This is a genomic window from Paenibacillus naphthalenovorans (assembly GCF_900099895.1).
In the GTDB taxonomy this organism is placed as follows: domain Bacteria; phylum Bacillota; class Bacilli; order Paenibacillales; family NBRC-103111; genus Paenibacillus_G; species Paenibacillus_G naphthalenovorans.
This window is the reverse complement of record NZ_FNDY01000037.1, coordinates 1-42,606: the sequence shown is the minus strand read 5'-3', so window position 1 is coordinate 42,606 and position 42,606 is coordinate 1. Positions and strand designations below refer to the sequence as shown.

The following is a 42,606-nucleotide window of genomic DNA, read 5'->3' as shown; positions in this document are numbered from 1 at the left end:
TGGAGCAGCCCGGTAGCTCGTCGGGCTCATAACCCGAAGGCCGCAGGTTCAAATCCTGCCCCCGCAACCAATTTCGAAGCAAAGCATTCGAAAAAATATGTGGAGCCGTGGTGTAGAGGCCTAACATGCCTGCCTGTCACGCAGGAGACCGCGGGTTCGAATCCCGTCGGCTCCGCCATGAAATTTACATCCTGTATGGGATAAGAACCCATTGAGTGGTTTACAAGAAGTATAAAATGTATTATAATTATGGCTCGGTAGCTCAGTCGGTAGAGCAGAGGACTGAAAATCCTCGTGTCGGCGGTTCGATTCCGTCCCGAGCCACCATCAATTTGCCGTTGTAGCTCAATTGGTAGAGCAACTGACTTGTAATCAGTAGGTTGGGGGTTCAAGTCCTCTCGACGGCACCAGCAACAACTTTATGGAGGCTTAGCGAAGTGGCCAAACGCAGCAGACTGTAAATCTGTTCTCTGACGAGTTCGGTGGTTCGAATCCATCAGCCTCCACCAGTTTATTATAGGGGCATAGTTTAAAGGTAGAACAAAGGTCTCCAAAACCTTTGGTGTGGGTTCGATTCCTGCTGCCCCTGCCAATAACTCTCCAATATGGCGGTCGTGGCGAAGTGGCTAACGCATCGGATTGTGGCTCCGACATTCGAGGGTTCAATTCCCTTCGATCGCCCTTTATTCTTATCAGCATTGGGGATTAGCCAAGCGGTAAGGCAACGGACTTTGACTCCGTCATGCCTAGGTTCGAATCCTAGATCCCCAGTAACGGACTCTTGGAGAAAACTATTCAACTTGGGTCCGATATTCAATATGCGGAAGTGGCTCAGGGGTAGAGCATCGCCTTGCCAAGGCGAGGGTCGCGGGTTCGAATCCCGTCTTCCGCTCCATTATACGGCGCCATAGCCAAGTGGTAAGGCAGAGCTCTGCAAAAGCTTTACCCCCAGTTCGAATCTGGGTGGCGCCTCCATTCTTTTGCCGGAGTGGCGGAATCGGCAGACGCACAGGACTTAAAATCCTGCGGTAGGTGACTACCGTACCAGTTCAAGTCTGGTCTTCGGCACCACTCCAACAATTAATTAAGTAAGCATGTGCCCTTAGCTCAGCTGGATAGAGCGTTTGACTACGAATCAAAAGGTCGGGAGTTCGAATCTCTCAGGGCACGGAGTAAATTTTATTTGCCGGCGTGGCGGAATGGCAGACGCGCTCGACTCAAAATCGAGTCCGAAAGGGTGGAGGTTCGAGTCCTCTCGCCGGTATTCAACATGGAAAAGAGCTCTTAGGATAATAAATCCTAAGAGCTCTTTTGCGTAATGCGCCTGCCAAGTTAGACATAATGACCATCAGATTAGTTGGAACGCAGTAACCAGGCCTAAAGCAGGCTCGCCGTAAGTCAGCTCATTGAGCGGATGAAGATTTGTGCCTGAATACGAAAATGCTGCTACTTTAACTGTTTGGACACTTGAAGCAGCTCGGGTAAAGTGACAAGCTGGTAACCGCGCGACTGCAAGGTTTGGATGACGGTGGGTAGAGCTTCGACGGTTCCGCTTAAGTTTTGTCCAGGTCCGCCGCCGGAGTGTTGAAGAACGATCGATCCCTTTTTTACATGGTTTAAAATATTGTTTGTGACTTGTTCCCGATTGAGCTGTTTCCAATCCTCCGAATCGACATTCCAATTGACGATGCGGTAACCTTGCATGGAAGCCCACAACAGTTGATTTTCATTAATCTCTCCGAAAGGAGGCCGAATCAATCTGGGGGAATAGCCGATCAGAGACTTCAAAGATGCTTGTGTAAGCAGCACCTGAGATTTAAAGCTCTCGTCAGATAGTTTAGTGAACAGCTTATGATTATAGGAATGGTTTCCGATCACATGCCCTTCTCGCGCAATGCGCTTGACGATCTCAGGATGTTGTTCTGCTTGGGACCCCAGAATAAAGAATGTAGCTCGGACATTGTATTGTTTTAATACATTTAGCACTTGAGGAGTATACTGCTTATCCGGTGCGTCATCGAAAGTGAGAGCCACTTGTCTCGATGCTTCAGGACCTTTGAGCAGCAATAGATCAGGATACTTTTTAACTAACTGGGATAAAGTTAACGCTTTGTTCCGAGTAGCCACCTCCCTGGCGGGTTTTTCCGAAGAAGGTGACCTCTTCTTGTTTGCCTTTTGGATTGGAGTGGATTTGGGCTTAGCTTCCGGCTGAGCCACTGGTTTTTCTACCGTAGCCGCCGCCGGGGGAGGAGACTCCTGAGTTGATTGTTGATGGTCTGGCTTACGTTCCGGGATCGGAATGATTTGATCGGGAATCGGTGGTTCCAGCTTGGAAATACGATTGGCCTGTTGGAATGATTGCGGCTCAGGATTGGGCATATCTGAATCATCATTCGTAGTCCCGGTACAGGAAGATAAGAGCATACCCAACATTAAAGCATAGAAAAAAGCCGCGAACGGTTGTCGATACATAAAAGGCTCCCCCTTATCACTAAACATACAGTTCTTTTAGTTTTGGATAAGGAGGAGGGAATTATCCCTTATGAGCCTTCTGTCCGTGCGGCTATAATTGACTTACATATGAATATTTGTCTTCAGCTTAAAAATGCGCCTTCCCATATCATCTTCAACGCTACAAGCAAAAAGGTGACACGAAGCACCCAAAGCAGCTTTTTACTGCCGAGCCGGCTTGCAATGACTGCACCCAGCCACCCTCCAACGATGGCGGTTGGCGCTAATCCAAGCACCATCCATAAATTCACTTCACCCAGTGCAAAATGAGTGGTGCTTCCCATCAGAGCGGAGAGTAAAATAACAAACATGGATGTTGCAGTAGCCACATGGGGAGGATAACGAAATAAAATAACCATAACCGGTACGAGCAGGGCTCCCCCGCCGACGCCAAACAACCCGGCAATGAATCCGACGGCGAGCCCGATGACCAGCACCGGTAGAACGCTGTAACCGTATTGAAAGGTTTGCCCTTTCCCGTCCGTATACGTTCGCTCAATGCTCCACTTGATATCCAACGGCTTGAGGTAATCCCGAAGTATAAGCAGGACGGCCATAAACAGCATGAATATTCCGAAGCCCAGCTGAAACGACTTGGCATTGACGTATTGCGTAGTGTAGGAACCAAGCATGGCTCCGGGACCGCAGGTGATGAAAAGGAGCCACCCGCTTTTAAAATCGACTCGTTTTTGTTTAAAAAAGGTTACTGTAGAAGATAAAGCTGTGAAAATAAGAACGGCTAACGATGTTCCAACGGCGGTTGAAATCGGAATGGATTCGCCAATAAAATAAGGCCCCAAGTAAACAAGCGCGGGGACAATAATAATACCGCCGCCGAGGCCGACCAAGCTTCCGAACGTGGCGGCAATCAGACCGACGACGGTATAAAACAGGATATCCATGCGTTATTCCTTCTCCCATATCCATTTATTCTAAGTAAATAGTAACACAGGAAAGGAAGAAATCAACCGCCCTAAATTAAATATAGGTTTCTTGAAGTAATTGTTTATTAGGTAAATAATGGCTCGATTGGATAAAACGGATCGTACGGGTTTTTGCGCGCATGACGATCGAATGCGTCTCCGCCCTCAAGTTAGGCATATACCGGACGCCGTTCAAAATTTCTCCCGGGGTAATGCCGGTAGCCGCAAAGATAACATCATCCGTTCCAACCATATCGTTCATTGTCAATATTTTGTGCGGATCCTTGATACCCATAGCAATACAGCGGTCATATTCTTCATCGTTCGCCGGCAGTAGTCGGCCTAACAGTTCTCCGCCCAAGCATCGCAGTGCCGCGGCCGCCAGTACCCCTTCAGGGGCTCCGCCGGAGCCTACGTACATGTCGATTCCGGATTCGGATAAGGCAGGCGCTATGGCCCCGGCTACATCGCCGTCACTCAAGAATTTAATCCGTACGCCTACTCGGCGCAAGGTCTCGATTCGTTCACGATGCCGTTCCCGGTCAAGAATCATGATCGTCAAGTTGCTTAGTGGTTTATCGAGCACTTCAGCAGCACGCTTCAGCGTCTTTTCCAGCGGTTCGGTCAAACTTAATTGTCCGGCAAGCGCAGGTCCTACCGCTATTTTCTCCATATACATATCCGGGGCATGCAGTAAATTTCCTTTACCTGCGATGGCGATAACGGCTAGGGCATTGTTAAGCCCTTTGGCTACAAGCTCGGTACCCTCAAGCGGATCGACGGCTACGTCAACCTCTGGTCCTTGTCCGTTGCCGACTTGCTCCCCAATATAAAGCATAGGAGCTTCATCCATTTCGCCTTCACCAATCACTACGGTTCCCCGAATGGATACAGAATCGAACATGGCGCGCATCGCTGCGGTTGCAGCTCCATCTGCCTGATTTTTATCGCCCCGGCCCATCCATTTTGCAGCCGATAATGCGGCGAGTTCTGTGACTCGTACTATCTCGAGCGCCAATTCCCTTTCCATCCCATTCGTGCCTCCCAACAATAATGGTGTTCATTTACAATTATATATAGTATAATTAAATATTAAATAATACGCAATAAATAAAGCGATATTGCGATAAAAGTACACCATAATTCATCGGTAAAATAAACTGAGTTACAGTTCTATGAGTTTGAGAGCATTTTTGGTACAATTGGATAGGAATCAAAAGGCAGACAGCAGTGGCTGCTTTGAAATGAGGAGGGACCGGTCATCGAACTGACTGCACGCCAATTACAGATCGTAGAACTGGTAAAAGCAAATGCGCCAATTACAGGCGAACAAATAGCGGAAATGCTTGGGCTTAGCCGCCCGACGTTACGATCGGACCTGGCGCTGCTTGTGATGCTGGGCCTCATAGACGCCAAGCCGAAGGTAGGGTATACACCGGGCTCGGCTATGTCTCCGGGTCTCCATGCATCCAGGAAGCTGTTGAATACGAAAGTTAAAGAAGTGCAGGCGCTTCCTGTTATCGTGAAGGAAAATGCGTCCGTAGGCGATGCTGTTGTTTCACTCTTTATGGAAAATGTGGGCAGCTTGATCGTCGTGGATGATCAGGGGTGCTTGTCCGGTATCATATCACGCAAGGACCTGCTCAAGTTTACATTCGGCAATACGAATGCTGCCACCATGCCCGTCAGTATGGTGATGACGCGCGAGCCCAACGTCATTCACGTGTCGCCTGATGAATCGGTGGTCGATGCGGCTAAGAAAATGATTAATCACCAGGTGGACAGCTTGCCGGTAGTCGTACCGTCGAAGCTCGAGCAGGCGGGAGGTATCCCCCGTTGGGATGTGGTCGGCAGAATAACCAAAACCATTATGACAAAAATTTTGCTGGATATGGCTGTTGGCCATTAAGGATTTTGCGGATAAAAGGAGAAGGAACCGGATGAGTGAAGATCAGTCGTATGAAATTACAATCTGTTCGGATTCCGTCGGAGAAACGGCCGAGGCGGTCGTGAGAGCGACGATTCGACAGTTTGACGCACATCAGGTGAAAACGAAACGAATCGGTCATATCAAGAGTGAGGATGAGATCCGTACAATATTGGAGGAGGCTGCCCAAAGGGGCGGTTTTGTCGCATATACGCTGGTACAGCCAGAACTGAGAGAGACCATGAAGGAAGAAGCGATCCGGCTGGGTGTCAGAGCCGTGGATATCATGGGACCGATGATGGAGGCGTTTGTCGACACATTTAACGATGCGCCCAAACGTAAACCGGGTCTTCTCCATCTGATGGATGAAGATTATTTCCGCCGGGTGGAAGCCATTGAATTTGCCGTCAAATGTGATGACGGACGCGATACGAGTGCGCTGCTGAAGGCCCAACTGGTTCTGATCGGCGTATCGCGAACCTCCAAGACGCCGCTGAGCATTTTTTTGGCTCACAAGGGGATCAAGGTTTCCAATCTTCCGCTGGTACCGGAGGTAAAGGCGCCTAAGGAGTTGTTCCTCGTGCCGAGTAACCGGATCGTCGGCCTAACGATGGATGCCGAGAAGCTGTACAAAATTCGTACGGAACGGTTGAAGGCCGTAGGGCTCCCTTTTGGAGCAAAGTATGCAACCATGGAACGAATCGACGAAGAGCTTCGATACGCCCAAGACTTGATGAAGCAGGTGGGCTGCTTGGTCATTAATGTAACGGACAAAGCGATTGAAGAAACGGCTGGCATTATAATGGGTTATTTACAATAATATATGAATCCGCTAGGAAAAAGCTTGGACCGGAGAATGGTTCAGGTTTTTTTCTTTTCAGGCAGCGGGCATGGAAGCCGCGAGGCAGCGAGAATGACCCTTGCGTGACTGAGAGCTATCAACCATAGACATTCCATCTTCTTTGTCCTATAGTAAGGAATGAAATAAGAACGAGCATAAAGGCGGGGGTTTGTCCGATGCAAGACAGAAGCCCAAAGGAAACGGAAAGGTCGGGCATCATCTTGGCCGGCGGATTGAACCGGCGCATGGGCGGTGACAGCAAGGCGCTGCTAAAGTACGAAGGCCGGACGTTTTTGGCTAGGCAGCTGACGGAGCTTGGCAGGGTCTGCAGTGAGCTGATTCTAGTAACCCAAGAGCCAGAGCGGTATGAGGATGAACTGAAGCCATTCGCCGGAGCCGTTCGCGTCATTCCCGATTTGCAGCCGGGGAAAGGACCGCTTGCCGGGCTGCAGGCAGCCATGACCGCCGTACGTAACGACGAATTGTGGGTTGTCGGCTGCGATATGCCCTTGGTCAATGCCCGAGCCGCGGAAGCGATGAGCGGGTTGCGAAAAGATACCGATAGCGATGCGGTGATTGCGCGGCTGCATGAACGTTTGCATCCGCTGCATGGCTTGTACCACCGTCGATGCCTTCAAATCGTGGAGCGCCTGCTCGCTGAAGAAGATTACCGGATGATGCGTTTGCTCCGTGAGCTTCGTGTGCAGGAAGCGGATGCCTCATTCTTTGCAGAACTGGGGATTCCGACTGATTTTACAGGAAACATTAACAATCCGGATGAGTATAATAAGCTTTTGAGCCTTGGAAGCGGTTATTTCATGAGATGATGAATAGGCTTCAGAGCGAAGAGCAGAACCATACACCGACAGTCAGACGTACTTCGCGAATTGGAGGGTAACACGTGGGCAGTTTAAGATTTGGCCGGAGGGCAGTGACTTTAGAGGAAGCGCAGCGGCAAGTGCTTCAGCAAGCACAGCTGATGAAGACAGAAGAGGTTCCGCTGGAGGAAGCATTTGGGAGAAGACTGGCACAGGACATGACCGCACACGAGCCGGTGCCGCATTTTCGCAGGTCGGGAGTAGACGGGTATGCGGTGAGAGCAGTAGATACGACGTCGGCTGCAGCTGATGCTCCTATTAGGATGGAGGTCACGGAAATGATCCCCTGCGGCTCGGTACCGACCAAAGCGATCGGACCGGGACAAGCGTCACGGATCATGACCGGAGCTGTCGTGCCGGAAGGCGCTGACGCGGTGATTATGCTGGAGATGACTGACAGGGCTGAGGATGCAAAGGATGGAACTGTAGGGATACGTAAAGCGATGAAAGCAGGCGAGAACATCACGCCGATAGGCCAGGAAGTGTCGCCGGGCGTATCGCTGTTGGAACGGGGCTGTATCATCGGACCGGGTGAGGCTGCCATACTGGCTACCTTTGGATTCCACCGCGTACCGGTCTTTCAGCAGCCTAAGGTGGCGATTTTTTCTACCGGCTCCGAGCTGCTGCCTGTGGACTCACCGCTTGCTCCCGGTAAAATTCGCGGAAGCAACAGTTATATGCTGGCCTGCCAAGTCAAGGGAGCAGGCGGGCTTCCACAAATGATGCCGATTTTGCCTGACGAGGCAGAGGTTGTAGAAAAACAGCTGCTCGCTGCGCTCGAATGGGCTGATATCGTGATTACAACCGGGGGCGTCTCGGTTGGCGATAAGGATGTGCTGGTCGATTTGTTCGAACGGTGGGACGGAACCCTGTTGTTTAATAAGGTTTCCATGCGTCCGGGAAGCCCGACATCATGCGGTATGTGGCACGGTAAGCCGCTTTTCGCGCTGTCGGGTAATCCCGGAGCCTCTTATGTAGGCTTTGAGCTGCTCGTTCGACCGTTTATGAAGGCGTCTCTCGGTGCGAACCATCCACTGCTGCCGGAAGCCGAGGCTTTTTTGGATGTGGATTATAGCAAAGGCTCTGCGTATCCCCGTTATGTGCGCGGAACTTCGCGTATCGAAGGCGGTATGGTAAAGGTCCGGCCGGCTGGACTCGACAAATCAAGTATCATGGTGTCGATTAAAGATGCCGACTGCCTGATCTGCATTCCCTCGGGCGGTAGGGGGGCAGCACAGGGGGAGAAGGTTCGTATTATGTGGTTATCTGAGAATTAAGACAAAATTGAAAACCCCCGGAGGGCGAAAACCCGGCCGGGGGTTTTGGGTTTTTGGGCATTAGATAAACCATGCACGGGAGACAATAACTAGAAGGATAAAGAGTACCAATATGACACCAGTGGTCGTAAAGAAGCCTCCAGCAAAGCTCATGTGATATCCCCCTTTCAGAAAATCTGATATAAGATATGAGGAAATAATGTCTGCTGATTGGACGTATACCCGAATTGGGGGGGATTGGGGAAAAACACCTGTCCCTCAAAGGAGTACGCTGCCGGATCCGGTGAAATAGGTTGTTTAAAAGCGGCGTTTGCTGCACAATGAAATGGTGGCGAATTGTAAATCGATCGAATCGTGAAAATGATCGTAAGGGGAAGGAAAGGGATAGTGCATGAATAGAAAAGTAGAGATTCGCAATATTCCAAGCGAGCATTTTGCAGAGAGTCTGGAGCTGTCCGAATTTGCTTTTCAAAACGTACTTACGCCGGGAGAGCGGGAGAGACGTAAAGCCAACCTTCACTCCGATGAATTGTGGGGGGCATATGTGGATGGACGGCTGGCTTCCAAAATGAAGATTCTCAACCTGGAGACTCGTATTCAGGGCAAAACATTTGCTATGGGCGGCATCGCCGGAGTGGCGACGTGGCCGGAGTACCGGCGCGGCGGTCTTGTAGCACAATTGCTGGCCAATGCATTACGCGTCATGCGGGATAAAGGACAAACCATATCGTTTTTGCATCCCTTTCAGTTTGCGTTTTACCGTAAATATGGTTGGGAGACCTATACGGATTACAAAATTTATGAGATTCCTTCGGGACTGCTGCCGAAAGTAGGTCCACAACCTGGACGCATCCTACGCATCGGACAGGATTTTCCTTTGCTGGGAAGTATCTACGGAAAATATGCCTCCCGGTATAACGGCGCTTTGGTCAGAGATGAATCATGGTGGCGGGAACGCATTTTTGCAAATAAGCAGGGCACAGTCGCAGTGTATTACGATACGGAAGGCCAGCCGGCAGGATACGTTTTTTATCAGGTAAAGGAAAGGGTATTAAGAGTTCATGAGTTCGTCAGTCTGCACCATGAGGCCCGTATGGGAATGTGGCGTTTTTTGGCGGATCACGATTCAATGATCGATAAGCTGATCGTGAATGCACCTTCGGATGATCGGCTGCCCTTCCTGTTGGACAACCCCAGGGTGAAGCAAGAGCTGGTGCCTTACTTTATGGCTCGGATCGTAGATGCGGCAAGCTTTCTGGAGAAATATCCTTTCGCTTCAGGGACAGAGAGTACGCTGCTTTTGGACGTGTCGGATGCCCATGCAGAGTGGAACAACCGGATGTTCGAAGTGAAGATAGATGAGTCCGGAACGGCGCGGGTGGCTGATGATTCAGGAACGACGGTGGATTGGCCATTAGTACAGTGCGACATTCAAACATTGTCTACGATGCTCATGGGCTATCAGCGGCCGGGTTTTTTGAGGGAAATAGGCAGGTTGCATTGCAAGCCGGAAATGGTCGAAAGGTTGGAGCGGCTTATTCCCGTGCGTCAAACCTATTTGCCTGATTTTTTCTAATCGGGTGCTGCTGTGGCTGAAGTCTCGAGATGTGGCGTGAACTGAAATGAAATTCGACGCTGCTCATCCCATGATATATTGTACTTCAAAGTCCTTATGGCCATTATCCCCATAGCTCAGTTCATTGTTCTATCATGGACATCCGAACAAATGTTCCTAATCAAATTATATCGAACATACGCTCTGATTTCAAGTATTTATTTTAGTTGTTTTTTTAAAAAGGACCGCTTGTACGGTTGCGATTATCTGAGCCTTAGGGATAGTGCACATAAGAGTTGAAAAGCCATATACAGGGGTGAGGGGTTCCGATTTTATTCGTGCATCTCTCTCCTTAAGTGAAGCGGGCGAACCCTGTCATAAGCTTTCAAAAGCGATATTATACTTTTTGAGAAACGGCTCGAATTCTTGGTAAGAACATTCGAATACGAACGTTTTGTCCTCCGTGCTGAACGCCAGCAGCTGGGGGCTATCTTTTTCTTCGTGGCTGGGAAGGATGACGAACAGTTCTTTGCACTGAAAAGATAAACCGGCCTTGGCCACGGGCAGCGGGGGCTGGAACGGCACCCGGATGACAATACCGCTGTTCGCTCCGACACTGAATCTTCCGGATAAGCCTCCGACTCGCTGAAACCAGTCCGACGCCTCTTGGCGGAGTTCGGCTGTATTAGGAATCGCTTGGACTACTTTATCCTGCTTAACGTCATAGATGAGTACCGGAGCAGGGACGGATTCCTGCTGTGGACCGGCATTCGAATTCGGGGCGACGGCGGCTCCCAACATCGGCAGCATCAGCAAAAGAGCGATGACCGCCCAAAGCGTGGTTGTGTATTTTGTGAATTTCATCTTGTTTACCATCCTGTTCTTGAATTGGTTAAGTCTAGTATGCCCGCGGTTCGCGTTATCATGCGGTCTGCCGATCCCGGAGCTTGCTTGTCCGCAGGAGGGTTGGTTACTGGACTTAGGTCCAGTTTCAAAAACCGCCGCAGGTCCGTTTTGAAGGGAGCCCTATTCCCCTAAAATAAAGACATAAGCGACCGACAACGAGACGAAAGGCGGTGAGCGAAGTAAATGAAAGTGAACAAACATGTCGGATTGGCGCTGCTGTTGATCACCTTCGGATCCTTGATCCTGTTGAACAAAATGGGCTTTCACTTCGGGCATCATTTGATGGGATTCCTGTTCCCGGCAGCGATGGTGGGTCTCGGATTTCTGGGGCTGAAAAACGGAAAGAGCATCATCGGCTGGATTTTGATCGTCTTGGGCGGAATGATTCTTCTCGGCAAGCTGTCGGGCTTGATCGGAATTCTGATTGCTGTCGGATTGATCTGGTACGGAGTGTCCATGCTCCGGGGCAAGAAAGCTTACTAGACAACATTAACGAAATTCAGGAGAAAAGGTGGTTGACCAAAGCATGAGTTTAGGCAAACGATTCCGGGACATAACGGTAGCGCATTTTAACGAAATGCTGGAGAATGCGGAAGATCCGGTACGCTTGATTGACAAATATCTGGCGAACCAATCGGAGCAAATCCGAGAGTCCGAACGGCTTTTGCATCAGTGTTTGACGCATGCGGCATCGCTCCGTCAGCAGTACACCTCGGCCGAGAAGATGAAGGAACGCAGGGAGCAGCAAGCGCTCTTGGCGCTCAAAGCCGGCGAGGATGAAATCGCGCGCATCGCGCTGCAGGAAAAAATGCAGCAGGAGGAGAAGGCGGCACAGTATAAAGCGCTGTACGATCAAAGCAAGGTGGGCATCGTTGAGTTGGAGGATCAGCTTCAGCAGCTCAAGGCGGATTTTGACGAGGTCGTTTCCAAACGCAGTTATTACATCGCAAGGCTCGAATCCATCAAGCTGCAGCAGCGCATGAACGAGAGGCTGCGTCATTCGGGAGGTGGTCCGACACCACGGATGTTCGACCGGCTGGAGGAGCGGGTGTCCGATATGGAACTGTCGGCCCGTACACTCAGGGAAGTGAGAAGCGGGATGCGCGAGGCTTGGACGAATGTCAGCGGGACCGCAACACAAGCGGTGGAGCAGGAGCTTGCGAAGCTGCGCAATAAACTGAAGCAGGAGGGCTGGAATTAACTATGACTAAAATTTACCGTTCACGTACCGACCGCCAAATTACCGGCCTGTGCGGAGGTCTTGCCGAGCTGTTCGGCATCGACGCCACGCTGCTGCGCCTTCTGGTCGTGATCGCGGCGTTCTTTTCGGCGGGGGTCGTTATCCCGCTCTATTTCCTGGCTGCACTGGTCATTCCGAACGAGCCTTATACAGGGGGACCCTACGGCGGAGGTCCAGGGTACGCTTCGGAAGGCGGCTTCGGCCACAAGTGGGGCAGCTGTAAGGATTGGAAGCGCGCGGAGAAGCACTATCGCAAGGCGCAAAAGTACGGCTGGGCTCCGCAGCATGACAACCCTGCTTATGAAAGAGAGTACGCACAGCCCGCTTCCGGATACGGAGAACCGGCCAGAAGCAGCCTGGACGATATGATGAAAGACATTGAAAAGAAAGCCTTGAGAAAAGAAATCGAAGAGCTTCGCGCCAAAGTCGCGCAATTTGAAAAACAACAAAATCAACCTAAAGGAGATGTGTAGCCATGGGAGTATTTAAAAGAATTAAGGATATGACAAAAGCATCGATGCATGAATTGTTGGATAAGGTGGAAGATCCGATCGTCATGCTGAACCAATATCTTCGGGATATGGAAGAGGAAATCGCACAGGCTGAAGTGACGGTAGCCCGTCAAATCTCCAGCGAGCGCAAGCTGAAAGAGCGCGGGGAAGAAGCGGTCCGCCTCAGTGCGCAATACGAAGAACAGGCCAGAGAAGCACTGAAGAACGGTCAAGAGGCGACGGCGCGGCAAGCTTTAGAGCAAAAATTGTACTATGACGGAAAAATCACGGAATATGCGGAAATGCACGAGCAGGCGAAGGCTCAAGCAGCGGAGCTGCTGCAGCAGCTGCACGAAATGAAGGATGCCTATTACCAAATGCGTAATAAACGCAGCGAACTGGTTTCCAGAGCGCAGCTCGCGAAAGCGAAAAAGCAAATGGCCGAGGTCACAAATCAGAACGTGATTGATGGAGGCAGCGCCGTGAAAGGCTTCCGTCGCATGGAAGAGAAAATCATGACGCTGGAAGTGGAAGCGGAATTGGCGCGCAAGCCCTATGCAGGCTCTGCCTACGCAGGTTCCCTTTACGGCAGCACAATAGCCGCAGATCCGGCAAAACAGCAAAAAATAGATGATCAGCTGCAGCTTCTGAAAGAAAAAATATCCTCCGAACAAGGGCAGTAAACGCAAGGAAAAATGCGCTTGGAGCAAAGTGGACAATTGTGATATGCTATGAAAGGCAAAAGCCATAGAGGGCCGTTCCAAGCCGCTATGGCTTTTACTTAAATCACCGGAGACTAGGCGAAAGGGGGCGGCACGGATGCATCGCAAACGCAATCACAACATTGCGCTTATACTTATTGGCGCAGGATTGTTTTTGCTGGCGGACAATCATCTCAGTTTTTTTACCGTGGTAGCCCTCTTTTTACTTCTGATCGGTGTCCATAAATTTCATTCGGGAGACGAGAGAAAAGGTTACGGGCTGATGATCATCGGGCTGCTGCTTCTGGTAGGCGGCAATTTGCCCATGATTGTGGCGATTATTCTGATTTCGCTCGGCTTTTTTTACAATAAAATGCGTAAAATGCATCAGGATGGCCGTCACGTTCGCAAGCAAAGCCTGATCGAAAGCATCCGGTGGGGCAGGGAACCGTGGATTTTACGCAGCATGTCAATCTGGAACGTGCTTGGGGAGCTGCAGATGGATTTAACGTATGCCATTCCCGAGCAGAAAGAAACGACGATCATCCTGCAGGGCGTGATCGCCGATATCGATTTGATCGTACCCGAAGATGTAGGCTTGTCTGTATCGGCGTCGGTATTGTTCGGACAGACGAGCATCGGCTATGATAAAGAGGCCGGGGTACTCAATAAAATGGTCTGGCAGTCGCCCAATTATCGGACTGCGGTTCATCAGGTGAACCTGGAAATTTCGTATATCGTGGCCGACATTGATATTAAAATCGTTTAAAACCGTTGGAGGCGCTTAGGAAATGGATGGACATGACAAACGTCTGACCAACATGATATGGCGAAGCATGGCAGAGTCGATCGGGCTCAGCCTTGTTTTGTTTGCCGTTATAGTCTATTTCCTGCAATCCAAGGGATATATAAAAGCGTTCGAATCATGGCAGCAAGGCGTATGGGTTAGTCTTACCCTCATCACCATCGTTGTCGTCATCGGCGGCTGTTACGGGCTTTGGTACAGCAGCCGTATGAAGCGGAGGCTGGAGCTTCTGCGTGAAGTAATGCTCTCCCTGGAAAAAGGAAACCTTAGCCGCTCGGTACCTCCGTTGGGCGAAGACGAGATCGGCCGTCTGGGGGAGCAGCTAAATGCGATCACGAAAAAGTGGGAGGAGCAGGTTACCTCGCTTCAGCGGCTGTCCAACAACAACGCGCAGCTTGCGCAAAAGGCCAAGTATTCGGCCATTGTGGAGGAGCGGCAGCGTCTGGCCAGGGAGCTGCACGATGCCGTCAGCCAGCAGCTGTTCGCCATTTCGATGACGGCGACGGCCGCTCTGCGGACGCTGGATAAAGATTTCGACAAGGCGCAGCGGCAGATTTATTTGATCGAGGAGATGGCTTCCGTAGCGCAGTCGGAGATGAGAGCGCTGCTGTTGCACCTGCGGCCCGTTCATCTGGAGGGCAAACGGCTGTCTGAAGGGCTTGTCGAGCTGATGCAGGAATTGTCCGCCAAGGTGCCGATGCAGATCAATTGGGAGCTGACCGAGGATATCAAGCTGCCGCGGGGCATTGAGGACCACCTGTTCCGCATTGTGCAGGAGGCGATGTCCAATGCGCTTCGGCATTCCAAGGCTTCCAAGCTGGAGGTTCGCCTTACGAGGCCGTCGGCGGATGCTGTCCGGCTGTTGATTTGGGATGACGGCGTCGGCTTTGATTTGGATATGAAAAAACAGGCTTCTTACGGGATTGTCACCATGAAGGAGCGCGTCATCGAGATCGGCGGATCAATGAATTTAGTTACCGCTCCCGGTAAGGGGACGCGTATTGATATTCGGATTCCGATTATGGCGGAAGGAGGACATCAGAATGGAAGAAGCGACGATTAAAGTACTGCTGGTGGACGATCATGAGATGGTTCGCATTGGTCTGGCGGCCGTGCTTGGCACGGAGGACGGTATAGAGGTGGTGGGCGAAGCGAGCAGCGGTCAGGAGGGCATCCGTATGGCGCTTGAGTATAAGCCGGATGTCGTGCTGATGGATTTGGTCATGGACGGCATGGACGGCATCGAGACGACGCGCCGGCTGCTGCAGCAGCACCCGGACTGCAAGGTTATCGTGCTGACCAGCTTTATCGATGACGAGAAAATATATCCCGTTATCGAGGCGGGCGCATTCAGCTATCTTCTGAAAACGTCGCGCGCCGGTGAAATCGCCCAGGCGATCCGCTCTGCGGTGAAGGGTCAGTCGGTGCTCGAGCCGCAGGTTGCTTCCAAGCTGATGAACCGCCTGCGCCAGCCGAAGCAGGCATCGCTGCCCCACGAGGAGCTGACCGAGCGCGAGATGGAAGTGCTGCGTTTGATTGCCTCGGGCAAGTCCAATCAGGATGTGGCCGACGAGCTGTTCATCGGCGTGAAGACGGTGAAGTTTCACGTCACGAACATTCTCGCCAAGCTCGGTGTGGAAGACCGGACGCAGGCGGCCATTTACGCTTATAAGCAAGGTTTGGTGGAATAATAGACGGACCGCCCCGCAAGCCGTTTCATTCGCTTGCGGGGCGGTCCTGCCGCTGTTGCTTAAACCTTCAATGATCAACGGCTGTGCTTAAGCCATTCCATCGCGATGGCCGCACCGGGCCAGGAAAACCAATAACGGGACCGGACGCGGCCGGTTTGCTCGTCTACAGCTTCGGAGAACAGGCCGTCCCGCTGGCCGGTCGCCTGAAGCTTGCTCCACACCCGGGCCCAATCCTCCGGCCTGCCGTTTAACCGGTGCCAAGCCAGCTCCTGAGCATCGCCAAGCGGCCATGGGTGCGGCGTATGAACGGACCCGAGGCCCCCGAACGGTCCAGGGTAAAATCCTCCCTTGTTTTCTTCCGTAAAAGCGAAGGCCATCGTCGCGTTCCACTGCTCCCACGCTTGCGTCCCGGGCTCGACAAATCCCCATTCCGGCGCCAGCACGGTCGGCAGATCATTGGCATCGTGATAGTAGGAGTGCCGCCCGCGCCCATCGGTTAAGTAAGCCCAAACCGGGCTGCCTTTCCAGCTTCCGCTGAAATGTTCGGCTACCGCTTGTTTGGCGCCCTCCGCCCAGGCTCCGATATCTTCCTGAAGCCAACCTGTGGTTTGATTTAGCTGTTCGACCGCTTGTAAGGTTTTCCACAGCAGAATATGACTGGACAGATGATACGGCAGCTCCACTTTATCGTCCGCCGGCGTTTCGGCGGTGCGGAACAACCAATGATCGGGATCTTTCACATGGAACAGCCCTTGAACCGCCTGTACGAATCGGTCCTTGCAGCGCTCCAGCACCGCTCTGTCTTCCGTCAGCTGATAATAGACGGCCAGCTCCCAGAGCGGATAACACTGCTGATCAAGCTGGTAGATCAAATCCTTGCAGTACCCGTTCGTCAGATAGGCCCGGCCCCAATATTGCTCCGGACAATCCGCCCGCTCGAACATCCATAACAGATGCCCCCGCAATACATGCAGAATCCGCCGTCTGATTTTTTCCGGATTACGGAATAGATGCTCCGCCTGTTCGTAGGCCTGTACGAGCAGCATCATCATGTAGAATGAATCGCGGTTCCACGATAAAGGAAGAAGCTGGTGATCGGTCAAAATGCAGCAGTAATCCGGCCTGACGGGAACGGCGCAGCACGAAAGAATATAATCCACATTCCTGGCCCAAATATGGATGCCAGGCAGAGCTTCGGCAGAAGGCAGAAGCTTCAGGTCGTTGGAGCCGATGGCGGCAGTCAAATCGTCGGCGTTCGGCGCTCCGTAATGAAACGAATTCGCGCCCGCCGTATCGTTCAAATCCCTGATCTGATAGGTGACGAACAGATCCCTGGTTTCGCCGGGCATAAGCCGTACGGTCAGAGGTTTGGAATAATCGACCGGTTTATCGGTGTTTTTGCTGATGCTGCGGGGCTCCTCCTCCAGGGCATGATCCCAGCCGAATAAAAGAATTGCGGCCTCAGCGGCATACGAAGGGCTCTGGATATATAAGCCCCGCTGATCGGCCGATAGTCCGAGCTTCGTCTCCGGAAGCGGTATAGGTCCGCCCTCGGTCAGCTGTCCATAGCTGCAGCGGTGCAGGCTAAAGCGCCCCCCGAAATTCCAGCGCATATCGATCGGCTCTCCGCTTGTATTCCTGCAGCGGACCCACTGCACGAGTCTGGGTGAACCGGTCGCCGATTCATCAACGAGATAAATTGCCGCCGCTTCCCAGGAACCGCCGGCGGATTCCCATGCCGGGTAGCGGTGATCGATGAGGAAAAGGCGGGTATCTTCAGCCTGCTCCGGCACGCAGCCGAAGCCGGTAACGTCCGATTCCACAAGGAGAGTACGGTAGCTGCGAACATAATCGGAGTGATACCACTCCGAGTTAGGAAACGGTTCTATGCCGGTCAGGGTGACATAGCCGTGAACGCTGTGCTTGTCATTGAAAGAACGCAGTTTGCCGTCGTTTCCGATGCTGGCGGTGATTCCCGCGCCTCCTGTGTCCAGCGGCTTGTCTTGGCCGTGTGAAGGAATCTGCCGGATAGCGGCGGAGGCTCCAATCATATCGCGAATCATGAACGTATATGACTCCTTTCCAAAAACCATGGTAAATAAGATGGATTATTGATGAAAGCGTATCATCCCCGCTCCCGGGCGGCTAGTGCTCCGGCAAAGGTCAGGACGAATGACCACCATGAATCAGACAATCTACCCCAAATGGGAAATTCGGGATTATTGTAAGGGGTTTCATCGGACGATTGACCCCCGTAAACAGATGATTGACCCATGTTACCGTTTTCATTTCATCCTCTATAATGACCGGTGTAACCATTTACAAAACAAAGCAAGCAAAAAAGGGAGGAACAAAGAAATGAAAAAATGGGCTGCGAGTTTACTGCTGTTGAGCTTGGCTGTAACCGGCTGCTCTCCGTCAGGAGAAAACCAGGAAGCGGGTGCGGGCAAGGATGAGGCAGCTAAAAAGCCGGTTGAACTGACGTTTACCATCTTTGATGACGGTGTGGGTGTAGATAAGAAGCTGGTAGAGACGTTTAACCAGTCTCATCCCGATATTAAAGTAACGTATAAACCGCTGCCATCCGGAGAGCTGAGAGACCGATTGACGACATGGCTGGCGGCTAAGGACGATTCATTGGATGTCCTCGGCCTTGATATCGTATGGATCAGCGAATTTGCGAAGGCCGGCTGGATCAGCCCGGTTGAGGATTTGATGGATGCGGCCATGAAGGAAAAGGTGAAAACCGGATTCTTGAAAGCGCCGGTTGACGCGGTGACGGTAGATGGCAAAATGTATGCGGTTCCGTGGAACTCTACGGCGGGCATGCTGTACTACCGCAAAGACATTCTGGAGAAAGAAGGCGTCCAGCCGCCTCAAACCTGGGATGAGCTTTTGACGCTTTCCAAAGAGCTTGGCCAAAAATACAACATGAACGGCTTTGTCGGCCAATACAAGCAGTATGAAGGCTTGGTCACCAATGTGCTGGAGATCATGGAATCGTATAACGGCAAAATTTTGGATGATTCCGGCAAGCCGGTTGTGAATTCGCCCGAAAACGTAAAAGCGCTTCAGACGATGGTAAAGCTGAAGGAGGTTATGCCAAACGGCGTGAACACCTATATGGAAAAAGAAAGCCAAGAGACATTCCTCAACGGCAACGCCGTGTTCATGAGACATTGGAACTCCGCATGGCCTCTTGCCGAAAAAGAAGGCAGCGCAGTCAAGGGCAAGGTTGGCGTAGTGCCGCTGCCTAAAGGCGAGAACGGTAAGCATGCCTCCACACTCGGCGGTTGGAACCTGGCTGTATCCCAAACGTCCAAGCATCCGAAAGAAGCTTTTGAATTTATCCAATGGATGACCGAAGCGAAGCAGCAAAAGGTGAAGGCGATCGAAGGCGGACGCTTGCCGTCGGATGTATCTTTGTACGAAGATCAAGAAGTGCTGACCAAGAACGATTCATTCAAAAGCTTCTATGAAGTACTGAAAAACGGTGTTTCCCGTCCGAAGTCTCCGCGTTACGGCAAAGTCACCGAAGCGATCCAACAGGAGGTATCGCTTGCCTTCAACGGTCAAAAACCGGTTGAGCAGGCGCTGTCGGATCTTCAGAAGAAGCTTGAGGACGTTGCAAAATAATGTCGATTTTCATGACCGGCACCCCTCTGCCAAACGGCGGAGGGGATCATGATGCAAGTAAGGAGCTGCACAAGCAATGAAAACTCAAATGACCTATTTGGAGAAAAGAAAGGCGGTATGGGGTTACATTTTTGTAGCGCCGGCAATCCTGCTTATTCTGTTGGTAGCGATCTATCCGCTGTTTCAGACGGTCAAGCTCAGCTTTTATGAATATTCGCTTCTGGCTCCTCAGGATCAGCAGTTTATCGGTATGGAGAACTACAAAAAATTGATTCACGACGCGAGATTCTGGAATTCGCTGGCGAATACCATGATTTTCACCGTCGTCAGCGTATTCTTCGAGCTGGTGCTGGGATTACTATTGGCTCTCGTTATGAATTTGCCTCTGCGGATGATCGGTATTGTAAGAGCCGCCGCTTTGGTGCCGTGGGCCATTCCAACCGTCGTTTCGGCCACCATGTGGCTGTGGCTGTATAACGACCAGTGGGGCTTCGTCAATATTTTGCTTGGCAAGCTTGGCTTGATCGACCAATATCACGCCTGGTTGTCCGAACCGGCAAGCGCGCTTGCGGCGGTCATTGTTTCCGACGTATGGAAAACGACACCGTTTATGGCCCTGCTGATTTTGGCCGGCCTGCAGATGATTCCCAAAGATATGTATGAATCGGCTTCGGTAGACGGCGCAACGCGTCTACGCCAATTTTTCTCCATCACGCTGCCGATGATCAAATCGACCATTCTGGTAGCTGTTCTGTTCCGTACGCTGGACAGCTTCCGCGTCTTCGACCTGGTCTATGTCATGACCATGGGCGGACCGGGCAACGCGACGGAAGTGACAAGCCTGTACGCCTACAAAACGCTGTTTAAAGATTTGGATTTCGGTTACGGCTCAACGCTGGCTGTATCCATCCTGGTTGTGATTGCTGCGATCAGCGCCATCTACATTTGGACTCTGTCGGAGAAGGAGGAACGTGCATGAAAACCAAAACCGCTTCATGGGAAAAAGCCGCTTTAGTATTGATCGTCATCGGTGCGGTGCTGTTTACGGTGTTTCCGTTTTACTGGATCACCAACGCCTCCTTCCAGGACGAACGGGTGCTGTATAACATTAATGATATTCGCTGGTTACCGGACTTAACGTATTGGCACAACTATATCGACGTTTTCCAAAAGAAAGCTTTCCTTAAATATTTGGTCAACAGCTTTTTTGTGGCTTCACTCAGCATGCTGATTGCGTTAATGGTTTCTTCCATTGCCGCATACGCACTAGCTCGGCTCAAATTTCCGGGCTCCAAAGTGATTCTTTATTTCGTGCTCGGCATTTCCATGTTCCCGGCGATGGTCATCATTTCACCTTTATATTTTATGATTCAGAAGCTGGATCTGATGAATACGTACATGGCGCTGATTTTCCCTTATATCGCCTTTACGCTGCCGTTTTCGCTGTGGAACCTGACCACCTTTTTCCGCAAGCTGCCGAAGGAGCTGGACGAATCGGCAGATGTGGACGGAGCGACACCCTTTCAAACGTTCTATAAAATACTGCTGCCGCTTGTGGCTCCGGGGATGTTTACTACGGCGATCCTGGTCTTCATTTTTGCCTGGAACGAATTTTTGTATGCCGTTACATTCATTTCCAAGGATGCGCTCAAAACGATGCCGGTTGCGATCGTCGGCCTGCCGTCGGATTACGATGTGCCTTGGGGGCAAATCTCGGCCGCTTCTTTTATATCTACCTTCCCGTTGGTCATTCTGGTATTAATATTCCAAAGAAGAATTATTTCGGGGTTGACGTCAGGTGCCGTCAAGGGATAATCTGTGGGTATCTGAATCATTCTTCGGCTAAACAGACAAGATGAACCTACCGGAAACGTGGTGAGATCAATGCGGTGGACCTTTCATTTAAAAATCCGCGCGCGATTGGTCCTTTCTTTTTTGGTGCTGGCGGTTGTTCCGCTGACGATCGTCAATATTTTCGCTTACCATAAATTCGAAAGCAGCATCGAGCGGCAAACGACGGCTTCCGCCCAAGCCTCATTGCAGCAAATCAGCAGCAATGTAGACACGTACATGCTCGATTTGATCTCCATAGCCAAGGTGATCGTGCTCGACCGTTCCATCGTCCAATGGCTGCAAAAGCCCCAGGATACGGGCGCGAGCAGCAGCGTGGACCAATTGCAAAAGCGGTATAAAGAGGAACTGGATATCCGTTACTTCTTGAATGCGCAAAAGGGAAGCCGGCCCTATATTCGCGGTATTTATTTGCTGTCTGCCGACGCAGACCGGAAGATCAAGGTTCGCTCAGGTACGGATACGGACCTGCTGCCGGACCGTTTGGCAGATCAGCCCTGGTGGCCGGAGGTGCTTCAAAGCACGCCCGGCGTTTTTGTAGCGCCGCATACGGCCAATTATTACAAGCTGCGGATGCAAGGTCCCAAAAGCATCAATCTGTTCTATCCGATCCCGTCTCAGGGGGCGAACCATGAATGGGTTTTCGTTCACATGTCCGCAGACGTGCTGCTTGGAGAATTCGAAACGGGAATAGGGTATGCGGGGCAAAAGGTCGGTTTAATCGATCTGGCCGGAAAAGCCGTTCTCGGTCACGAGGATGTGCTGAACCCTACTTCCGACGAGCTGGCCATTCGCCGTGTCTCCCCGGTAACCGGCTGGACGATCGCAGCCAGTATTCCCTATGAGCAGCTATTCTCATCATCGAGGGAAGCCAGGGGCGTCACGCTTACCATCACGGCGGCGGCAGGGCTCTTGGGTCTGCTGCTCGCGCTGGCTTTTTCCAAGCACGTGCTCAAGCCGCTGCGTCTGCTGCGCAATGCGATCCGGAACACGAAAACGGGTTCGTTTCAAAACCGGGTGCAAGTGCTTGGCAATGACGAAATCGGGGAGTTGAGCAGCTCTTATAATGAAATGCTGGACACGATCTGCGCGCTGTTAAACCGGGTGAAGGAAGAGGAAGGCGCCAAGAAGGACGCCGAGCTGAAAGCGTTGCAGTACCAGATCAATCCCCACTTTTTATACAATACGCTGAATTCGGTCCAATGGCTTGCCGTCATGCACGGCGTTCCGCAGATCAAGGAACTGCTTGCCGCGCTGATCAAGCTGCTCCAATCCAGTCTCGGCAAGAAGGGCCCGTTTGTGACGCTGACCGAGGAACTGGAGGATTTGCGCAATTACATTCTGATTCAGCAGTACCGTTTCGGCCAGGGGCTTGCCGTCGATTATCAAATTGATCCGGAAGCGGGAAGATGTATCGTACCGCGGCTGATCCTGCAGCCGTTGGTCGAAAACAGTATTTTCCATGGCCTGGAGGATGGAACCGGGCATATCTGGATCGAAGCGAAAATGTCCGGAACCACGCTTCTGCTCTCGGTGACGGACGATGGGATCGGCATGACGCCGGAAGAGGCGGAGCAGCTGCTGCACAGCGAAAGTGATTTTGCAGGGAAGTTCAGCGGAATCGGCATTCCTAACGTAGCGGAGAAAATCAAGCGTTTATACGGAAGTCCTTATGGCATCAGCATCATGAGCGAGGTAGGCCAGGGAACGAAAGTGCTTCTCAGTCTGCCGATTCGGGAGGGATAACGGATGTGGAAAGTGATCATTGTCGATGATGAAGTATTGGTGCGTCGCGGGCTTGCTTCAACTATTCCGTGGGCGCAATACGGCATGCAGGTGGCAGGGGATTTTTCTAACGGCATGAAAGCGCTTGAGGCGATGGAGCTTCTGCGGCCTGACGTTGTTATCACGGATATCCGGATGCCGCAAATGGACGGGCTGACGCTGCTTAAGGAGCTCCGGAAGCAGTATCCGGAGACCATTCCGGTTATATTGAGTTGTCATAATGATTTTGAATATGCCAAGGAGGCGATCAGCCTCGGTGCGGTCGATTACTTGGTGAAAACGACGATGGATGATCAAGAGGTGGATCGGACGTTAAGCAAGGTGCAAGCCAAACTCGCGGAACGCAAAAGTGTGGATGAGCTGCTCAGACAGATCGAGCAAAGCAAGCGGCTGGAGAGGCAGGCCGAGCTTCGGATGATTCTGGCCGGAGGAGAGAATGTGGGGGCGAAGGAGCCGTCCGTCGCGGTGAAAGAAGCTCATCGAACGGAAAACGAGTGCTTCCTTCTGCTGGCCGCACGCCCATGGGCTCCCGCACATACCCAGCCTCTATATACGAACTGCCTTCGGCTGGAGGAACGGTTCCCGGAGGAAACGGAGCTGTTCTGCACGCTGGACGCGGAGCCGTATATGGTCGTTTTGCTTTGGTTTCCATCGGCGCTTTCCGCCTTGGAGGTGCAGCATAAGGTGCAGATTTGGTCCGGCCGCCTGCTTCAGCTGTTCGGCTGCAGGAGAGAGGAGCTGTTTATCGGGGCAGCTCCGCCCTTCAGTTCCATCAGTCAGGCCAAACCGGCTTTTGAACAGGCCAAGCGGGGACAGGAAGCTTATTTTTACGATGAAGGCGTGAAGACCTTCTATATGATCGAAGGTTCTGCGGCTTTGCAGGAGGCATCGGGCGTCTTGTTTACCGGAGAGGATAAGCAGCTTTGGGTTGAGGCGCTGGTCAGGAATGCGGTGCCGGAGGCCCGAGCTCTGTTCGAACAGCTGACGAAAAGGTGGAGGCCGGGGGTTTCCTCGGCCGCCGTAAAGGAAATGGCGTCTTCCATGATCGGGATGATCCGGTTCGCAAGGCATAAGCATCAGCCTTCCCTGCCTGCAACCGCCGTTCAAGAGCTGCAGCAGATGGGGAAGCTGTCGCAGGTGAAACAGTTAGTCGCAAGCGAGCTGGCTGTGTGGGAGCAGGAGGCGGAGGGTTCCTCCGGCTTGAACTCCCTGCGTCCTGAAATTCAAAAGGCGCTTGCCTATATACAGCAGCATCTGCATGATGAACTGAAAATGAGCGACGTCGCCGACCATGTGCATCTGAGCCGAAGCCACTTCAGCGCTTTGTTCAAGCAGGCTGTCGGAAAAACATTCTTGGAATACATGATGGAGCAGAAAATGGAATGGACCAAGGAGCAGCTGAAGCATACGCATAAAAAAATATATGAGATCGCAAGCGAGATCGGCTTTTCGGACTATAAATATTTTACCCGCTGCTTTAAAGAATACAGCGGGATGACGCCGAAGGATTGGCGGGAGCAGCATGTGCACAAGTCCGAGTATGCCGTCCTCCCGATCAGGGAGGAACAGGCCCTATGACCGGATGGCGGCGGAGCGTCAGGCGAAATGGGCATATTCTCCTGCTGATGGCATTGCCGCTGGTGTTTGCAGCAGCCTGCCAATCGAAGGATGCGCCCGAGCCTCAGCCTGTTCCGAAGGAACCGGTGACCATCACGTTCTCTTCTCTGGAAACAGGAACAGGGACGGCGCAAAAAATGGCGGAGGCGTTTATGAATCAGCGCCCGGATATCCGAGTCAAAACGGTTATTCTTCCGCCTATTTCCGATGTGATGCACAATGAATACGTCAATCAATTGGTTAGCGGATCCACGGATACCGATTTGTTCGCACTGGATGTCATATGGATTGAAGAGTTCGCTTCCGCCGGCTGGCTGGCCCCCTTGGACGAATATTTCCCGGCCAATGAATTGAAGGGCATGCTCCCTAAGCCTTTGGAGGGCGTTTATTCCCGCGGCCGGATGTATGCGCTGCCCTGGTATGCCGATACAGGTTTGCTGTTTTACCGCAAGGACCTGCTGGAATCGTTGGACCGGCGCCCCCCGGCTACCTGGGACGACTTAATCGCGCAAGCGGAAATGCTGAAGCGCACAGGGCTTGTGGAACACGGATATGTGTTCCAAGCCAATGCCTATGAGGGCTTAACCGTGAATTTTCTGGAAAGCGTATGGAATAACGGCGGCCGGCTTGGCGAGCGAAGCGACCGCCCTCAGCTGTACAGCCGGGAATCGGTGGAAGCTTTGCAGTATATGCAGCGGCTGATTCGGGAAGGCATTGCTCCTAAAGAGGTATTGGATTTTAAAGAAGGGGATTCCAGAGACTGGTTCCTTGATGGGAGAGCCGCATTCCTGCGAAGCGGCCCGATCGTATGGGGGCTATCTAACCGGGAGGACTCGAAAGTCAAGGGCCGGATCGGGATTGCCCCTCTGCCTGTCGGCCCGCACGGGACGACAGGAGGCTCAAGCATCGGCGGCTCGAGCCTGGGAATGAACGCCCGCATCTCCGAATCCCGTAAGGCGGCGGCGGTTGCCTTTCTCAAATTTCTGATCGGCGAAGAAGCGCAAAAGCAGATCGCCCTCGAGCACTCGAGGATACCGGTTATGAAACGAACCTTTGAGGACCCTGAAGTGCTCGCCTTCAATCCCTTTTACCGGGATATACCGGCCGTCTTGGCCAATTCGCATTTCCGGCCCAAAGCCGCCCATTATGCCGATATTTCATCGGTTCTGCAGATCGGTCTGCACGACGCCTTGAGCCAGGGCAGTCCGGCGGATAAGGTGCTTCAGGCAGTGGACCGGATTGTCGGAGAGCTGCCCTCCGTGGCGGAACCGGCTTCCGGACTGAATAGGCCATAGCCAACCGGCTGTCTAGGAATAAAAATTCAACAGATATCCGGTAATGGGAACGGGCAGATAAGAGCGAAGCCTTTTGTCGGGACCATAAGCGTAATTCATCAAGGCGCGGTAGGCGCCGTTTTGTTTATTCAACAAGGTTTCCGGTGAAGATGTGGTCAGTTGGTTTGCGGCATGGCATATATGATCGATGAGCCCGCTGCTTTCCGTCAACCGTGCCGCCACCATATCGAACCAGAAGCGGATTTGCGCAACCAGCTTCTCTTCATCCAACTGCAATGTGTCATCCGCTTGCTTCAGGATGCCAAGCTCTTCAAGAACATGCTGAGGCATACCTTCAAGCAGGTCGCGGCTTATGTCGGGATTCAGCACCTCTGCAGCCTCTTGCAGCGCGGCAATCAACTGATTGTAACCGGCAATGACTTCGGCAAACCGCTTCTTGATGGCCGCTGCATCCGGATACACGGAGAGGATAACAGATTCGGCCGAGGCCTCTTTCAGCATCAGCGTCAGACGCCCTTCATCCAGCTTCACCTCATTGGAGGCGGAGCTGACCAATGTACCCTCATTAATGGTATAGACGGCATTCTCCGCGGCCTGCACCATACGGTCAATACCTGTGAGGGCAACAGCCTCGCCGCGGACGTCCGTTAAGCTGAAAGCGCCGCTTGCCCCAGTGTGCTCCGCTCTCAGTTCCAGCGTCAGCTTATTTTCCCGGCGGTCACGGATAAGCAGTGCGGTTACCCCTGCTTCAGCATCGTTCACGGCACGGCGGATTCTTCGGAGCGCCTGTTCGTTGGTATCAGTGGGTCCGAAAGCAACAGACAACCGCCGGGTGTGACCGGTGCAGGAGCTCAACTCAAATTCGCACAGGCTTCCGGCCAAGGGGGAAATTTCCGTGCGTTTCTGTGCGAATCCGATGTTTCTTTGCATTCGCGCGACGCTGTCCAGCCGGATCAGATAGCTGTATATCCGGGCGTTATCGGTCACCTTGGCGCTTAATGCCGGCCCAGGCGCCCATTCTGCCGTTCGCCTGCTTAATATGGAACCGGCCGATGCATCCTTTAGCGTCTCGGCCGTCGGCTTCAAGGTTTCGGCGGCCGATAAAACGGCAGCCAGTTGTTCTGCGACCATTTGGGCAAACCGGTCAAACTCATACTGCACGTTAAGCTCGTCCGCCGCAGGTATGGCGGGAATAGGTTTGGGGGAAGGCAAACTTCCCGTTTGCCTATCCGGGTTATGCTCCCAATCATACCACTGGGTATGGATTCGGTAAGAACGGGACACACGTTGAATGGGATCGGTCATTGCCGTTCGCCTCACATTCGCTTCAGATGCTTAGGATCATTATAATTGCACTTCACTTTTTCCGTAAAATGGTTTTTCTTGACACCTCGACAGCTTCTACAGTATGATGGTTTATCAACCTTAACTTACACATAGGAGCTTGTTCCGAATCATGAACTGGATTCAATGGATCGTTATTGCGGGTGTTTTGATCATTTGCGCGGGCTTTATGGCGTTTGTCGCCAAAAAATATATGAAATAATATAACCTTTATATCGGTTTTTGTGTGAAATGGATTAACCTTCCGCTGCTGCGTTTCATACGATAAAGTACTTACTTTATGCGTAGGAAAGGCGGGCATCTCATGCTTCGAAAGCGTGTTCCAAAGCGGGATGACGCTGCGATCTTCGGGCTGGTGGAAAGGCTCCTGCTGCCATTCGCCCGGCAGACGCTGCCTGGGCTTCGTCTGAGCCGGAACACGATCAGGAATCGGCTCAAATCGTGCATAACCTTTGTGTATGCCGCTGCGGGAAACAAGACTGCGGGGTTTATTGCTCTGAAGCTTGAGAGAGACCGGCTGGCGATTGATATGCTGGCGGTCGACCCCAACTATCAGGGTCGCGGTATCGGTACGCGGTTGATGCGCCAGGCTGAGCGAACGGCGAGGGAACACGGGCTGCGGGAAGTCGTACTCTGGGTTGACGAAGCCAATGTGCAAGCGCAACGCTTCTATATAAAGCATGGCTATGAGGCGGTATATTACGATCATCGGTTGCGGTGTTATTTGTTGATGAAGTCCGTGTAACAAAAAACGTCCTCACCGGACGTTTTTTTGTTACTGCCGGCTTGCTCTCAGATGAGAGCAAGCAGCCACGCGATCCTGGAGGGGATGAACTCCATTCGGCTGCCGCCGAAAGGGGGAACCTGGGGCAGGGGCGCAGGGACTGCAGCCGTCCGTACACCGGCAGCCTTACTGGCTTTGGAGCCTGTTCTCCCTTTCCCGGCTCTGCTCTTTTTTGTTTTGCTCTGCAGCTTTACCGCCGGCTCGTCGTTTAAAATCAGCTTTCCTTTCTCCCATCGGCTCAATGTACCGATAAACTGCGCGCCGTTCTTCAGAATCACGCACACGGGTTTGCCGTAAAAAGCTTTGCAGACTTTTTCAGAAATAGGATGGATCGGTGTCACGCGAAATCACCTCCGTCGATGCATGCCTATACTTCAGACTATGCGGGCGTTTGTGGCGCCGTCCTAGACGAATGCCTTATGGAATCCGCCCAATTTCAGGAAAAAAAGCCTATGTTGAATCTCACTCCGGTTTTGGTTATGCTATAGGATATTGAGTAACAGATATTTCAAAACACTACATATAGAAAGAATGAGGGAACCATGACGAGTGCTGTGTTTATCATTTTTGGCGCGACCGGGGATTTGGCCCGCCGCAAGTTATTTCCGGCGTTTTACAGCTTATACCGCGAACGGAAGCTGGGCGATGATTTTGCCGTCATTGGATTGGCGCGCCGTTCGCGTTCAAACGAGCAGTTCCGGGACGATGTGCATGAATCCATTAAAGAGTTCGCCCGTTACAACGTAACCAAGGACGAGCAGTGGGATTCGTTCGCCGATCATTTTGAATATATGTCATTGGATATCAATGATGTGGAAGGTTTTCGCCGTCTTCGTGAGTTGACCGACCGTTTAGACGACAAGTTCGGCATCGGGGGCAACCGCCTGTTCTATCTGGCATTGGCGCCTGAGCTGTTCGGCAGCGTCTCGCATCATTTACAGGCAGGCGGATTGCTGGAATCGGGCGGCTGGCACCGCCTTGTCATCGAGAAGCCTTTCGGCTACGACCTGTCGTCGGCGGAGAAGCTGAACGCAGAGATCCGCCAGGTGTTCGAGGAAAAGGATATCTACCGGATCGACCATTACCTTGGCAAGGAAATGGTCCAGAACATCAACGTGGTGCGCTTTGCGAACACTTTTTTTGAGCCGCTGTGGAACAATAAGTACATCTCCAATATTCAAATTACGTTGAGCGAAACCATTGGCGTGGAAGAGCGCGGAGGGTACTACGATCGTTCCGGCGCGCTCCGGGATATGGGGCAAAATCATATGCTTCAGATGCTGGCCATTATGGCGATGGAACCGCCAAGCCGGATGCATCCCGAGGATATCCGGGATGAGAAGGTGAAGGTATTCCGCAGCCTGCGCGGCTTCCAATCGGCGGCGGAGGTGCGCGCGAACACGGTTCGCGGACAATATGTGGCGGGCACGGTCAAAGGGCGGCAGGTGCCCGGCTACCGCGAAGAGGATTCGGTTAATCCGGAATCGACGACCGAGACTTATTTTGCAGCCCGGGTGTTCGTCGATAATTTCCGCTGGGCGGGCGTGCCCTTCTACATCCGTACAGGCAAGAGACTTCCAGTCAAAACGACGGAAGTGGTTGTCGAGTTCAAGAATGTGCCGAACAGCGTATACTTGTCCCGTAAGCACAAGCTGGAACCCAATCTGCTGGTGTTCCGCGTAAATCCGCTTGAAGGCATCTATTTCAAAGTGAATGCGAAGCAGCCGGGTTCGGAAGGTGCGATTATTCCTGTAGCCATGGATTTCTGCCAGAGCTGCGAGGTGGGCCTGAATACGCCCGAGGCTTATGAGCGGCTTCTGTACGATGCGGCGCGCGGAGATTCGACCTATTTCACACGGTGGGACGAAGTGGCGCTTGCCTGGAAGTACGTGGATAAGATCGCTTCGGCTTGGGGAGAACGTACGGAAGACCTGCACTTGTATCCGGCCGGAACGTGGGGTCCCGAGCGCGGACAACAGCTCGTGGCGGAGGATGGCTTCCGCTGGTGGCCGGTGAACGGACAGGATGAAGGCGAAGTCGAATGGGTAACGACGCAGCGTTAAGCTGCAGGTTGATAAAAATGAAGAGCAAAACCGGGCGAGCCTGGTTTTGCTCTTGTTATTTTTATGGGTGGACAGGATTCGACTTCTTTTTTTTGGACCGGGAAATATGTTATGATGGAGAGTAAGCTGTTGCGCAACACAGGGGGATTCTTGCCATGTCAAGACGCAGTTTTATACGTTGGATGATCGCTTTGCTCTTTATGATCGGTGCGGCGACTACGGCACTCGTGAAGCTGCTCCAGAAAGCGATTGATTCGCAGCGCCCTCCGACTCAGCCCGTTACGCTGCAAAAGGCGGCGAGTGTATTGGAGCCCGATGCTATGCTTCCGGAAAGCGATCCTGACGCTGCGCAGTTTTCTTATATGATTTTGAGCGATCTGCACATTTCAACGGAGGTCCCAAGCACCATAAAGAAGCTGAAAGACGCGATAGAGGATATGAAGCAGTTCGGCATGCCTGTGGAGGCTGTTGTAATTACAGGTGATTTGACGGAATATGGTATGGAAAAGGAATATCAGGAGCTGCGCAAGATTCTGTCGGCCTATCCGCTGCCTACGGTGTATGCGAACATGGGCAACCATGATTACTACGACATTTGGATTGACCGCAAAGGGGCGTTCAATCCGGCTACGATGCCTAACGGCAAGACGGATTGGCAATCCCGCGAGCGGTTTCAGAAGTTTTTCGGCTTGCAGAAGCCGTACCACGACGATTGGGTAAAGGGTCACCATCTGATCTTGCTTTCGCAGGAAACCTATGTTCAGGAAAAACCGGAGGTCGGCGAAGGCGCGTGGTACTCCGACGAGCAGCTGGCCTGGCTGGAGCAGCGGCTGGCTGAGCATAAGGACGGCAAGCCGGTCTTCATCATGACTCATCAGCCGCTGCCGCCGGCAGGCCAGGACGGCCGTTCGCATCAATTGATTCGTGCGAACAAATTCCGCGAGCTGGTGAAGCCCTACAAGAATGTGTTCGTTTTTTGCGGACATCGTCATCACGATTTTCAAGGTACGGGGGAGCATTACGTTCAAGAAGGCTTTCACTACTTTCATAATTCCTCCGTCGGCCGTGTGCTGAATAAAAGCTATCAGCATGTCGACAAGGAGAAGTCGCAAGGACTGTACGTGCAGGTGTATAAAGACCGAGTGAGACTGCGCGGCAGGGAGTTCAGCAACCGCACTTGGATCAAGGAAGCGGACTGGACGGTGAAGCTGGTTTAAAAGGGCAGGTTGAAACTGACGAAATGACAAGGAAGGAACTGGAATAGATCATGAGTATCGGCACAACCGGTAAATTGCAAGAAGAGGTACAAAAACGCCGCACGTTCGCCATTATATCTCACCCTGACGCGGGGAAAACGACGCTGACCGAAAAGCTGCTGCTGTTCGGAGGAGCCATCCGGCTGGCCGGTACGGTAAAAGGGCGAAAAGCGAACCGTCACGCGACAAGCGACTGGATGGAAATCGAGAAACAGAGAGGAATTTCGGTTACCTCCAGTGTCATGCAGTTCGATTATAACGGCCATCGGGTGAATATTCTCGATACGCCTGGTCACCAGGATTTTAGCGAGGATACGTACCGCACCTTAACCGCGGCTGATAGCGCAGTCATGCTGATTGACTCGGCCAAAGGGGTCGAGGCCCAGACGAAGAAGCTGTTCCAGGTATGCCGCCAGCGGGGCATTCCGATTTTTACCTTTATCAACAAATTGGACCGCGAGGGACAAAATCCGTTCGACTTGCTTGAAGAGCTGGAGCAGGTGCTCGGCATCCGCTCGTATCCGATGAACTGGCCGATCGGCATGGGCAAGCAGTTTTGCGGCGTGTATGACCGGAAGCTGACCCAGGTGGAGCTGTTTCAGGGCGACGACCATAAAGAAATCAGCGTGCGCAAGGTAAGCGGATATGATGACCCGGTCGTAAAAGAAATTGCGGGAGAGTATTTCTATGATCAGCTCGTACAGGATTTGGAGCTGCTCGATGTGGCCGGTGACGAATTCGATTACGAAAAAATCCGTGCGGGCGAGCTGACGCCTGTGTTCTTCGGCAGCGCGATCAACAATTTCGGCGTGCAAACCTTCCTTGAGAACTTCCTGCAGCTCGCGCCTTCGCCAACACCGCGCAAAAGCACGGCAGGCTTGGTTGATCCGCTTAATGAGAAATTTTCCGGATATATTTTTAAAATTCAGGCCAATATGAACCCGGCACACCGTGACCGGATCGCTTTCCTGCGGATTTGCTCCGGCAAATTCGAACGCGGCATGTCGGTGAAGCACGTGCGTGTAGGTAAAGATATCAAGCTGGCGCAGCCGCAGCAGTTTTTGGCGCAGGACCGCGATATTGTGGAAGACGCCTATCCTGGTGACATTATCGGACTGTTTGACCCGGGCATCTTCCGCATAGGAGATACCCTATGTCAAGGCGGGGGGCTGGAGTTTGACGAGCTGCCGACCTTCTCGCCGGAGCTGTTCTCCAAGGTGACGGTAAAAAATGCGCTCAAGCATAAGCAGTTTCAGAAAGGCGTCGATCAGCTGACGGAGGAAGGCACGATCCAGGTGTTCAAAACGATCGGATTCGAGGACATGATTCTGGGTGTCGTCGGTCAGCTTCAGTTTGAAGTGTTCGAGTACCGCATGAAGGCGGAGTACGGGGTTGAGGTGCAGCTTTCGCGGATGAGCTATCAGTTTGCCCGCTGGCTTGTCGGAGACGAGATCGACCCTGGGAAATTCCGGATCAATTCGCAGCTGGTGAAAGACAAGAAGGAGAACTACGTGGCCTTGTTCGAGAACGAATATGCGCTGCGCACGGCGATGGAGAAAAACCCGAATCTCAAGTTTTTGGAGATGGCCCCCTAACGCTTCAATCCATAAGCCCCTTTTTCGGTCGGTTAGACCGGAAGAGGGGCTTGCCGTTTTCCGTCAGGCGCTATGAGCTGATCTTTACTTTGGTTAGGCTGCTGCCTTTATCCAATGGATGCCTGAGGGCATACAATATGTTGGGTTCAGGAGTCTGCTTCCGTCGGGCCGACCGGGCTCTTCGGCTAAGGAAAAGAAAGGTGGATGACATGGGCAAACGGAATAACCAGAGATACATTGTAAGCAAATGGGCCAAAACCAAGGCGCTGCTGCCTAATCGTTCCATTGCTAAACATATTCCCGATACGAGAGTGATAACGCGAAACTCTCTTCAGGATATGCTGTATCAATACGGAATGGTGTATGTTAAACCGGACAACGGGACTTATGGAAACGGCGTCATGCGCGTAGAACGAGAATCGGGTCCGGGCGGAATCCGGTACCGTTATCAAGCGGGAACGAGGGTCAGAACGTTTAACAGCTACGAGGCAATGTACAATTCCATCAAAAAGCTGATAGGAAAACGGAAATATCTGATTCAAAAAGGGATTCATCTGCTGAAATACAACAACCGGCGCTTCGACCTGCGGGTCATGGTTCAACAAAGTCCATCCAAACGCTGGGTGACAACGGGAATCATCGGCCGGGTAGCGGCTAAGCGCAAGGTGGTGACCAACGTGCATAACGGAGGCACGCTTCTGCCATTCGAAACGCTCCTGAAGGGGCATACGGGATCTGCGAGGCGCAGGGGGTTATTCCAGGGCTTGAAGCGGCTCGGTCTCTCAGTGGCCGAGCAAATGAAGACGAGATATGCGGGGATTAAGGAGCTGGGGCTCGACGTGGCGTTGGATCGGAAGCTTTATCCCTGGATTCTGGAGGTAAATACGGCCCCGGATCCGTTCATTTTCAAGAAGCTCAAGGACAAACGGATATACAGAAGAATATATCACTACTCGAAAGCATACGGACGGCTCTAAAGGGTCGTCTTTTTTTTGTTTTTCAGGCGGGCGGAGTCACAGAGGGTTGACAGGAAGTTTATACCAAGAGATAATGAACGCGTGTACATTTTATATATGGTATAGGCTGGAGGAGGTGGCTGGAATCGTAACCCGAAAGGAAGTCGCGGCGTTGGCGGGAGTATCCGAAGCGACGGTTTCCCGTGTGCTTAACGGCGTTGGCCCGATGAAGGAGGAAACGAAGCAGAGAGTGCTCCTAGCGGCCAGGGAGCTTAACTACCATCCGAACGCGATTGCCCAGAGCTTTGCCCGCCGCCGAAGCGGGAATCTGGGTGTGGTCCTTCCTTATGTACCGAAGGTCCATATTTTTTCTACCTATTATTTCTCCGAAGTTTTAAGCGGGATCGGAGCGCAGGTCAAGGAGTCTGGGTATGACATGCTGTTGATGTTCCGGTCGCCGGGAGAAGAAAGCGATTACACCCGAATGTTCCGTTCGCAGAAAGTGGATGCCTGCATCATTCTGGGGGCCATGGATACGCCTGGCGAACGGGCGGAGCTCAAGAAATTGGAAGAGGGCGGGTTCCCGTTCTGCCTGGTCAACCAGCATTATGCCGGGGAACGTTATAATGAGGTCGATGCCGATCACGAGACGGGGAGCTATCTCGCCGTTCGTCATCTGCTGGATTCGGGGTACCGCGGGATTGCTATGCTCAACGGGCCGCCGCCCTTCTCCAACAGCGGCGACCGGCTGCGCGGGTATGCCAGAGCGCTGCGGGAAGCGGGGCTTCTGGAGCCCGGCACAGAAGCGGGGGTCCGCGACGGCATTCCGCCGCATTGGTATTATGAGGGCAATTACAGCCGCACCAGCGGGTATAAGGCGGCGGCAGAAATATACCGTCATCTCGGCCGGATCGATGCGATATTCGTTTCGAACGACCGGATGGCGGTAGGCCTCATGCAGGGGTTGCGGGAGTTGGGATGCATACCGGGCAAAGATCTTGCCGTCATTGGTTATGACGATTCCGATGCCGCCCGTATGACGGATCCGCCGCTCACCAGCGTAGCTGTACCGTTCTATGAGATGGGACGGCTTGCGGCGAAAAACCTGCTGCTTCGCTCGGCAGGGGGACCGGAGGCAGATGCCGGCTTGGATGCCTTTCAGCTGAAGCTGGAGACGAAGCTCATTATTCGTCAATCCTGCAGGAAAAAATCTTAAGCTGCCAAGAAGAGAATCAGCACTTATGGAGGAGGCGGAATTCAGAATGAAGCAGGTTCGAGTGGGGATGGTCGGTTACAAATTTATGGGCAAGGCACACAGCCATGCCTATCGTGATTTGCCGATGTTTTTTCCGAAGACGGCCAAACCGGTGATGAAGGCGATCTGCGGCCGTGACGCTGACGGGGTAGCGCAGGCGGCGGAGCAGTTTGGCTGGGAAAGCTATACGACCGATTGGCGGGAGCTCGTAAAGCGGGACGATATCGACCTGATCGATATCAACGCACCCAGCGATGCGCACAAAGCCATTGCGCTTGCCGCCGCGGCCGGCGGCAAGCATGTGTTCTGCGAGAAGCCGCTGGCGCTGACGCTCAAGGATTCCCGCGAAATGCTGCAGGCGGTCGAGGCGGCGGGCGTGAAGCATATGATCGGCTTCAACTATCGATTCGCTCCGGCGGTGCAGCTGGCCAAAAAGCTGATTCAGGAAGGGCGGCTCGGGCATATTTATCATTTCCGCGCCTGGTTTTTGCAGGATTGGATCGTAGATCCCGATTTCCCGCTCGTATGGAGGCTGCAAAAGGAGGTTGCCGGTTCCGGCTCACACGGCGATTTGGGTGCGCATTTGATTGATTTGGCGCATTTTCTTGTCGGTGAAATGAAGGAAGTGATCGGCATGAGCGAGACCTTCATCCGGGAACGTCCGCTGCCGAGCACGATGACCGGGCTCAGCGCCAAGGGCGGCAGGGATGCTCCCCGCGGTCCGGTAACGGTGGATGACGCGACGCTGTTCCTTGCCCGTTTTGCCGGCGGCGCGCTCGCAAGCTTCGAGGCAACGCGCTTTGCCCCGGGGCACCGCTGCACCAACGCGTTTGAGATCAACGGCAGCAAGGGCAGCGTGAAGTTTGATTTCGAACGGATGAATGAGCTGCAGGTCTATTTTACCAAAGACGCGGAGGATGTTCAGGGCTTCCGGCGGGTGCTGGCGACTGATCCTTCCCACGCCTACTCCGAAGCCTGGTGGCCGCCGGGCCATACGATCGGTTACGAGCACACGTTCATTCATGAAACGGTTGAGCTGATGCAGGCGCTTGCGGAGGACCGCCAGCCGGTTCCGAATTTTCATGACGGCGTCAAATGCCAGCAGGTGCTCGAAGCGGTCGATTTATCCATTGCAGAGCACCGGTGGGTTCAAGTAGACGAAGTATGACGAAGGAGTGACGGCCATGAAACAAGCGTTGATCGTATGGGGCGGATGGCCCGGTCATCAGCCGGAGCAGGTGGCGGCTATTTTTCGGGGCATCCTGGAGGGCAGCGGCTATGAGGTCGAAGTATCCGATAAGCTGGAAGCTTTCGCCGATGTGCAAAAGCTCATGGCGCTGGACCTGATCGTGCCCGTATGGACGATGGGCGAAATCGGCGAAGAGCTGGTTAAGAACGTTTCGGCGGCGGTTCAAAGCGGCGTAGGGATCGCCGGATGCCATGGCGGCATGTGCGATTCATTCCGTAAGAGCGTGCACTGGCAGTTTATGACCGGAGGCAACTGGGTTTCTCATCCGGGCGGCGACGGCGTGGAATATACGGTCAACATCAAAAACAGTTCGAGCCCGCTGCTCGAAGGGATCGACGATTTTACGGTCAAGAGCGAGCAGTACTACCTCCACGTCGATCCGGCGGTGGAAGTGCTGGCTACGACACGTTTTCCGGTGGTGCCGGGGCCTCATTCGCTGAACAAAGCGGTCGATATGCCTGTGGTTTGGACAAAACGCTGGGGGGTAGGCCGGGTATTCTACTGCTCTCTTGGGCATCAAGCCGATATCGTGGAGATGCCTCCTGTGAAAGAAATGATGCGCAGGGGACTTCTTTGGGCGGCTGAAGGCAAAGGGCTGGCCGCCTATCAAACGGGCGTGGCCGGAGAGAATTTATTCTAGCATCGCGTCTCTGGAGGGACATTTCCTATGCAAAAGCTGAAAGTGGGCATGATCGGCTGCGGTAAAATTAGCAGCATTTATTTTCAAAATTGCAAAGCGTATCCCGTCCTGGAGGTAGCCGCCTGCGCGGATTTGAATGTGGCGCGCGCCCGGGCAAGCGCTGAAGAACACGGCGTACCCAAGGCGTGTTCGGTATCCGAGCTGCTGGCAGATGCGGAAATCGATATCGTGATTAATTTGACGATCCCCGCCGCGCATGCGGAAGTGTGCCTTCAGGCACTGGACGCCGGAAAGCATGTGTATGTGGAGAAACCGCTCGCCGTTACGCGGGAGGAGGGCCAAGCGATTCTGGCCAAAGCCAAGGAGAAGGGCAGGCTGATCGGCAGTGCGCCGGATACCTTCCTTGGAGGCGGCATTCAAACCTGCATCAAGCTGCTTGATGACGGATGGATCGGCACGCCCGTAGCGGCCTCGGCGTTTATGATCGGCCGCGGCCATGAGCATTGGCATCCCGATCCGGAGTTTTACTATGCCAAGGGCGGCGGACCGATGTTTGATATGGGGCCCTACTACTTGACGGCGCTGGTCGCCATGCTGGGGCCGATCCGCAGAGTGACGGGCTCTACGCGAATCTCCTATCCTGAGCGGACGATCACAAGCCAACCCAAATTCGGCCAAACGGTAAAGGTGGAGACGCCGACGCATGTGGCCGGGGTGATGGATTTTCACAGCGGCGTGATCGGAACGATCACCACCTCGTTCGACGCGTTCGGCGGAGCGCAGGTTCCGCGGATTGAAATCTATGGAAGCCAGGGTACGCTCAGCGTTCCCGATCCGAACACCTTCGGCGGCCCCATTCGTATAAAACGCCACGATCATAAGGACTGGAGCGAGATTCCGCTCATGCACGGCTATACGGAGAACAGCCGCGGTCTGGGTGTGCTGGACATGGCATATGCCGTGATCAACGGCCGTGCGAACCGCGCCGGCGGCGAGCTCGCGTATCATGTGCTCGAAGCCATGCACGGGTTCCATGATGCGGCTGATGAAGGCAAGCATTATATCATGCAGAGCCGTTGTGAACGGCCGGTCCCGATGCCGCTCGGTCCCGTTCACGGGATATTGGACTAACTCATGACAAAGCGTGCAGAGTGGAGTCATTCTGCACGCTTTTGTGTTCCTTTATGCGGTGGGAGAAGCATGGCTTAGATGTTCTTTTAACGTATGGACCATCTGGTTTTGTTCATCGGCGCTGCTGTTTTTCCAGATCATTTCGAACAGCACGCCAAGCCCGGGCAGCACACGCTCCTCGCCGTCAATCGAATCCTCAATGACACCCTTCAGGTCATCGTCATTTTTGCCATGCACACGCTGAATAATGGCTTGTCTCAAACTCAAGTTCATCGGATGTTCCTCGCTTTTCGTCTTTTTCCATTTATTAATATGTACACCCGTGCGTCAAATCATGCTTGGGCCGCCGCAGTTTTGATGGAGGCTGCTTCGTTTTGATATAATAAAACAAAGCGAAGGGAGATGCGTCCTCATGGCAATGAAAAAGCAATTCGCCGTGATCGGCATGGGGCGGTTCGGCTCCAGCGTTGCCAAAACTTTATCGAGTCTCGGGTATGAAGTACTTGCCATTGACCAGAGTGAGCAGAGGGTTCAGGAAGTTTCCAATATCGTTACCCACGTCGTACAGGCGGATTCAACGGATGAAGAGGCGGTCCGCGCGCTCGGCTTGCGGAATTTCGACGTCGTGGTGGTGGCTATCGGACAAGACATACAGTCGAGTATTCTGACAACCATTATTTTGAAAGAAATCGGCGTACCTATGGTCGTTGTGAAGGCGCAGACCGAGCTGCAGGGTAAAGTGCTGAAGAAAATCGGAGCGGACAAGGTGATTTATCCCGAGAGGGACATGGGCCAACGGGTCGCGCATCATTTGATTTCAGCCAATATTCTGGATTACATCGAGCTTTCCGAGGATTACAGCATTGCCGAGATTCAGGCCAGCCGGCAGATGATCGGACAAAATCTGAGACAGCTGGATATCCGGGCCCGGTACGGCTGCAACGTTATAGGTATCAAAACGGGAGAAAAAATCAATATTGCCCCGAAAGCCGAGGATACGGTTAAAGCCCATGATATTCTTATCGTAGTGGGAAGTAATACGGATTTGCAGCGATTTGAGAAGACTTTTGAGGAATAGGTGAACAGGTAGTGGATATCAAGGACCCGTTAGTGAATCGCGGAGCGGAGACGATCATCAGCTCAGTGCAAAATCCAAGGATCAAGCAGTGGACCGAGCTGCAAAGCCGTAAGGGAAGGGAAAAGCAGGGCCGCTTTCTGATTGAGGGTATTCATTTGGTGCAGGAGGCGCTGCGCTCCGATCTGATTCCCGAGGTAGTGGCTTATTCGGATGAGCGGGCCGAAGCCTGTGCCGATCTGCTGCAGGAGGCGGCAGAGCGAGGGGTGGAGCTGGTTCAGGTGACGGAGGCGGTCTTGGCCAAATGCACGGATACCCAAACACCCCAGCCGGTTTTCGCGGTTGTTCCGAAGCTGCCGTGGCGGGCGGCGGATTTGATTTCGGCCAGCGAACAGGACGGACTGGTTGTTGTTATTGACGGCATTCAGGACCCCGGCAACCTGGGCACGATCATCCGCAGCGCCGATGCGGTCGGCGCCTCCGGCGTGCTGCTCGGCAAGGGTACGGTCGATCTATACAACCCGAAGACGGTGCGCTCCACCATGGGATCGCTGTTCCATCTGCCTATTGTACAGGGAGACTTGGCGCAATGGCTGCCGGAAGCAGCCTCCCGCGGTATCCAGGTGGCGGCCACCCGGCTTGAGGATGCGGTCAGTTTCTACGACTATGACTTCCGTCGCCCCACATGGTTTGTGATCGGCAACGAAGGCCAGGGCGTATCCGCAGAGGTGCAGCAGCTTGTACAGCGCCACGTGCGCATTCCGATGCAGGGCCGCGCGGAGTCGCTTAACGCCGCCATGGCGGCAACGGTCGTGCTCTTTGAAGCGATGCGGCAGCGGGGATTTAACAAATAAAAAATTCCCGTCTAACTCCAAGAAAACTGTCGCTGAATAAAAATTAGCTTAGCAACAAGACCAAAGACTGGAAAATGCACGGGTCTTTCCCCAAGCGTTTCTCCAGTCTTTTTCATCCGCCGCGGCGATCAAAAGCAGGAAAAGACAGGGCAAAGGGAGAAGAAACTAAGGGGATCAGGAATGCCATAACCTAAGCAAGACAAGGGTTTAGGGCTTCGACATGGTAAGATATCCGATCTTTTCTCAAGCCATTTCTCAACGCTTTTTCCAAGCCGAATTCCTAATCCCCATCCCCTCACCCCTGCTTTCAGGGACAACAATTATTATCTCGTTTCGTTCACAATTGACCCGGTTTCTTTCCAATTTTCACTCGGTTCAACCTGACATGAAGGGACATGAATTATTTTCCCGAAAATCGGGTTGAAGCCTTGTGGGTCAAGGGATTGGGGCGTGTTGGAAGAGGGCGATTTTTGTGACAGTAATTTTTATTTGATTACAGGGGATTTTCAACAAATAAAAATTCCCGAGTTTCCCACCAAATAACTATCCAGGAATAAAAACAACTGTCCTCCAATTCACCAAAGACTGGAAGCCGGTCGGATATTCCTCCGATCCATCTCCAGTCTTTTTTCGTTTGCCGCGGCGGAAACAATGCAGGAAAAAGCAGGGATCTCCTCGAATACTTTTCTCAAGCATATTTCAGCTAAAACTCAAGCGTGGCAAGGGTTTGAAGGACAGATAGGGATAAGGGATGTAGGGGAGCAGGGAAGGGAAACTCCTATTCCTGTTACCCTGATCCCTCACCCCTAATCCCTGCTCGTCACCCACTAATTTTTATCTCGTTTCGTTCACAATTGAACCAGATAATCCCATTTTATTGGCCCGTTATTTTGCTCCGATTGCCGTTTAATTTTTATCTCGATTTTGACTCGAAAATGCCTCTCATGCCTGGTGGGGCAAGGAGTTGCGGCGATTGGGAGAAAATGGTGGGGGAAGACGGGAATTTTTATTTTCTTACAAAGTAATAGGATTTTGGGGATAGGGAGATAGGGTTTAAGAATCCAAGAGAATTGGAGACAATTCGATGAAGAATGATTACTTTGAAGTGAGCATTTCATTGCATTATGAGGATTTAACCTGGATTGCGAAGCCATTCAAATACTATTTTGATCCTTTGAATACATACTCTGTTTCAGTTGAGCTTGAACAATTTCCAACTCAGATCATCGAACGCATAAAGATTGAATTGAAGAATGAAATGATGAATGGTCGAGAAATATACAAATTCCTAAATGAAATTAAAAAGAAACTGGTGCAGCCAAATGTAGAAGGTGTTGTTCATATACACTTTAAAGCGGTATTTATTAACGGACCCATATATTAATTTAGTTTTTAAAAAACTGTCGAGAATTTATGTAGAGCATGTAGGAGAGTATCCCGCGAATAAACTCATATAGGAGCAAAATAAAGTCGTATTTAAGCCGAGTAGAACCAGGGTTTTGTCCTGATGTTTGCTCGGCTTTTTGTATGTTACCGATCTGCTGCTTGTAAGAAAATGGAGGGCTCTTCTCGAATGTTATATCTAATGGATTAATCGCATTAAGTTTAGGTGTGGAAAGGGTTTGGAGGTTCTCGTGGGAACAGGGATAAGGGTCTTTCTCAAGCTTTGAATCCGGCTTAAACCCATACAAAACGTCCCGTTATCCATTAATTAGTTTCCCCTGAAAAAATCGAATTTTGTAGAGTCAATATGGTTCCTCTAACAATATGTTGGCTCTATCGAAAGCAACTCTCACTATATGTTGTGCCATCTGAAAGTTCAGTTTTTAGAAAACTGAATTTTTCAGGAGACACTAATTAAAGCAGGTTTAGGTCAGGAAATGTCGAATTAGTAGGTATTTCCCACAAAAGCAAATCCCTCAACCGATGAGGAAATCGTCAGGATGGATTTATGGCTTACGGAGAAGAAGCAAAGATCGGACAGTGGTCGCTGGATAAACTGGCCTTCCTTGAACGTTACCTTCCCGCATATTTGAGAGCAACGAAATCCGCACTACATAAATACTATATCGACGGTTTCGCAGGACGTGGAGAATGGGTCAATAAGCGAACAGGTCAAAAAGTTGCTGGATCCGCCGCTATTGCTCTGCAATATGCCCAACAGTTCACGCACTTATTTTTCGTTGAGTTTGATGAAGAACGTGCTGAACACCTCCGCGAATTAATTCGGATTCATAATGCAAGTCATAAGGCAACTGTTTTTGTTGGAGATTGCAATTTGCTTTTAAGTGAAGTCGTTAAAAGGATTCACCCTTCAGCTCCAAGTTTTGTTTTTCTCGATCCATCATCGGATTGGATTGTCAACAGTAAATCAGACAATTTTTTTAAGGGCTTCTTGGCGATACTGAACAGGCGTCATATAGCCTAAGGTTCCATGAATGCGATACTTGTTAAACCAGTTTACGTAATCGTAT

The 42,606-nt window shown here is 52.2% G+C and carries 40 protein-coding genes, 12 tRNA genes and 1 pseudogene; 43 read left to right on the top strand and 10 right to left on the bottom strand.

Going from position 1 to position 42,606, the window contains the following annotated elements:
* The first annotated feature begins 101 nt into the window (after positions 1-101).
* From BLT35_RS22935 to BLT35_RS22880, 12 genes are all read left to right on the top strand, one after another.
* Positions 102-178, top strand: a tRNA-Asp gene (locus tag BLT35_RS22935).
* A gap of 73 nt (positions 179-251) precedes the next feature.
* Positions 252-327: transfer RNA gene (locus tag BLT35_RS22930), tRNA-Phe, on the top strand.
* Positions 328-334: 7 nt separating this feature from the next.
* Positions 335-410, top strand: a tRNA-Thr gene (locus tag BLT35_RS22925).
* Between the two features lie 13 nt (positions 411-423).
* Positions 424-509: transfer RNA gene (locus tag BLT35_RS22920), tRNA-Tyr, on the top strand.
* Between the two features lie 9 nt (positions 510-518).
* Positions 519-592 (top strand) — tRNA-Trp (locus BLT35_RS22915).
* Between the two features lie 16 nt (positions 593-608).
* Positions 609-681 (top strand) — tRNA-His (locus BLT35_RS22910).
* Positions 682-699: 18 nt separating this feature from the next.
* A tRNA-Gln gene (locus BLT35_RS22905) sits at positions 700-771 on the top strand.
* A 49-nt stretch (positions 772-820) separates the two neighbouring features.
* Positions 821-895: transfer RNA gene (locus BLT35_RS22900), tRNA-Gly, on the top strand.
* Positions 896-901: 6 nt separating this feature from the next.
* Positions 902-975: transfer RNA gene (locus tag BLT35_RS22895), tRNA-Cys, on the top strand.
* A gap of 7 nt (positions 976-982) precedes the next feature.
* Positions 983-1,071, top strand: a tRNA-Leu gene (locus BLT35_RS22890).
* A gap of 25 nt (positions 1,072-1,096) precedes the next feature.
* A tRNA-Arg gene (locus tag BLT35_RS22885) sits at positions 1,097-1,170 on the top strand.
* A gap of 15 nt (positions 1,171-1,185) precedes the next feature.
* Positions 1,186-1,264 (top strand) — tRNA-Leu (locus tag BLT35_RS22880).
* A gap of 182 nt (positions 1,265-1,446) precedes the next feature.
* Here BLT35_RS22880 and BLT35_RS22875 read toward each other — a convergent pair.
* From BLT35_RS22875 to glpX, 3 genes are all read right to left on the bottom strand, one after another.
* Complete coding sequence (locus BLT35_RS22875) at positions 1,447-2,472, bottom strand: polysaccharide deacetylase family protein (protein ID WP_083351382.1); 1,026 nt, start codon at positions 2,470-2,472, stop codon at positions 1,447-1,449.
* Positions 2,473-2,594: 122 nt separating this feature from the next.
* Positions 2,595-3,413, bottom strand: a complete 819-nt coding sequence (locus BLT35_RS22870) for a sulfite exporter TauE/SafE family protein (protein ID WP_062409650.1) — start codon at positions 3,411-3,413, stop codon at positions 2,595-2,597.
* Positions 3,414-3,489: 76 nt separating this feature from the next.
* Positions 3,490-4,464, bottom strand: a complete 975-nt coding sequence (gene glpX, locus BLT35_RS22865) for a class II fructose-bisphosphatase (RefSeq protein WP_062409649.1) — start codon at positions 4,462-4,464, stop codon at positions 3,490-3,492.
* 231 nt (positions 4,465-4,695) lie between these two features.
* Here glpX and BLT35_RS22860 point away from each other — a divergent pair, with 231 nt between their 5' ends.
* From BLT35_RS22860 to BLT35_RS22845, 4 genes are all read left to right on the top strand, one after another.
* Positions 4,696-5,343, top strand: coding sequence for a helix-turn-helix transcriptional regulator (locus BLT35_RS22860; RefSeq protein WP_074729838.1), 648 nt, complete (start codon positions 4,696-4,698; stop codon positions 5,341-5,343).
* Positions 5,344-5,374: 31 nt separating this feature from the next.
* The gene (locus BLT35_RS22855) at positions 5,375-6,181 is read left to right on the top strand and encodes a pyruvate, water dikinase regulatory protein (protein WP_074729837.1); all 807 of its coding nucleotides are present in this window, start codon (positions 5,375-5,377) and stop codon (positions 6,179-6,181) included.
* 197 nt (positions 6,182-6,378) lie between these two features.
* The gene (gene mobA / locus BLT35_RS22850) at positions 6,379-7,029 is read left to right on the top strand and encodes a molybdenum cofactor guanylyltransferase (RefSeq protein WP_054818844.1); all 651 of its coding nucleotides are present in this window, start codon (positions 6,379-6,381) and stop codon (positions 7,027-7,029) included.
* Positions 7,030-7,103: 74 nt separating this feature from the next.
* Complete coding sequence (locus BLT35_RS22845; protein WP_074729836.1) at positions 7,104-8,357, top strand: molybdopterin molybdotransferase MoeA; 1,254 nt, start codon at positions 7,104-7,106, stop codon at positions 8,355-8,357.
* Between the two features lie 60 nt (positions 8,358-8,417).
* Here BLT35_RS22845 and BLT35_RS27675 read toward each other — a convergent pair whose 3' ends face one another.
* The gene (locus BLT35_RS27675; protein ID WP_083351381.1) at positions 8,418-8,510 is read right to left on the bottom strand and encodes a sporulation protein YjcZ; all 93 of its coding nucleotides are present in this window, start codon (positions 8,508-8,510) and stop codon (positions 8,418-8,420) included.
* 238 nt (positions 8,511-8,748) lie between these two features.
* On the opposite strand from BLT35_RS27675, the gene BLT35_RS22840 reads away from it, so the two are divergent.
* On the top strand, positions 8,749-9,933 hold the full coding sequence (locus BLT35_RS22840) for a GNAT family N-acetyltransferase (protein WP_074729835.1): 1,185 nt from the start codon (positions 8,749-8,751) through the stop codon (positions 9,931-9,933).
* Between the two features lie 354 nt (positions 9,934-10,287).
* On the opposite strand, the gene BLT35_RS22835 is transcribed toward BLT35_RS22840, so the two are convergent.
* A complete protein-coding gene (locus BLT35_RS22835) occupies positions 10,288-10,776 on the bottom strand; it encodes a hypothetical protein (RefSeq protein ID WP_074729834.1) in 489 nt (162 codons plus the stop codon).
* 225 nt (positions 10,777-11,001) lie between these two features.
* On the opposite strand from BLT35_RS22835, the gene BLT35_RS22830 reads away from it, so the two are divergent.
* From BLT35_RS22830 to BLT35_RS22800, 7 genes are all read left to right on the top strand, one after another.
* Complete coding sequence (locus BLT35_RS22830; RefSeq protein ID WP_054818846.1) at positions 11,002-11,301, top strand: LiaF transmembrane domain-containing protein; 300 nt, start codon at positions 11,002-11,004, stop codon at positions 11,299-11,301.
* A 43-nt stretch (positions 11,302-11,344) separates the two neighbouring features.
* The gene (locus tag BLT35_RS22825; protein ID WP_062409644.1) at positions 11,345-12,019 is read left to right on the top strand and encodes a PspA/IM30 family protein; all 675 of its coding nucleotides are present in this window, start codon (positions 11,345-11,347) and stop codon (positions 12,017-12,019) included.
* Between the two features lie 2 nt (positions 12,020-12,021).
* Complete coding sequence (locus BLT35_RS22820; RefSeq protein WP_074729833.1) at positions 12,022-12,531, top strand: PspC domain-containing protein; 510 nt, start codon at positions 12,022-12,024, stop codon at positions 12,529-12,531.
* A gap of 2 nt (positions 12,532-12,533) precedes the next feature.
* On the top strand, positions 12,534-13,232 hold the full coding sequence (locus tag BLT35_RS22815; RefSeq protein ID WP_062409643.1) for a PspA/IM30 family protein: 699 nt from the start codon (positions 12,534-12,536) through the stop codon (positions 13,230-13,232).
* A 136-nt stretch (positions 13,233-13,368) separates the two neighbouring features.
* On the top strand, positions 13,369-14,019 hold the full coding sequence (liaF, locus tag BLT35_RS22810) for a cell wall-active antibiotics response protein LiaF (protein ID WP_062409642.1): 651 nt from the start codon (positions 13,369-13,371) through the stop codon (positions 14,017-14,019).
* A 22-nt stretch (positions 14,020-14,041) separates the two neighbouring features.
* A complete protein-coding gene (locus BLT35_RS22805) occupies positions 14,042-15,118 on the top strand; it encodes a sensor histidine kinase (RefSeq protein WP_054818849.1) in 1,077 nt (358 codons plus the stop codon).
* Positions 15,099-15,746, top strand: coding sequence for a response regulator (locus tag BLT35_RS22800; protein ID WP_062409641.1), 648 nt, complete (start codon positions 15,099-15,101; stop codon positions 15,744-15,746). Before BLT35_RS22805 ends, BLT35_RS22800 begins: the two co-directional genes overlap by 20 nt.
* A gap of 74 nt (positions 15,747-15,820) precedes the next feature.
* Here BLT35_RS22800 and BLT35_RS22795 read toward each other — a convergent pair whose 3' ends face one another.
* Complete coding sequence (locus BLT35_RS22795; protein WP_074729832.1) at positions 15,821-17,809, bottom strand: glycoside hydrolase family 125 protein; 1,989 nt, start codon at positions 17,807-17,809, stop codon at positions 15,821-15,823.
* Positions 17,810-18,104: 295 nt separating this feature from the next.
* Between BLT35_RS22795 and BLT35_RS22790 the strand changes: the two genes are divergently transcribed.
* From BLT35_RS22790 to BLT35_RS22765, 6 genes are all read left to right on the top strand, one after another.
* A complete protein-coding gene (locus tag BLT35_RS22790; protein WP_074729831.1) occupies positions 18,105-19,382 on the top strand; it encodes an ABC transporter substrate-binding protein in 1,278 nt (425 codons plus the stop codon).
* Between the two features lie 76 nt (positions 19,383-19,458).
* Entirely contained in the window at positions 19,459-20,361 is a 903-nt protein-coding gene (locus BLT35_RS22785; protein WP_074729830.1) for a carbohydrate ABC transporter permease, read from the top strand.
* A complete protein-coding gene (locus BLT35_RS22780) occupies positions 20,358-21,197 on the top strand; it encodes a carbohydrate ABC transporter permease (protein WP_054818853.1) in 840 nt (279 codons plus the stop codon). Before BLT35_RS22785 ends, BLT35_RS22780 begins: the two co-directional genes overlap by 4 nt.
* Positions 21,198-21,266: 69 nt before the next feature.
* Complete coding sequence (locus BLT35_RS22775; RefSeq protein ID WP_074729829.1) at positions 21,267-22,979, top strand: cache domain-containing sensor histidine kinase; 1,713 nt, start codon at positions 21,267-21,269, stop codon at positions 22,977-22,979.
* Between the two features lie 3 nt (positions 22,980-22,982).
* Positions 22,983-24,596, top strand: coding sequence for a response regulator (locus tag BLT35_RS22770; RefSeq protein WP_074729828.1), 1,614 nt, complete (start codon positions 22,983-22,985; stop codon positions 24,594-24,596).
* The gene (locus BLT35_RS22765; RefSeq protein ID WP_074729827.1) at positions 24,593-25,930 is read left to right on the top strand and encodes an ABC transporter substrate-binding protein; all 1,338 of its coding nucleotides are present in this window, start codon (positions 24,593-24,595) and stop codon (positions 25,928-25,930) included. The genes BLT35_RS22770 and BLT35_RS22765 overlap by 4 nt, the downstream gene beginning before the upstream one ends.
* 12 nt (positions 25,931-25,942) lie before the next feature.
* On the opposite strand, the gene fliD is transcribed toward BLT35_RS22765, so the two are convergent.
* Positions 25,943-27,235, bottom strand: coding sequence for a flagellar filament capping protein FliD (gene fliD / locus BLT35_RS22760; RefSeq protein WP_074729826.1), 1,293 nt, complete (start codon positions 27,233-27,235; stop codon positions 25,943-25,945).
* A gap of 343 nt (positions 27,236-27,578) precedes the next feature.
* On the opposite strand from fliD, the gene BLT35_RS22755 reads away from it, so the two are divergent.
* A complete protein-coding gene (locus BLT35_RS22755) occupies positions 27,579-28,019 on the top strand; it encodes a GNAT family N-acetyltransferase (RefSeq protein ID WP_054818861.1) in 441 nt (146 codons plus the stop codon).
* Positions 28,020-28,066: 47 nt separating this feature from the next.
* On the opposite strand, the gene BLT35_RS22750 is transcribed toward BLT35_RS22755, so the two are convergent.
* Positions 28,067-28,336 carry a hypothetical protein gene (locus BLT35_RS22750; RefSeq protein ID WP_217634740.1) on the bottom strand — a complete coding sequence of 90 codons (270 nt, stop codon included), beginning with the start codon at positions 28,334-28,336 and terminating at the stop codon, positions 28,067-28,069.
* Positions 28,337-28,600: 264 nt separating this feature from the next.
* Here BLT35_RS22750 and zwf point away from each other — a divergent pair, with 264 nt between their 5' ends.
* From zwf to BLT35_RS22710, 8 genes are all read left to right on the top strand, one after another.
* Positions 28,601-30,121, top strand: coding sequence for a glucose-6-phosphate dehydrogenase (gene zwf, locus BLT35_RS22745; protein ID WP_074729825.1), 1,521 nt, complete (start codon positions 28,601-28,603; stop codon positions 30,119-30,121).
* A 155-nt stretch (positions 30,122-30,276) separates the two neighbouring features.
* Positions 30,277-31,338 carry a metallophosphoesterase family protein gene (locus BLT35_RS22740; RefSeq protein ID WP_054818863.1) on the top strand — a complete coding sequence of 354 codons (1,062 nt, stop codon included), beginning with the start codon at positions 30,277-30,279 and terminating at the stop codon, positions 31,336-31,338.
* Positions 31,339-31,388: 50 nt separating this feature from the next.
* A complete protein-coding gene (locus tag BLT35_RS22735; protein ID WP_062409629.1) occupies positions 31,389-32,972 on the top strand; it encodes a peptide chain release factor 3 in 1,584 nt (527 codons plus the stop codon).
* A gap of 209 nt (positions 32,973-33,181) precedes the next feature.
* Complete coding sequence (locus BLT35_RS22730; protein WP_074729824.1) at positions 33,182-33,949, top strand: YheC/YheD family protein; 768 nt, start codon at positions 33,182-33,184, stop codon at positions 33,947-33,949.
* 124 nt (positions 33,950-34,073) lie between these two features.
* Positions 34,074-35,144 (top strand): LacI family DNA-binding transcriptional regulator, encoded by a 1,071-nt coding sequence (locus BLT35_RS22725; RefSeq protein ID WP_074729842.1) that lies wholly within the window; start codon positions 34,074-34,076, stop codon positions 35,142-35,144.
* A gap of 46 nt (positions 35,145-35,190) precedes the next feature.
* Positions 35,191-36,351 (top strand): Gfo/Idh/MocA family protein, encoded by a 1,161-nt coding sequence (locus tag BLT35_RS22720; protein ID WP_074729841.1) that lies wholly within the window; start codon positions 35,191-35,193, stop codon positions 36,349-36,351.
* Between the two features lie 16 nt (positions 36,352-36,367).
* Positions 36,368-37,072, top strand: coding sequence for a ThuA domain-containing protein (locus BLT35_RS22715; protein WP_074729823.1), 705 nt, complete (start codon positions 36,368-36,370; stop codon positions 37,070-37,072).
* 27 nt (positions 37,073-37,099) lie between these two features.
* Positions 37,100-38,203 carry a Gfo/Idh/MocA family protein gene (locus BLT35_RS22710; RefSeq protein WP_074729822.1) on the top strand — a complete coding sequence of 368 codons (1,104 nt, stop codon included), beginning with the start codon at positions 37,100-37,102 and terminating at the stop codon, positions 38,201-38,203.
* A 51-nt stretch (positions 38,204-38,254) separates the two neighbouring features.
* Here the strand turns inward: BLT35_RS22710 and sspI are convergent, their stop codons facing one another.
* Positions 38,255-38,476: a small acid-soluble spore protein SspI gene (gene sspI, locus BLT35_RS22705; RefSeq protein ID WP_054818864.1), complete on the bottom strand. Its 222-nt coding sequence runs from the start codon at positions 38,474-38,476 to the stop codon at positions 38,255-38,257.
* Between the two features lie 145 nt (positions 38,477-38,621).
* Here sspI and BLT35_RS22700 point away from each other — a divergent pair, with 145 nt between their 5' ends.
* From BLT35_RS22700 to tcmP, 4 genes and pseudogenes are all read left to right on the top strand, one after another.
* On the top strand, positions 38,622-39,281 hold the full coding sequence (locus BLT35_RS22700; RefSeq protein WP_074729840.1) for a potassium channel family protein: 660 nt from the start codon (positions 38,622-38,624) through the stop codon (positions 39,279-39,281).
* Between the two features lie 11 nt (positions 39,282-39,292).
* Positions 39,293-40,132, top strand: coding sequence for a TrmH family RNA methyltransferase (locus BLT35_RS22695; RefSeq protein WP_254777642.1), 840 nt, complete (start codon positions 39,293-39,295; stop codon positions 40,130-40,132).
* 1,084 nt (positions 40,133-41,216) lie between these two features.
* On the top strand, positions 41,217-41,516 hold the full coding sequence (locus tag BLT35_RS22690; protein WP_074729821.1) for a hypothetical protein: 300 nt from the start codon (positions 41,217-41,219) through the stop codon (positions 41,514-41,516).
* 567 nt (positions 41,517-42,083) lie between these two features.
* A pseudogene (gene tcmP, locus BLT35_RS22680) lies at positions 42,084-42,464 on the top strand (three-Cys-motif partner protein TcmP); the annotation flags it as partial.
* A 39-nt stretch (positions 42,465-42,503) separates the two neighbouring features.
* Here tcmP and BLT35_RS27985 read toward each other — a convergent pair.
* The gene (locus BLT35_RS27985; RefSeq protein WP_367888811.1) at positions 42,504-42,572 is read right to left on the bottom strand and encodes a hypothetical protein; all 69 of its coding nucleotides are present in this window, start codon (positions 42,570-42,572) and stop codon (positions 42,504-42,506) included.
* Positions 42,573-42,606 lie beyond the last annotated feature (34 nt).

Bases quoted from the DNA above. Each gene is read 5' to 3' on its own strand.
- BLT35_RS22730 (WP_074729824.1), top strand. From the start codon at position 33,182: ATGGGCAAACGGAATAACCAGAGATACATTGTAAGCAAATGGGCCAAA.
- BLT35_RS27675 (WP_083351381.1), bottom strand. From the start codon at position 8,510: ATGAGCTTTGCTGGAGGCTTCTTTACGACCACTGGTGTCATATTGGTA.
- BLT35_RS22825 (WP_062409644.1), top strand. From the start codon at position 11,345: ATGAGTTTAGGCAAACGATTCCGGGACATAACGGTAGCGCATTTTAAC.
- BLT35_RS22755 (WP_054818861.1), top strand. From the start codon at position 27,579: ATGCTTCGAAAGCGTGTTCCAAAGCGGGATGACGCTGCGATCTTCGGG.
- BLT35_RS22715 (WP_074729823.1), top strand. From the start codon at position 36,368: ATGAAACAAGCGTTGATCGTATGGGGCGGATGGCCCGGTCATCAGCCG.
- mobA (WP_054818844.1), top strand. From the start codon at position 6,379: ATGCAAGACAGAAGCCCAAAGGAAACGGAAAGGTCGGGCATCATCTTG.
- BLT35_RS22795 (WP_074729832.1), bottom strand. From the start codon at position 17,809: ATGATTCGCGATATGATTGGAGCCTCCGCCGCTATCCGGCAGATTCCT.
- BLT35_RS22830 (WP_054818846.1), top strand. From the start codon at position 11,002: ATGAAAGTGAACAAACATGTCGGATTGGCGCTGCTGTTGATCACCTTC.
- BLT35_RS22700 (WP_074729840.1), top strand. From the start codon at position 38,622: ATGAAAAAGCAATTCGCCGTGATCGGCATGGGGCGGTTCGGCTCCAGC.
- BLT35_RS22710 (WP_074729822.1), top strand. From the start codon at position 37,100: ATGCAAAAGCTGAAAGTGGGCATGATCGGCTGCGGTAAAATTAGCAGC.
- BLT35_RS22690 (WP_074729821.1), top strand. From the start codon at position 41,217: ATGAAGAATGATTACTTTGAAGTGAGCATTTCATTGCATTATGAGGAT.
- BLT35_RS22720 (WP_074729841.1), top strand. From the start codon at position 35,191: ATGAAGCAGGTTCGAGTGGGGATGGTCGGTTACAAATTTATGGGCAAG.
- zwf (WP_074729825.1), top strand. From the start codon at position 28,601: ATGACGAGTGCTGTGTTTATCATTTTTGGCGCGACCGGGGATTTGGCC.
- BLT35_RS22820 (WP_074729833.1), top strand. From the start codon at position 12,022: ATGACTAAAATTTACCGTTCACGTACCGACCGCCAAATTACCGGCCTG.
- BLT35_RS22855 (WP_074729837.1), top strand. From the start codon at position 5,375: ATGAGTGAAGATCAGTCGTATGAAATTACAATCTGTTCGGATTCCGTC.
- BLT35_RS22790 (WP_074729831.1), top strand. From the start codon at position 18,105: ATGAAAAAATGGGCTGCGAGTTTACTGCTGTTGAGCTTGGCTGTAACC.
- BLT35_RS22800 (WP_062409641.1), top strand. From the start codon at position 15,099: ATGGAAGAAGCGACGATTAAAGTACTGCTGGTGGACGATCATGAGATG.
- BLT35_RS22815 (WP_062409643.1), top strand. From the start codon at position 12,534: ATGGGAGTATTTAAAAGAATTAAGGATATGACAAAAGCATCGATGCAT.
- BLT35_RS22740 (WP_054818863.1), top strand. From the start codon at position 30,277: ATGTCAAGACGCAGTTTTATACGTTGGATGATCGCTTTGCTCTTTATG.
- sspI (WP_054818864.1), bottom strand. From the start codon at position 38,476: ATGAACTTGAGTTTGAGACAAGCCATTATTCAGCGTGTGCATGGCAAA.
- BLT35_RS22840 (WP_074729835.1), top strand. From the start codon at position 8,749: ATGAATAGAAAAGTAGAGATTCGCAATATTCCAAGCGAGCATTTTGCA.
- BLT35_RS22770 (WP_074729828.1), top strand. From the start codon at position 22,983: ATGTGGAAAGTGATCATTGTCGATGATGAAGTATTGGTGCGTCGCGGG.
- BLT35_RS22870 (WP_062409650.1), bottom strand. From the start codon at position 3,413: ATGGATATCCTGTTTTATACCGTCGTCGGTCTGATTGCCGCCACGTTC.
- BLT35_RS22785 (WP_074729830.1), top strand. From the start codon at position 19,459: ATGAAAACTCAAATGACCTATTTGGAGAAAAGAAAGGCGGTATGGGGT.
- BLT35_RS22835 (WP_074729834.1), bottom strand. From the start codon at position 10,776: ATGAAATTCACAAAATACACAACCACGCTTTGGGCGGTCATCGCTCTT.
- BLT35_RS22775 (WP_074729829.1), top strand. From the start codon at position 21,267: ATGCGGTGGACCTTTCATTTAAAAATCCGCGCGCGATTGGTCCTTTCT.
- liaF (WP_062409642.1), top strand. From the start codon at position 13,369: ATGCATCGCAAACGCAATCACAACATTGCGCTTATACTTATTGGCGCA.
- BLT35_RS22735 (WP_062409629.1), top strand. From the start codon at position 31,389: ATGAGTATCGGCACAACCGGTAAATTGCAAGAAGAGGTACAAAAACGC.
- BLT35_RS22780 (WP_054818853.1), top strand. From the start codon at position 20,358: ATGAAAACCAAAACCGCTTCATGGGAAAAAGCCGCTTTAGTATTGATC.
- fliD (WP_074729826.1), bottom strand. From the start codon at position 27,235: ATGACCGATCCCATTCAACGTGTGTCCCGTTCTTACCGAATCCATACC.
- glpX (WP_062409649.1), bottom strand. From the start codon at position 4,464: ATGGAAAGGGAATTGGCGCTCGAGATAGTACGAGTCACAGAACTCGCC.
- BLT35_RS22875 (WP_083351382.1), bottom strand. From the start codon at position 2,472: ATGTATCGACAACCGTTCGCGGCTTTTTTCTATGCTTTAATGTTGGGT.
- BLT35_RS22765 (WP_074729827.1), top strand. From the start codon at position 24,593: ATGACCGGATGGCGGCGGAGCGTCAGGCGAAATGGGCATATTCTCCTG.
- BLT35_RS22805 (WP_054818849.1), top strand. From the start codon at position 14,042: ATGGATGGACATGACAAACGTCTGACCAACATGATATGGCGAAGCATG.